Origin of the sequence: Jiella flava (assembly GCF_017349315.1) — a bacterium.
GTDB classification, from domain to species: domain Bacteria; phylum Pseudomonadota; class Alphaproteobacteria; order Rhizobiales; family Rhizobiaceae; genus Jiella; species Jiella flava.
The window spans coordinates 1-56,709 of record NZ_JAFMPP010000001.1; the positions used below are offsets into that span (position 1 = coordinate 1).

General features: G+C 63.4%; 54 protein-coding genes, 1 tRNA gene and 1 pseudogene. 18 read left to right on the forward strand and 38 right to left on the reverse strand.

Annotated elements, in window-relative coordinates:
* The 19 genes and pseudogenes from J1C48_RS18785 to motA all read right to left on the reverse strand — a co-directional run.
* Window positions 1-108, reverse strand: a pseudogene (locus tag J1C48_RS18785) (flagellin); the annotation flags it as partial.
* Window positions 109-432: 324 nt separating this feature from the next.
* Window positions 433-1,734 (reverse strand): flagellin N-terminal helical domain-containing protein, encoded by a 1,302-nt coding sequence (locus tag J1C48_RS00005; protein ID WP_207255598.1) that lies wholly within the window; start codon window positions 1,732-1,734, stop codon window positions 433-435.
* Between the two features lie 146 nt (window positions 1,735-1,880).
* Window positions 1,881-2,666 carry a flagellar type III secretion system pore protein FliP gene (fliP, locus tag J1C48_RS00010; RefSeq protein ID WP_207255599.1) on the reverse strand — a complete coding sequence of 262 codons (786 nt, stop codon included), beginning with the start codon at window positions 2,664-2,666 and terminating at the stop codon, window positions 1,881-1,883.
* A complete protein-coding gene (locus tag J1C48_RS00015; RefSeq protein WP_207255600.1) occupies window positions 2,663-3,199 on the reverse strand; it encodes a flagellar basal body-associated FliL family protein in 537 nt (178 codons plus the stop codon). The genes fliP and J1C48_RS00015 overlap by 4 nt, the downstream gene beginning before the upstream one ends.
* Window positions 3,200-3,400: 201 nt before the next feature.
* A complete protein-coding gene (flgH, locus tag J1C48_RS00020; protein WP_207255601.1) occupies window positions 3,401-4,114 on the reverse strand; it encodes a flagellar basal body L-ring protein FlgH in 714 nt (237 codons plus the stop codon).
* Complete coding sequence (locus J1C48_RS00025) at window positions 4,111-4,722, reverse strand: MotE family protein (protein ID WP_207255602.1); 612 nt, start codon at window positions 4,720-4,722, stop codon at window positions 4,111-4,113. Before J1C48_RS00025 ends, flgH begins: the two co-directional genes overlap by 4 nt.
* Entirely contained in the window at window positions 4,719-5,918 is a 1,200-nt protein-coding gene (flgI, locus tag J1C48_RS00030; RefSeq protein ID WP_231081494.1) for a flagellar basal body P-ring protein FlgI, read from the reverse strand. The genes J1C48_RS00025 and flgI overlap by 4 nt, the downstream gene beginning before the upstream one ends.
* Window positions 5,915-6,358 carry a flagellar basal body P-ring formation chaperone FlgA gene (gene flgA / locus J1C48_RS00035; protein ID WP_231081495.1) on the reverse strand — a complete coding sequence of 148 codons (444 nt, stop codon included), beginning with the start codon at window positions 6,356-6,358 and terminating at the stop codon, window positions 5,915-5,917. Before flgA ends, flgI begins: the two co-directional genes overlap by 4 nt.
* Before the next feature lie 59 nt (window positions 6,359-6,417).
* Entirely contained in the window at window positions 6,418-7,206 is a 789-nt protein-coding gene (flgG, locus tag J1C48_RS00040) for a flagellar basal-body rod protein FlgG (protein ID WP_207255604.1), read from the reverse strand.
* Window positions 7,207-7,345: 139 nt separating this feature from the next.
* A complete protein-coding gene (gene fliE / locus J1C48_RS00045; RefSeq protein WP_207255605.1) occupies window positions 7,346-7,663 on the reverse strand; it encodes a flagellar hook-basal body complex protein FliE in 318 nt (105 codons plus the stop codon).
* 2 nt (window positions 7,664-7,665) lie between these two features.
* Window positions 7,666-8,082 (reverse strand): flagellar basal body rod protein FlgC, encoded by a 417-nt coding sequence (gene flgC / locus J1C48_RS00050; protein WP_207255606.1) that lies wholly within the window; start codon window positions 8,080-8,082, stop codon window positions 7,666-7,668.
* A 6-nt stretch (window positions 8,083-8,088) separates the two neighbouring features.
* Window positions 8,089-8,469: a flagellar basal body protein gene (locus tag J1C48_RS00055; RefSeq protein ID WP_207255607.1), complete on the reverse strand. Its 381-nt coding sequence runs from the start codon at window positions 8,467-8,469 to the stop codon at window positions 8,089-8,091.
* Window positions 8,470-8,997: 528 nt separating this feature from the next.
* A complete protein-coding gene (locus tag J1C48_RS00060) occupies window positions 8,998-9,399 on the reverse strand; it encodes a hypothetical protein (RefSeq protein WP_207255608.1) in 402 nt (133 codons plus the stop codon).
* Between the two features lie 29 nt (window positions 9,400-9,428).
* Window positions 9,429-10,514 (reverse strand): flagellar biosynthesis protein FlhB, encoded by a 1,086-nt coding sequence (gene flhB, locus J1C48_RS00065; RefSeq protein WP_207255609.1) that lies wholly within the window; start codon window positions 10,512-10,514, stop codon window positions 9,429-9,431.
* A 106-nt stretch (window positions 10,515-10,620) separates the two neighbouring features.
* Window positions 10,621-11,673: a FliG C-terminal domain-containing protein gene (locus J1C48_RS00070; RefSeq protein ID WP_207255610.1), complete on the reverse strand. Its 1,053-nt coding sequence runs from the start codon at window positions 11,671-11,673 to the stop codon at window positions 10,621-10,623.
* 6 nt (window positions 11,674-11,679) lie between these two features.
* Window positions 11,680-12,033 (reverse strand): flagellar motor switch protein FliN, encoded by a 354-nt coding sequence (gene fliN, locus J1C48_RS00075; RefSeq protein WP_207256093.1) that lies wholly within the window; start codon window positions 12,031-12,033, stop codon window positions 11,680-11,682.
* Window positions 12,034-12,205: 172 nt separating this feature from the next.
* Window positions 12,206-12,589: a hypothetical protein gene (locus tag J1C48_RS00080; RefSeq protein WP_207255611.1), complete on the reverse strand. Its 384-nt coding sequence runs from the start codon at window positions 12,587-12,589 to the stop codon at window positions 12,206-12,208.
* Window positions 12,570-13,529 (reverse strand): FliM/FliN family flagellar motor switch protein, encoded by a 960-nt coding sequence (locus J1C48_RS19140; RefSeq protein WP_207255612.1) that lies wholly within the window; start codon window positions 13,527-13,529, stop codon window positions 12,570-12,572. Before J1C48_RS19140 ends, J1C48_RS00080 begins: the two co-directional genes overlap by 20 nt.
* The gene (gene motA / locus J1C48_RS00090; protein ID WP_207255613.1) at window positions 13,513-14,376 is read right to left on the reverse strand and encodes a flagellar motor stator protein MotA; all 864 of its coding nucleotides are present in this window, start codon (window positions 14,374-14,376) and stop codon (window positions 13,513-13,515) included. Before motA ends, J1C48_RS19140 begins: the two co-directional genes overlap by 17 nt.
* A 223-nt stretch (window positions 14,377-14,599) precedes the next feature.
* Here motA and flgF point away from each other — a divergent pair, with 223 nt between their 5' ends.
* The 3 genes from flgF (at window position 14,600) to J1C48_RS00105 (ending at window position 18,161) form a co-directional block, all read left to right on the forward strand.
* Window positions 14,600-15,337, forward strand: a complete 738-nt coding sequence (flgF, locus tag J1C48_RS00095) for a flagellar basal-body rod protein FlgF (protein ID WP_207255614.1) — start codon at window positions 14,600-14,602, stop codon at window positions 15,335-15,337.
* A 2-nt stretch (window positions 15,338-15,339) separates the two neighbouring features.
* On the forward strand, window positions 15,340-16,677 hold the full coding sequence (gene fliI, locus J1C48_RS00100; RefSeq protein ID WP_207256094.1) for a flagellar protein export ATPase FliI: 1,338 nt from the start codon (window positions 15,340-15,342) through the stop codon (window positions 16,675-16,677).
* Between the two features lie 368 nt (window positions 16,678-17,045).
* The gene (locus J1C48_RS00105; RefSeq protein ID WP_207255615.1) at window positions 17,046-18,161 is read left to right on the forward strand and encodes a 5-methyltetrahydropteroyltriglutamate--homocysteine S-methyltransferase; all 1,116 of its coding nucleotides are present in this window, start codon (window positions 17,046-17,048) and stop codon (window positions 18,159-18,161) included.
* Window positions 18,162-18,281: 120 nt separating this feature from the next.
* Here the strand turns inward: J1C48_RS00105 and J1C48_RS00110 are convergent, their stop codons facing one another.
* Window positions 18,282-19,394: an alkene reductase gene (locus J1C48_RS00110; protein WP_207255616.1), complete on the reverse strand. Its 1,113-nt coding sequence runs from the start codon at window positions 19,392-19,394 to the stop codon at window positions 18,282-18,284.
* 175 nt (window positions 19,395-19,569) lie between these two features.
* On the opposite strand from J1C48_RS00110, the gene J1C48_RS00115 reads away from it, so the two are divergent.
* The 9 genes from J1C48_RS00115 (at window position 19,570) to J1C48_RS00155 (ending at window position 28,309) form a co-directional block, all read left to right on the forward strand.
* Entirely contained in the window at window positions 19,570-20,415 is an 846-nt protein-coding gene (locus tag J1C48_RS00115) for a 23S rRNA (adenine(2030)-N(6))-methyltransferase RlmJ (RefSeq protein WP_207255617.1), read from the forward strand.
* A gap of 64 nt (window positions 20,416-20,479) precedes the next feature.
* Window positions 20,480-21,034, forward strand: coding sequence for a hypothetical protein (locus J1C48_RS00120; RefSeq protein ID WP_231081533.1), 555 nt, complete (start codon window positions 20,480-20,482; stop codon window positions 21,032-21,034).
* 22 nt (window positions 21,035-21,056) lie between these two features.
* The gene (locus J1C48_RS00125) at window positions 21,057-21,656 is read left to right on the forward strand and encodes a glutathione S-transferase (RefSeq protein ID WP_207256095.1); all 600 of its coding nucleotides are present in this window, start codon (window positions 21,057-21,059) and stop codon (window positions 21,654-21,656) included.
* A 70-nt stretch (window positions 21,657-21,726) separates the two neighbouring features.
* Window positions 21,727-21,801: transfer RNA gene (locus J1C48_RS00130), tRNA-Gln, on the forward strand.
* Window positions 21,802-22,602: 801 nt separating this feature from the next.
* Window positions 22,603-23,205, forward strand: coding sequence for an NAD(P)H-dependent oxidoreductase (locus J1C48_RS00135; protein WP_231081498.1), 603 nt, complete (start codon window positions 22,603-22,605; stop codon window positions 23,203-23,205).
* A 21-nt stretch (window positions 23,206-23,226) separates the two neighbouring features.
* The gene (locus J1C48_RS00140; protein ID WP_207255620.1) at window positions 23,227-24,681 is read left to right on the forward strand and encodes an LLM class flavin-dependent oxidoreductase; all 1,455 of its coding nucleotides are present in this window, start codon (window positions 23,227-23,229) and stop codon (window positions 24,679-24,681) included.
* Window positions 24,678-25,805: an FMNH2-dependent alkanesulfonate monooxygenase gene (ssuD, locus tag J1C48_RS00145; RefSeq protein WP_207255621.1), complete on the forward strand. Its 1,128-nt coding sequence runs from the start codon at window positions 24,678-24,680 to the stop codon at window positions 25,803-25,805. Before J1C48_RS00140 ends, ssuD begins: the two co-directional genes overlap by 4 nt.
* A gap of 8 nt (window positions 25,806-25,813) precedes the next feature.
* Window positions 25,814-26,707 carry an amidohydrolase family protein gene (locus tag J1C48_RS00150; protein ID WP_207255622.1) on the forward strand — a complete coding sequence of 298 codons (894 nt, stop codon included), beginning with the start codon at window positions 25,814-25,816 and terminating at the stop codon, window positions 26,705-26,707.
* 354 nt (window positions 26,708-27,061) lie between these two features.
* Entirely contained in the window at window positions 27,062-28,309 is a 1,248-nt protein-coding gene (locus tag J1C48_RS00155; protein ID WP_207255623.1) for an SfnB family sulfur acquisition oxidoreductase, read from the forward strand.
* A 134-nt stretch (window positions 28,310-28,443) separates the two neighbouring features.
* Here the strand turns inward: J1C48_RS00155 and J1C48_RS00160 are convergent, their stop codons facing one another.
* The 6 genes from J1C48_RS00160 to J1C48_RS00185 form a co-directional block, all read right to left on the reverse strand.
* Complete coding sequence (locus J1C48_RS00160) at window positions 28,444-29,451, reverse strand: ABC transporter ATP-binding protein (RefSeq protein WP_207255624.1); 1,008 nt, start codon at window positions 29,449-29,451, stop codon at window positions 28,444-28,446.
* A 34-nt stretch (window positions 29,452-29,485) separates the two neighbouring features.
* On the reverse strand, window positions 29,486-30,241 hold the full coding sequence (locus tag J1C48_RS00165) for an RraA family protein (RefSeq protein WP_207255625.1): 756 nt from the start codon (window positions 30,239-30,241) through the stop codon (window positions 29,486-29,488).
* Window positions 30,242-30,464: 223 nt separating this feature from the next.
* Window positions 30,465-31,745 (reverse strand): ABC transporter substrate-binding protein, encoded by a 1,281-nt coding sequence (locus J1C48_RS00170; protein WP_207255626.1) that lies wholly within the window; start codon window positions 31,743-31,745, stop codon window positions 30,465-30,467.
* 33 nt (window positions 31,746-31,778) lie between these two features.
* Complete coding sequence (locus tag J1C48_RS00175) at window positions 31,779-32,621, reverse strand: carbohydrate ABC transporter permease (RefSeq protein ID WP_207255627.1); 843 nt, start codon at window positions 32,619-32,621, stop codon at window positions 31,779-31,781.
* Window positions 32,622-32,631: 10 nt separating this feature from the next.
* On the reverse strand, window positions 32,632-33,564 hold the full coding sequence (locus tag J1C48_RS00180) for a carbohydrate ABC transporter permease (RefSeq protein ID WP_207255628.1): 933 nt from the start codon (window positions 33,562-33,564) through the stop codon (window positions 32,632-32,634).
* Window positions 33,564-34,541 carry a mannonate dehydratase gene (locus J1C48_RS00185; RefSeq protein ID WP_207255629.1) on the reverse strand — a complete coding sequence of 326 codons (978 nt, stop codon included), beginning with the start codon at window positions 34,539-34,541 and terminating at the stop codon, window positions 33,564-33,566. The genes J1C48_RS00180 and J1C48_RS00185 overlap by 1 nt, the downstream gene beginning before the upstream one ends.
* 97 nt (window positions 34,542-34,638) lie before the next feature.
* On the opposite strand from J1C48_RS00185, the gene J1C48_RS00190 reads away from it, so the two are divergent.
* Entirely contained in the window at window positions 34,639-35,436 is a 798-nt protein-coding gene (locus J1C48_RS00190; RefSeq protein ID WP_207255630.1) for an IclR family transcriptional regulator, read from the forward strand.
* Window positions 35,437-35,451: 15 nt separating this feature from the next.
* Here the strand turns inward: J1C48_RS00190 and J1C48_RS19080 are convergent, their stop codons facing one another.
* From J1C48_RS19080 to J1C48_RS00245, 11 genes are all read right to left on the reverse strand, one after another.
* Window positions 35,452-36,138, reverse strand: a complete 687-nt coding sequence (locus J1C48_RS19080) for a GntR family transcriptional regulator (RefSeq protein WP_207255631.1) — start codon at window positions 36,136-36,138, stop codon at window positions 35,452-35,454.
* Window positions 36,139-36,160: 22 nt separating this feature from the next.
* Window positions 36,161-37,960 carry an allophanate hydrolase gene (atzF, locus tag J1C48_RS00200; protein WP_207255632.1) on the reverse strand — a complete coding sequence of 600 codons (1,800 nt, stop codon included), beginning with the start codon at window positions 37,958-37,960 and terminating at the stop codon, window positions 36,161-36,163.
* Window positions 37,961-38,062: 102 nt separating this feature from the next.
* Entirely contained in the window at window positions 38,063-38,413 is a 351-nt protein-coding gene (locus J1C48_RS00205) for a cupin domain-containing protein (RefSeq protein ID WP_207255633.1), read from the reverse strand.
* Entirely contained in the window at window positions 38,413-39,111 is a 699-nt protein-coding gene (locus J1C48_RS00210) for a cysteine hydrolase family protein (protein ID WP_207255634.1), read from the reverse strand. Before J1C48_RS00210 ends, J1C48_RS00205 begins: the two co-directional genes overlap by 1 nt.
* On the reverse strand, window positions 39,111-40,697 hold the full coding sequence (locus J1C48_RS00215; protein ID WP_207255635.1) for an ABC transporter ATP-binding protein: 1,587 nt from the start codon (window positions 40,695-40,697) through the stop codon (window positions 39,111-39,113). Before J1C48_RS00215 ends, J1C48_RS00210 begins: the two co-directional genes overlap by 1 nt.
* Window positions 40,697-41,812, reverse strand: a complete 1,116-nt coding sequence (gene atzD / locus J1C48_RS00220) for a cyanuric acid amidohydrolase (protein ID WP_207255636.1) — start codon at window positions 41,810-41,812, stop codon at window positions 40,697-40,699. The genes J1C48_RS00215 and atzD overlap by 1 nt, the downstream gene beginning before the upstream one ends.
* Window positions 41,812-42,537, reverse strand: coding sequence for a biuret amidohydrolase (gene biuH, locus J1C48_RS00225; protein ID WP_207255637.1), 726 nt, complete (start codon window positions 42,535-42,537; stop codon window positions 41,812-41,814). The genes atzD and biuH overlap by 1 nt, the downstream gene beginning before the upstream one ends.
* Window positions 42,538-42,588: 51 nt before the next feature.
* The gene (locus tag J1C48_RS00230) at window positions 42,589-43,605 is read right to left on the reverse strand and encodes a formamidase (protein ID WP_207255638.1); all 1,017 of its coding nucleotides are present in this window, start codon (window positions 43,603-43,605) and stop codon (window positions 42,589-42,591) included.
* A 15-nt stretch (window positions 43,606-43,620) separates the two neighbouring features.
* The gene (locus J1C48_RS00235; RefSeq protein ID WP_207255639.1) at window positions 43,621-44,544 is read right to left on the reverse strand and encodes an ABC transporter permease; all 924 of its coding nucleotides are present in this window, start codon (window positions 44,542-44,544) and stop codon (window positions 43,621-43,623) included.
* Window positions 44,541-45,662 carry an ABC transporter permease gene (locus J1C48_RS00240; RefSeq protein WP_231081499.1) on the reverse strand — a complete coding sequence of 374 codons (1,122 nt, stop codon included), beginning with the start codon at window positions 45,660-45,662 and terminating at the stop codon, window positions 44,541-44,543. Before J1C48_RS00240 ends, J1C48_RS00235 begins: the two co-directional genes overlap by 4 nt.
* A 7-nt stretch (window positions 45,663-45,669) precedes the next feature.
* Window positions 45,670-46,782 (reverse strand): BMP family ABC transporter substrate-binding protein, encoded by a 1,113-nt coding sequence (locus J1C48_RS00245; RefSeq protein WP_207255640.1) that lies wholly within the window; start codon window positions 46,780-46,782, stop codon window positions 45,670-45,672.
* Between the two features lie 867 nt (window positions 46,783-47,649).
* Between J1C48_RS00245 and J1C48_RS00250 the strand changes: the two genes are divergently transcribed.
* On the forward strand, window positions 47,650-49,308 hold the full coding sequence (locus J1C48_RS00250) for a rhamnan synthesis F family protein (RefSeq protein WP_207255641.1): 1,659 nt from the start codon (window positions 47,650-47,652) through the stop codon (window positions 49,306-49,308).
* Window positions 49,309-49,617: 309 nt separating this feature from the next.
* Window positions 49,618-50,799: a hypothetical protein gene (locus tag J1C48_RS00255; RefSeq protein WP_207255642.1), complete on the forward strand. Its 1,182-nt coding sequence runs from the start codon at window positions 49,618-49,620 to the stop codon at window positions 50,797-50,799.
* A 453-nt stretch (window positions 50,800-51,252) separates the two neighbouring features.
* On the opposite strand, the gene J1C48_RS00260 is transcribed toward J1C48_RS00255, so the two are convergent.
* Complete coding sequence (locus J1C48_RS00260; protein WP_207255643.1) at window positions 51,253-52,890, reverse strand: chloride channel protein; 1,638 nt, start codon at window positions 52,888-52,890, stop codon at window positions 51,253-51,255.
* Here J1C48_RS00260 and J1C48_RS00265 point away from each other — a divergent pair.
* The 3 genes from J1C48_RS00265 to J1C48_RS00275 all read left to right on the forward strand — a co-directional run bounded on the left by J1C48_RS00265 (window position 52,861) and on the right by J1C48_RS00275 (window position 56,580).
* Window positions 52,861-54,555, forward strand: a complete 1,695-nt coding sequence (locus tag J1C48_RS00265) for a helix-turn-helix transcriptional regulator (protein ID WP_207255644.1) — start codon at window positions 52,861-52,863, stop codon at window positions 54,553-54,555. The genes J1C48_RS00260 and J1C48_RS00265 overlap by 30 nt on opposite strands.
* Window positions 54,556-54,979: 424 nt before the next feature.
* Window positions 54,980-56,059, forward strand: a complete 1,080-nt coding sequence (locus J1C48_RS00270) for an endonuclease/exonuclease/phosphatase family protein (protein ID WP_207255645.1) — start codon at window positions 54,980-54,982, stop codon at window positions 56,057-56,059.
* A gap of 155 nt (window positions 56,060-56,214) precedes the next feature.
* Window positions 56,215-56,580 (forward strand): hypothetical protein, encoded by a 366-nt coding sequence (locus J1C48_RS00275; RefSeq protein ID WP_207255646.1) that lies wholly within the window; start codon window positions 56,215-56,217, stop codon window positions 56,578-56,580.
* Window positions 56,581-56,709: the final 129 nt, after the last annotated feature.

The following is a 56,709-nucleotide window of genomic DNA, read 5'->3' on the forward strand; positions in this document are numbered from 1 at the left end:
GCGGTAGCCGGTCGAGATGCGGGCCTGGGTGTCTTCCAACGAGGAGTTGATCATCTGCAGGCTCTGCAGCGCCGTCATCGCGGAAGTATTGGTGTTGATGCTGGTCATAATCTGCGTCCCATACGCAATTACAAGAATTGGGACACTCCGGATCGGCCGGTATAGCGACGCGGCATCATGCCTGCAGTCTGTTCACCGTCGACTGCCTCGCTATGAATAGAGCATGGGGCACGCATCCCTTCCGATCCCTTAATTGAACCAATCCACTAACTTATTTATTCAAATAGGATTTTCTATAGTTAACTCCACCGGAAGAGACATAGTTAATCAAATCTGGCGCGATAAAAGAAAAGGCGGCGAGCGCGCAAATGAAAAGGGCCACCCCGATCGGAGCGGCCCTTGCCACCAAAACCAGTCGCCGTGTCGTGGAGATCAGCCCTTGAAGAGCTGCATGATCGCCTGGCTGGAGGTGTTGGCGATCGACAGCGCCTGCACGCCCAGCTGCTGCTGCGTCTGCAGCGCCTTCAAGCGGGTCGACTCTTCCGTCATGTCGGCGTCCACCAGCGTCCCCACGCCCTTGTCGATGGTATCCATCAGCTTCGAAACGAAGTCCTTCTGCATATCGACGCGGTTCTGGATGGCGCCCAGCGTCGAAGCGGCCGAGGTCACCTGGGACAGCGCCGCATCGACGACGCGGATGTAGTTGTTGATGTCGGTGGAGGTCGCCGAGGAAATGTCGATATCGACCACCGAGGTGGCGCCGGCCGAGGCTGAACTGGTGGCGACGTTGGTGGTGGCGAGACCGAGCGCGGCCGCGGTCGTGCCTGCCGTGCCGCCGGATGCGGAGGTGTCGGAGGCCGGGCTGATGGTGAAGTCGCTGGTCGAGGTGAAGACGACGTTGCCAGTCGAATTGACGTTGACGGCGATGCCCTGGATGTCGGCATCCTTCAGCGCCTGGGTCAGGACCGAGGCGAGATCGGCGTTCGACCGGATAGACTGACCGTTGAGCCCGGCTTCGTCGAGGGTCTTCGCGGTGATTTCGACCGTGCGCGCGGCAGCGCCATTCTGCTTCACCGAGAAGCTGACCTTATCGGCCGTACCAAAGTTGACATTGGTCGTTTCGACCGTCGAGGCGACACCCGAATTGTGGGTGAACTGGGTCAGATCGATCGTCTTGTTCAAGATGCCGGTGTTGGTGCCGGCGCCGTCGTCCGAAAACAGCCGCACATTGGTGATGTCGACGGTGATCGTGCCGACCGTGAGCGCACCACTGGTGTCACGCGACAGCGACGAGATGATCTGCTTGCTGAGCGCCGAGGACGAGCCGGTCGACAGCCAGTTCTGACCGGAGAAGGACGAGGAGTCGGCGATCGTCTTGAGCTGTTGCTGCAGGGCGGTAATTTCGTCCTGCACCTTCGACTTGTCGACGCCGTCGGCGGCGCCGGCGGTCAGCTTGGCCTTGATCTCGTCGAGAACGTCCTTGGCCGAAGACAGGCCCGTATAAGCCGAGTCGACCGTCGCCTCGCCGATGCCAAGCGAGTCGTAGACCGCCGACATGGCCGAATTGTCCGAGCGCATGCCGGTCGCGATCGACCAGTAGGCGGCGTTGTCCTTGGCCTCGGCGACGCGATAGCCCGTCGAGATCTTGTTCTGCGTTTCCTCCAGCATCTTGTTGGTATGCTGAAGCGTCTGCAGAGCCGTCATCGCGGCGACGTTGGTGATGATACTCGTCATACTAATCAACCTTTATTGGCGAGCCGCCCCCGTCATTGGGGTCCGCCATCTCTAAAGGCCCTCGCATCATGCCGGCGCCGATGGGCATTAACCTAGTTTTTTAACGTTAAATGGCGGTTAAAGCCGGGCTGCACGATTCCGTATCGTCAGAAAAAAGATCTGACCAGCGAGCCGACAAGCATGTTCCAGCCATCGATCAACACAAAGAACAAAATCTTGAACGGCAGAGAGATGATTGTCGGCGGCAACATCATCATCCCCATCGACATCGTCAGCGTTGCCACGATCATGTCGATCACCAGGAAGGGAAGGACGATGAGAAAGCCGATTTCGAAGCCGCGGCGCAGCTCGGAAATCATAAAAGCGGGGATCAAGATCCGTAGATCGACATCGCGCTCGTCGGCCGCCCCCTGCTCCGGCGCCTCGACCCGGCTGCGGCTGTTCGCAGTGGCCAGATTGTCGAACAGCGCCAAATCCTCGGGCCGCACCTGGGTCAGCATGAAGTCCTTGAAGGGATCGGAAATCCGATAGAACGCCTCTTCTTCGGTGATCTGATTGTTGAGCAATGGCTGCAGGCCGTCACGCCAGGCCTTGTCGAAGGTTGGCGCCATGACGAAGAAGGTCATGAACAACGCCAGCGAGATCAGGATCAGATTGGCCGGCGTCGTCTGCAAGCCGAGCCCCGAGCGCAGGATCGACAAGGCGATGACGATCCGGGTGAAGGAGGTGACCATCACCAACAGACCCGGCGCGATCGACAGCACCGTGACGATGCCGAAGAGTTGGACGATCCGGCCAGACACCGAGCCTTCGCCGGCCGGCAGAAGCTGCGACAGGGTCTGCGCGACGGTGGAGGTCTGCGCATGCGAGGGATGCGCCGCGGCGAACAGGACGAGCGTCGAGAGCGCGGCGGTCAGAAGCCCGCGTCTCATTCCGCCACCATCGTGCGAATGAGGTAGTCGACGACGTCCGGGGAGCGGAGCTTGGCGCGCTCACGCAGATCATCCCGCAGATGCAAAAGGCCGCGCGAGCCCTCGATCTGAGAAAGCTGAACCGAGCGCAGAAACGCCAGCGTGTCGGCCTCGATCTCCGCGGCCAAGACGTCGGCATTCACCTTGTCGTCCTTCTTCAGGACAATCGAGGCTTCAATGCGAAGCCAGGCATCGTCTGGCGCGTAGATATTGGTCAGCACCGGCTTGAGCTCGATCAGCTGGAGCGGCGTCTTGCCCTTCTCCGCGTCAGCGATATCGGACTTATCGGCGGCTTCGGCCGCGTGATCGCCGGCTTTCGGGTCAGCGGCCGGCTCGGCTGCCGCCGGCGGCGGCGTGGAGGACGCCAGCATCATCCCGAGCCCTGCCCCGCCACCGGCAGCGACGAGCGTGACCACGACGACGGCGAGGATGGTCGGCATCATGCCGCCCTTCTTGTTGCCGTCTTCGAGTTCCGGGAGGTCGATCTCGGACATGCGAGCAAAGCCTTTCCGCTACCAGGCCGGCGTCGCGGGTCGTCATGACCCTCACGAAATTGCCGATTGGCCTGCGATACCCCGCCTTGCTATCGCGAGACTTGCGTCCTTCTCCAATCTTGCTTGCAACCGACAACCGCCGGCCGGGAAAACCCGACCGGCGGCCGATGATAGAATTCTGGCTGAAACAACCGTCTCGCCTCAGTAAGGCGCGACGATATCGTAAATCTGCTGCCCCCAGCCCGGCTGCTGCACCTCGGTCAGACGGCCACGACCGCCATAGGAGATGCGGGCCTCGGCGATCTTGTCGTAATCGATCGTGTTGTTGGGCAAAATGTCGCGCGGCCGGATAATGCCGGCGATCGACAGAACCCGAACCTCGAAATTCACCCGAACTTCCTGCTGGCCGGAGATGAAAAGATTGCCGTTCGGCAGCTTCTGCGTGACGACGGCGGCGATCGACAGCTTGATCTTTTCCGACCGCGCAACCTTGCCCTTGCCCTCGCTCTCTGATTTGCCGTCGGCCGACAGGGTGGTGTCGACGGTCGGCAGCACCCATTTGCCGAGCGCGCCGCTGAGGCCCAGCGTCGAGCCGATGCCGGATGTGCGCGAGCGCTCGGAGTTGTTGTCGAGCGAGGCCTGGTCGCTGATCTCGATCTTGACGGTGACGATGTCGCCGACGTTCAGCGCCCGCGGATCCTGATAGAAATCCGCGCGGGTGTCGGTCCACAGCGAATGCCGCGAACTCGGCCCCGACGACGGAAAGGCCGCCGGCTCGACATTGACGGCCGGGTATTGGGCCAGGCCTGAACCGACCGGCGACAGATGCGGCTGACGCAGCGCATCCTCTTTTGTCGTCGAACACCCCGCAAGCGCCGCCAGTGCGACGACGGACAGGACACCAGCGTGATTCACGTCTGTTTCTCCTTGCCGGAGGAGCCACTGTCGCCGCCGGCGGCCGTCTTCTTGACAATCCGGCCGGCGATTTCCGCCGCGGTGCTGACGTCCATTTCGGAAAGGATCGAGCTGGCCTGGCGCGGCTTCAGCTTGACGAGGATCGACGCAGCCTCGTCACGATCGAGCTTGGCGAGCTGCCCTGCGGCCGCTTCGGCGCTCATCTTGGAATAGATGTTGACGACGATGACCGAGGCGCTGTCGAGGAACTTTTTGCGCTCGGCCAGCCAAGTCTTGTAATCGGCCTGACGCTTTTCGAGTTCGTTGATCTGGGTGACGATCTTTCCTTCGAGATCCTTCAGCTTCGCCTGCTGCAGCGCATATCGCTTATCCTGGGCGCGATCGGCGATGTTAAGACAATATTTTTCGACTTCCGTCGTCGGCTTGGGGCCTGGCACCGGATTGCCGTTCTCATCGAGAACGCGCACCTCCTGCGGCGGGATCACGGGCTTGACCTTGGCATTTGAGCCGGCACCTGCGGCGCCGGCTTCGGTGACGGAGAGCGGCAGCGCGATCGCCGCGGCCAGAACCGAGAGGGCGAGGATTGGTTTTTGAACGGTTGTCATCATTGCACCACCAATTCTGCTTGCAGAGCGCCGGCCGTTTTGATCGCCTGGAGGATCGCGATGATTCCGGTCGGTTTCAGGCCAATCCGGTTGAGGCCGCGCACCACCGTTTCGAGATCGGCTCCTCCGACGAAGGCGAAGTTGCCGCCGTCCTGTTGCGCCTGCACGAGCGTTTCGGAGGTCACCACCGTCTGACCGTCGGACAGCGGTGGCGGCTGGGAGACAGACGGCAGCTCACTGACCCGGACCGTCAGATTGCCCTGGGTGAGGGCCACCGTCGAAATCTGAACGTCCTTGCCGATCACCACCGTGCCGGTGCGCTCGTCGATGACGACGCGGGCGGGCTGATCCGGGGCGATCCGCAATTCACCGATTTCGGCCAAGAAGCGGACAGGCGAGACCTTCTTCGGACGATGCAGATGAATCGTCCGCAAGTCTTCTTCCTGAGCGACGGCGATGCCCCAGCGTTTGACGGCAAAGTCGTTGATGACATCGACGACGCGGATCGCGGTCTTGAAGTCCGGGTTGAAGAGCTCGAGGGAGAGCCGGCCGCTATCGTTGAAGGAGCCGGGCACCTCGCGTTCGACAAGGGCACCGTTGGCGATCCGCCCGCTCGTCGGCACACCTTGGGTCAGCTTCTCGCTGTCGCCTTCCGACGTGAAGCCGGAGACCGCGACGGAGCCCTGGGCGACGGCATAGATCTCGCCATCGGCGCCATAGAGCGGCGTCATCACCAACGTCCCGCCCATCAGCGACGCGGCATCGCCCAACGAGGAAACTGTCACATCGATCTTCTCGCCAGTGCCGATAAAGGCCGGCAGCTCCGCGGTCACGGTGACGGCCGCGACATTCTTGCCGCGGGAATTCTGGGAGCGTATGTTGACCCCCATGCGATCGAGCATCGACTGCAGCGATTGTTCGGTAAAGGGCGAGTTGCGCATCGAGTCGCCCGTCCCCTGCAGACCGACCACGAGACCGTAGCCGACCAGCTGGTTGGATCGCACGCCGCGCACCGAGGTGATGTCCTTGATCCGCACCGTGCCACGGGCCGACGCCGGATCGCCCCGCACCGGATGGAACGGCTCGTTGAAGCTGCGCTCGGCCCGCACATCGCGGCTGGCAATCATGTCTGCCGCGTTTGCGGTCTGCACCAGAAACAGCAGCGCGCAGACGGCCCGTGCGATCTTCAGAACGCTCATCCCTGGATCCTGATGGTTCCGTCGGCCTCGACCACGCCTGAAACGACGAGACCGCTGTCGAGATTGCGCACTTTGACCTGGTCACCCACGGCCCCGGAGCGAAGCGCGGTGCCAAGGCCGGTAATGACGAGGCCGGCTGTCTGATAGATCATCTTCACCTGCGAGCCGGCCTTCACGAGATTCGGCAAGGCGATGTCGCTGAGGCGGATGGCATTGCCCGGCAGCAGCGTGCGCTTGGCGACCATGCCCTCCAAAGTCTTCGGATCGAGAACGAAGAGATCGACCTTATCGTCCTTGACGATGAATGGGGCCGTGGACAGCCCGTGATCGATGATGCTCTCACCGGGATAGATGACCGTTGACGGAACCGGCAGCTCCAGTTCGGCAGCCGCGGCCGGGCTGAGGCCGGCCGATGCCGAGGCGAGAATCGCAAAAGCCAACAGACGACCGAAAAGACCGCGAAGGCGACCGGGCTGAGGCGAGCTGCGGCGCATGATGTTTACCTCATGCCTTTGGAAATGACGCTGGACATTTCGTCGGCGGCGGTGATCACCTTCGAATTCATCTCGTAAGCGCGCTGGGCCGAGATCAGCTCGGAGATTTCCTTGACCGGGTCGACGTTGGAATCTTCCAGATAGCCCTGTTCGATACTGCCAACACCATTCTGACCGGCAACGCCGGCGACAGGCGCACCGGACGCCGTCGTCTCGCGAAACAGATTGCCGCCCTGGGCCGAGAGGCCAGCGTCGTTCGGGAAAGTTGAGATGGTCAACTGGCCAAGCAACTGGGGCGCCGTCTGCCCGGCGATCGTCGCATAGACCTCGCCGCTGCCGTTGATGACCACCTGGGTCGTGTTCGCCGGTACGGTGATACCGGGATCGACCGTCAGGCCGTCGAGGGTGACGAGTTGGCCGTTGGCGTTGGTGTTGAAGGCGCCGTCACGGGTGTAGAGCGTATCACCGTTCGGCCCCTGGACCTGGAACCAGCCATTGCCGTTGATGGCGACGTCAAACTTATTGCCGGTCTGGTTCAGCGTGCCCTGAAGATGCACGGTGCGGATCGCGGCGAGCCGCACGCCGAGGCCAAGCTGCGCGCCCTCCGGCACCACGCCGGCGCCGCCGCGATTGGGCACGCCTTGCGCCCGCTCGACCTGATAGAGCAGATCGGTGAATTCCGCCCGTGAGCGTTTGAAGCCCGTGGTGTTGATGTTCGAGATGTTGTTCGCGATCACCTCGACATTGGTCTGCTGGGCATTCATGCCGGTGGCGGCGATGGCCAATGCGCGCATAAGAAACTCCGTGAGTGGTTCGTCGCGAAACGGCCTTTGGGCGCGGCCCGTCGGACGGGAAGAACGCGGCCCCTAAAGCGGAGCCTGAAAGCGTCCGGCGGGGCGCGGCAAAGCGCCGTCATCCGCCGAGCGCGCCAAGTCAGATCGCCATGCGCGAGAGTTCGAGATAGGCCGAGACCGCCTTATCGCGAATGGCGATCGCGGTTTGCAGGGTGCGCTCGGCATCCATCACCGCCTCGACGACGGCCTGGGTGGAGGCCTGGCCGTTGACGCCCTTGATCGAGGTCGCTTCGGCCGTCTTGACGGTCGACACCGCGTCGCTGGCGAGTTTGGTCAGCATGGCGCCGAAGCTCTGGCCGCCGGCGATGTCGCTGGAACCGCCCGTGGCGCCGGTGGCGATGGCGCTGGTCGGCGCCAGACCGACGGTCGGCAAGCTCGATCCGATGGCTGGAATCATGATCAGCTCCTGAGAAGATCGATGGTCATGTTGATGAGTTCGCGAGCCTGCTTCACCACTTGGAGGTTGGCCTCATAGGAGCGGTTGGCCTCGCGCATGTCGGCCATTTCGACCAACATGTTGACGTTCGGCATTTTGACGTAGCCGTCGGCATTGGCAGCCGGATTGCCCGGATCGCGCTCGACGATGAACGGGCTTTGGTCGCGTCCCACATCGGCGACCTTGACGAGATCTGCGCCGGTCAGGCGATCGAGTTCCGACTGGAACGTCACAATTTTGCGGCGATAGGGATCGCTGCCGGCAGTGTCGCCCGTCGTGTTGGCGTTCGCGATATTTTCCGAGACGACCTGCAGGCGGGTCGACTGCGCGGAGAGACCGCTGGAGGCGATCTTCAGCGACGAGATCATCGGGTCCATCATTGCGGATCAGCCCTTCACGGTCTCGATGATCATGCGATGAAAGGCCCGCATGATCTGCGAATTGAGCGAATAATCGCGGGAGATCTCGCCCCCCTTCAGCATCTCTTTTTCAAGGGTGACGCTCTTGTCGGACGTCTTGACGCTCCAATCCTCCTGGCCGGTGCGCGCAATGCCCTCGCTCAGGCCAGTGCCGAAAGACAGCGCGGAATCGGTGCTGGCTGTCATCCGCAGGCCGACGTCCTTCATGACGTCCTCGAACGGGGCGATTTCCTTGGTTTTGTAGCCGGGCGTGTTGGCATTGGCGACGTTTTCGGCCACCACGGTCTGGCGCGCCGTCAACCATGCGTTTCGCTGCGAAGCGATCCCGAAGAGATAGGCGTTGTCCATGGCAAGACTTCCGTTTGCTGGTCTCTTGCCGCTTCTATGCGGACGCACTTGTCCGAAACTTGTAGACGAGCCCCGCCGCGATCGATGAAATCCCTCACGAAAGCTTCAGCGCCAAACGCTTCTGGAGGTGATTTTCAGAATGACTTGCATGGGTCGCAGACATTCAGTGTCCACCGGCAGATCGACCAATGGCCGAGGGCGGACAGCCGACCCGAAGTCAGCCCGTGGCGCAAATTGCAAAGGGTTCGAAGGCTACCCGCCCCGGAAGTTCGGCAAAGCCCCGCCCCGCGGCGACCCGGCCGCCGAGTTCAAGCGTCGAACGGACTATTGCCCTCGATGAGCGATCCAGCATGCGGATGGAGATGATGGACCCGGAGCGCTCGTCCGGAATATCTTGACGCGCGCGAAGCTCTGGACGAGCGATGCGGCGTCCGGTCCATCGGACGCGCGAACGCCGTTAAATTGACGCGCCGTCCGGATCGAAAACCGACCCGGACTTTTTTGCCGCGTGCGGCGCAAGCCGACAGGTCAGGCCGCCGGTTTCAGATGCGCGTCGGCGATTGCGTTCTTCAACAGAACGAGTTCTTCGTCCTGAGAGACCGGCCGCTCGTCATAGCTGACATGGACGATATCAACGGCCGCGGTGGTGGCGCCGAGCTCCAGATGCAGATGCGCCGTGACGCCCGCATGGCGAAATTCCAGCGCCAGGATGATCACTGGAACCTCGCCCCATTTCAGCCGCACCTCCCCGCCGTCGGCGAAGCGCAAGACCCCCGGTTTGAGGTACAGTTCGGAGGACGAAGAGACGATATCAGCCAAATTGCCGTAATGTTCGAGCCGAAGAAACGCCACATAGTCGACAACGTCGACCAGACGAAGCTCGGCAGCCACTTCTTTGATACCGTCGGCGAGCGCACGCTCGCGCGACATGGTCGATCTTTTTCTGATGTCGAGCATGGCTAAGCCGTGGCAACTCCCATTTTGGTTCCCGACCGAGTATACAGATAATAGATGATTTCAGCGACGGCCTTGAAAAACTGTGGCGGGATCATCTGGTCGATTTCGACATGATCATACATCGACCTTGCCAAGAGCTTGTCTTCGATCACGGGGACGTCATTGCTTTCGGCAATCTCGCGAATCTTCAGCGCGACAAGGTCGGTGCCCTTGGCAACGACGACCGGTGCGCCCCCGTCTTCGCGCACGTAGCGCAGCGCGATGGCGTAGTGGGTCGGGTTGGCAATCACCAGAGTCGCCTTCGGCACGTCGCTCATCATCCGGCGCTTGGCGCGCTCGCGCGCGACCTGCCGCTGGCGGGCTTTGACCATCGGGTCGCCCTCCATTTGCTTGGCCTCTTCCTTGATCTCCTGCTTGGTCATCATCAGATCACGGCGCCAATGCATGCGCGACAGACCGATATCGGCGGCGACCAAGAGGATGGTCGCGATCGAAACGCCCGACAGCAGCTTCATCGCCATGTGCAGGATCAGTTCCGGCAACAGGACCGGATCGGCCTGCATGGCCTCCATCATCGTTGGGAAACCTGAAACGAGGATCGTCGCGACGACCACGCCAATGGCAATGAACTTGAACATGGCCTTGCCGAACTCCGTTACCCCCTTGAAGCCGAAGATTCGGCGAAAGCCGGACGCCATCGAAACGTTCGAGGCCTTGGGACGGATCCGCTCAAAATTGATTTGAGGCGGATTTTGCAAAAGCGAGGCCAAAACGCCGCCGACCATGAGGAACAAGGTCGCGGGGAGAATGAACTGTCCCATCTGGACGGCAAACATCTCAAGAACATGCAGCGCATCGGCACCCGTACCCAGCTGCCATTGGAGCGGGTTCTCCATCGTCGATTCGAGAGCGAGGAGCAGATGCGCCGCGCCGTCCTTCAGTTGAAAGACGAAGAAGGCCATCGTGGCCAGAAGAGACGCCAAGATCGGAGCTTCGCGTGAGACCGGAAGGTTCCCCTTCTCGACGGTGTCACGGATTTTCTTTTCCGTCGGCTCTTCTGTCTTTGAGGATCGATCCTCGTCCGCCAACGATTTACTCCCTCAAGCCGTTGACGTTGGATGAATTGTAAGGCCGGCGCGTTGGATTAGGGTTGCGCAACAGTTACGATCGCGCCGACGAGGGCGCGGTGCAGCCTCAATCCTCATCGTCCGGCTGCTCACGCAAGGCGAGCTTGCCTTCGCCGGCCAGACGCAAGGCGGTTTTGGCGATGTCGCGCTTGGCCGCCTCGATCTCGGCCTTCTGGACGGTGGCCTCCTGCTTGAGCTCGGCCTCGGCCATGCGCCGGGCGCGAGCGCCAAGCGAGGACAGAACGAGTTCGATGATATCGCCGGTGGCACCGCGCAGCGCCCGGATCAAAACGTCCGGCGCCACGGCATCGAACAATGTCAGGCGCGACTTGAGCGGCAGCGACGGCAGATCGTCGAAGGCAAAGAGCAACTTCTCCAGCGCTTCGGCGTCCTTCGGGCGGTTGGCCCGCAGCGACTCCAGCACCGCGTCGGAGGAATCCTTATCGAGCCGGTTGACGATCTCGGCAAGGAAGGCGTGGCTGCCGCCCTCTTCCGCGTCACCGGACCCAACCAGGAAATGCCGCCGAATCTGTGTCTCGAGGACCGACTGCACGGTCTGGGGCAGCGGCTTCAAGGTCAAGATGCGGGTCATGATGTCGTTGCGCATCGCCGGCTCGAACACACGCACGATCTGCGAGGCCGTCTCCGGCTGAACACGGGCGAGGATGATCGCCACCATCTGCGGGTGCTCCGGCAGGAGCTTTTCCGCCAGCTTGGTCGGTTCAACCCCGGCGACCGCTTCCCAAACGTTGCCATCGCCATTGATCTCGACGAGATCGGCAAGCGCCGTGTCCTGGCTGTCGGGATCGAAGATCGAGATGTACTGCTCGCGCGACAATGCGCTTTCGAGCAGTTCGGCCATCTCTTTACCGGGCCCGGTCAGTGCCGCGCCGCGCTTGAAGTAGCTTTGAAATTCATCGACGACCTCGTCGATCTGCTCCGGCCCGACTGTCGACAAGGCGGCCGCGCTGGCCCGCAGCACCCGAATTTCTTCGGGCGACAGGTGCTTTAAAAGCCGCCCCGCCCCCTCCGCGCCGAGCGCGAGCAGCAGGATGGCCGCACGCGCGCTGCCGCTTTCGGGCAGGCTCGATTCGTCGGAGAATGAAGCAACGATCGACATGATGGCCTATGCGGCTCTCGACTTGTGGGCCTGGAGCTTGGAGCCAGGCTTGGCGACATCGGTGAGGGTGATGCCGAAACGCTGCTCTTCCTTATCGATCACCACGATCTCGCCGCGGGCGACGATGCGGCCGTTGACGACGACGTCGACGGGATCACCAACCTTGGTGTCGAGCTTGACGACGGCGCCGCGGCCGAGCTTCAGGATGTTCGCGACCGGCATCGTCGCGGAGCCGAGAACCACCTGCATGGTCACGGGAACGTCCATGACGAGGTCAAGGTCGATATGCTCCGAAGCAGGTTCTGCAGCGACGTGCTCGTCCTCGTCTTCCTCATCGGCATCCCCGCCCAGACCGGCCATTGCAGCCGACGGATCAAAGCCCGACGGCGTCTGGAAATCGCCGAGTTCGGAATCCTCGTCCTCGTCGGACTCTTCAAGATCAAGGTCGAGTTCGGAGTCAATCATGGCTCACTCTTTTCAAGGTCATAGGGCCGACGACCGAACTGGCCGCATCATGCCGCACGGGTTTGGATTAGCGGGCCAGACTGGCGTGAAGCCTGTCATGAACCTCGGCGAAAATGTCGCGATACGGATCATGCACGGCCGTTGCGCCCGTATTGGCCGCGACGTGGACCTGCGGCTCAACCCGGGCGTCGGCGACAAGACCGGAAAGTTCGTCGGCCAAGCCACGGGCCTCGACCACCCGGCACTCCAAATCGCGGGCGGTTTCGATGCCCTCGTGCCGCATCGCCACCAGCGCTTCGGCGGCGCGATTGAGCGACAATTCGGCATTGGCGATCGCCTCGGCAAGGCCGGTGTCGCGCAACGCGCGCAGCTCCTTGTGCAGCCGCCCGCAACGCATCGCCGTGACGACCAGCGCGATCACCAGCAGGAAATCAATCAGATAGGATGTCATCGATGAACTCCTGTTCGGGATCGATTCGCTCTTCCACCCGCACGACGTAATTGTCGCGGGAGCGGCCGACCTGGGCGCGGAACAGCGGCCGGTCCTCGCATTCGAGCGGAATGAGGCTGGTCAGTCCGACATCGAGCTCGACCGTCGCCCCAACCGTGAAACGGGCGACCGCCGACAAGGGGATCTTCTTCTTGCACAGCACCGCCTCAACCCTGAGATCGCTTTGGGCAAAGCTGGCTTCGATCCCCTTGCGCCAGGCGTCGTCGATGTCGATTGCCGGCTTCTTCGGCACGTCGGTGAGGAAGCGGCGATGAGGGGTGAAGAACGACAGCGGCATGGCGACCGCAATCGGCGCGGCGAATGCCCCCATGGCGATCTCGAAGCGGAAGACGAAATAGCGCTCTGGCTCGTCGCCGATCGTCTGCGCAAGATCGGCGGCCGAGCCAAAATCGCCGAGCGACAATTCGAAGTCGGCCATCGCCTTGAAGACCCGCACGCCCGTCTCCATCACCCGGGCAAAACACAGGCGCATGAAATGCTTGTCGAGGGCCGTCGGCTCACGCGACTTGGCGAGATCCTCCGAAGGCTCGCAGCCGAGGAAGCTCGCAATAATCACTTCGATCGTCTTGCGGTCGGCGATGACGTAGCCCGGGCGGATGAAGCGGTTGGACAGAAGCGGTGCGATCAGCGCGTCGGCCAGCGCGGCATCATCCGCGTCCGGCGGGTTCTCGACCTCGCACTGCTGATAGCTGACCGCGATCGGCCGCGAGGCGAGTTCTCGCAGCCGGCCGTTCAGATCGTCTTCCCAGGCCTCGCACAGATACGGCAGGCGTGACAGCTTGGCGGGGTTGAGCTCGGTGGCGCTCTTTAGGCGGGCATGAATTTCCGCAGGACCGGATGCGAAGGCGACGTCGCTCATGGCGTCAAGCACCCGCGCCACCGCCGATGGTCTCGTTTTCGACCTGGTCGATGCTCGGGCGGTCCGCCGCCGAGATCACCTTGCGGCCGTATTCGAGCGCCACCTGAGGCATCGCGCCATTCATGTAGGCGATCAGCGTCGCCTTCACGATGACAAAGACGCGAACCTTCTTTTCGCGGACATATTTGATCTTTGCGGCAATCGGCGCGAACACCCCGTAGGAGAAGAAGATGCCGGCGAAGGTGCCGACCAGGGCAGCGCCGATCAGATGGCCGAGCACCTCCGGCGACTGGTCGAGGGCACCCATCGCCTTGATGACGCCGAGAACCGCGGCGACGATGCCGATCGCCGGCAGGCCGTCGGCCACATCCTGCAGCGCGTGCTTGGCCTTGAGCAGGTCGTGGTGGATGGTCTGGATCTCTTCCTCCATCAGCGCCTCGATCTCGTGGGGCCGGGCGTTGCCGATGATAATCAACCGCGCATAGTCACAGATAAAGTGGAGCATCGGCGTATCCTTAATGATGTTCGGATAGGCCTGGAAAATCGTCGATTCCGCTGGGTCGTCGATATGGGCTTCGACCTCGCTGCGCGACTTCGAGCGCATCTCGCGCATCAGATTGTGCAGAAGGCCGAGGACCTCGAGATAGTCCTTCTGCTTCGGCACTTTGTTCTTGAAGGCGTCGCCCATCGCCTTGCCGGTGTCCTTGATGGTCTTGCCCGAGTTGGAAATCACGAAGGTCCCGAGCGAAGTGCCCAGAATGATGATGTATTCGAAGGGCTGGACGAGCACCGAGAGATGGCCGCCCATCGCGGTGAAGCCGCCGAGAAGGCAGCCCAAAGCCACGACCAGTCCGATGAGAATTCCCATTTCGCCCTCGAAAACGCGTTGTTCTGGACACTGGCCTAAGACACAAGCGCTTGTGCGAGCCTTATCCGAAGCGCCGATACGTCACATCCGAAGTCATCGGACTCTCAACGGGCCAGTCTGAGACAAGGCTGGGCAGGCAGGTTGCCATCGTCCGGAAGGGAATACGCCCTTTTCACTCCGGCGTTTTCCGCGGCAATCGATTTCCACTGCGAAGAGGATGACAATGCAGTCTTCGCTCCCAGTCGCGCTCTCGGCCCAGATGGCGATCGAGCGCCGGCTCGACACCCTGGCCAACAACCTCGCGAACATTCGGACTGTCGGCTTCCGTGCCGAAGAGGTGAAGTTTGACGAGATGCTGAAACCAGGCGACGGCTTCGGCGCCCCTTCGGTCAGCATGGCCTCCGAGGGCAAGAGCTTTATCTCGACGCGCAACGGCGAGTTGACCCAGACCGGCAATCCGCTCGACATGGCAGTATCGGGCGACGCCTATTTCGCTTTTCAGGGGGCAAACGGCGCCACCGTCTACACCCGCGACGGGCGCATGCGCATCAATCAAGGCGGTACGATCGAAACCCTCACCGGCCATCCGCTACTCGATGCCGGCGGCGCACAGCTGCAGGTCGATCCGAATGGCGGGGCGGTCACGATTGCCCGCGATGGCATGATCACCCAGAACGGCCGCCAGCTCGGCGCCGTCGGTCTGTTTTCGATCCCGGCAACCGCCAAGCTGACACGCTCCGATACGTCTGGCGTCATCCCCGATCAGCCGGCGCAGCCGGCGCTCGACTTTTCCCGCGTCGGCGTCATGCAGGGCTTTGTCGAGGGCTCGAACGTCAATCCGATCATGGAGATGACCCGGTTGATCGCCTTGCAGCGCGCTTTCGAAAACGCCGCCAACCTCACCCAAACCAATGAGCACAGCCTCGGCGAAGCCATCCAGACACTGGGGAATCCGAAGTGAGCCTGACCAGCGAGAAGACCCCCGATCTCGCCGCCCGGCTCGATGCACCGCGCCTCGCCGTGTCTGGCCGAATCGTCGATGTCGGCTCGCAGGCGTTCCGGGTCGCGGGGCTGTCGCCCTTCGTCCGGCTCGGCGATTGCATCGCCTGCCCCGGCAGCGGCGGTGAGGAGATCGGCGAGGTCGTTCGCATCGAATCCGACAGCCTGACGGTCAAGCCCTTTGGCATTCGCTCGACGCTCGGCGTGAAAAGCCCGGCCCGGCGCATCGGCCCCTACACGGTCGCCCCGACCAACGACTGGAAGGGCCGCGTAGTCAACGCTTTCGGGCAACCGGTCGACGGCCGCGGCCCACTGGAGAAGGGCGAAGAGGAGCGGATCGCCGACGGCTCACCGCCCCCAGCCTTGAAGCGCGGACGGGTTGGCCAGGCGGTGCAGACCGGTATTCGCACCATCGATATCTTCACCCCGCTGGTGAAGGGGCAGCGGATCGGCATTTTCGCCGGCTCGGGCGTCGGCAAGTCGACCCTGATGGGCATGCTGTCGCGGGCCGAGGGCTTCGACACGGCGGTCGTCGCGCTGGTCGGCGAGCGCGGCCGCGAAGTGCGCGAATTCCTCGAAGAAACCATGGCCGGCGGCCTCGACAAGCTGGTCACGGTGGTCGCGACCGGCGACGAGAGCCCGATGATGCGGCGCCTCGCCCCGAAAACCGCGACCGCCATCGCCGAATACTATCGCGACCGAGGCGAAAACGTCCTTCTGATCATCGACAGCGTCACGCGCCTTGCCCACGCGGCGCGCGACGTCGCGCTGGCGGCCGGCGAGCCGCCGGTGGCGCGCGGCTACCCGCCCAGCGTCTTTTCCGAACTGCCGCAGCTTTTGGAACGGGCGGGGCCCGGTCTGGAGGGCTCGGGCACGATCACCGGCGTGTTCTCGGTGCTGGTCGACGGCGACGACCACAACGACCCGATCGCCGATGCGATCCGCGGCACGCTCGACGGCCATATCGTGCTCGACCGGGCGATCGCCGAACAGGGCCGCTTTCCGGCCGTCGACGTGCTGAAGTCGATCTCACGTCTCGCCGATCGCGCCTGGAACGCCCAGGAGCGCGAACTGGTAACGCGGCTGCGGGCGATGGTCGCTCGCTTCGAGGACACCCGCGATCTGCGCCTTCTCGGCGGCTACACCCGCGGGTCTGACGCCACCCTCGACCAGGCGGTGGATCTGGTGCCGCACATCTACGACTTTCTGATCCAGGCCCCCGGCTCCCAGGCCTCACCCAATCCCTTCAAGGATCTGTCGAAGAAGCTCAAGGAAACGTTTGCGCCGCCACCGGCGGCGTGACACGACCGGCCAAAGGGCCGAGGCCGTCGCCGCCTTTCCAAAGCCCGGCCCTCACGCCGGGCCTTTTTCTGTTCGCCCCGATCAGGACAACCCGCGCACCAGAAGCCGGCCAAACTGAAACCTTCCCGCAACGCAACGGCACGATGAGACGCCGGTCGTGCTGTTCGACCGTTGCCCAAATTGCGATCAGCAGGTCTGTCGAAAACCTGACTTTTTTGATGGCTTTTATTACTCAGTTTTTCGAGTCGGCATGGCCCTCGGCTTGGCTTGCTATTTCCCACCTTGGCGCCTTGGCGCATTAGATCGGCGCTCCACTTGGCCCCGTTGACGGCTGCCCCATCGCAATCACACTCTCAAGGCAGGACACGATGACCCCACCTCCGTTCAAGGCCGATCATGTCGGCAGCTTCCTGCGGCCCGAGCGCCTGCAAGCGGCCCGCGCCGCTTTCGCCGATGGCAAGCTTGCCGCAGAAGAGCTGCGCGCCCTCGAGGACGACTGCATTCGCACGGTGGTCAAGCGCCAGCAGGATGTCGGCCTCAAAGGGATCACCGACGGTGAATTCCGTCGCACCTTCTTCCATGTGGATTTTCTGGAAAAGCTCGATGGCGTCGACGTCACCTATGGCGAATTCAAGACCCATTTCCGCAAGGATGACGGCACCGAGGTCGGCTTCGCGCCGCCGACCATGCACATCAACGAGAAGATCACCCACGCGCAGCCGATCCAGGGCGCCGATTTCGACTTTCTGAAATCGGTGGTCACCGAAACGCCGAAGGTCTCGATCCCGGCGCCCTCGATGCTGCATTTCCGCGGTGGGCGCGACGCCATCTCGAAGAGCGCCTATCCGGACCTGGAAGCCTTCTATGACGATCTGACCACCGCCTATCGCGCGGAAATCCAGGATCTCGCCGATCGCGGCTGCCGCTATCTGCAGATGGACGACACCAATCTTGCCTATCTCTGCGACCTGGAAATCCGCGAGCGCACCGCCAAACGCGGCGACGATCCGGACGATCTGACCCGTCTCTACTGCAAGCTGGTCAATGACGCGATCAAGGATCGCCCGTCCGACATGGTGATCTCGGTGCATCTGTGCCGCGGCAACTTCAAGAGCGCCTGGGTTGCGAAAGGCGGCTACGAGCCGGTCGCCGAAATCCTGTTCAACGAAATGGCGATCGACGGCTTCTTCCTCGAATATGATGACGAGCGCTCCGGCGATTTCGCGCCGCTGCGCCACATGCCGAAAGGCAAGACGGTGGTGCTCGGCCTGATGTCGTCGAAGTCGGCGGCCGTCGAGCCGGCCGATCGCGTCAAACGGCGCATCGACGAGGCCGCGCAATTCGTCGACCTCGACCAATGCGCCCTGTCGCACCAATGCGGCTTTTCCTCCACCGCACACGGCAACGATCTTTCGGAGGACGACCAGTGGCGCAAGCTGGAGCGCTGCGTCGAGGTCGCGAACGCCGTCTGGGGCAAGGTGTAAGCCCAACTGCGTCTTAAACGACAAGGCCCATTCCGCTCAGCTCAGCAGAACCGTGTTGCAACTGGTGGACGATCGGCCGGAAAGCCCTGCTCCGCCGGTCGATCGTCTGTCGAGATCGGCTTACGCCGCGCTGGCGTAACGGGCCTTTTCCTCTTCGGTGAGGGCCGGATAGTCGAGATAGCCGGTCTCGTCGCCGCCATAGAAGGTCGCTTCGTCCCATTCGGCGAGCGGCGCTCCCAGTCGGATCCGCGTCACCAGATCCGGATTGGAAATGAACGGCCGACCGAAGCAGGCCAGATCGATCTCGCCCTTGGCGAGCCGCTCCTCGGCGAGATCCGGCGTGTAGTTGTTATTGCCCATATAGACGCCGTCGAAATGCTGCCGCAGCGCCCAGGCCTTGAACGCATGCGGATCGCGATCGCCCCGGGTCGCACCTTCGACCACATGAAGATAGGCGAGCTTGCGCTTCGACAGCTCCTCGACGAATGCGGTGAACAGCGCCTCGGGGTTGGAATCGGTCAGGTCGTTGGCCGGCGACACCGGCGAGATGCGGATGCCGGTGCGTTCCGGCCCGAACACCTTGGTGACCGCGTCAACCACCATCAGCGGAAATCGCATGCGGTTTTCGATCGAGCCGCCATAGTCGTCGGTGCGCTTGTTGGCCCCGTCGCGCAGGAACTGGTCAAGCAGGTAGCCGTTGGCCGAATGGATCTCGACGCCGTCAAACCCGGCCCGCTTGGCGTTCTCGGTGGCCTTCACATAGTCCTCGACGACCCGCGGCAATTCGCTCGCCGCGAGCGCCCGCGGCGCCACCATGTCCTTGAAGCCGTCCTCGGTGAAGGCCTTCATCTCAGGCTTGATCGCCGATGGCGCCACCGGCAGCGCGCCGCCCGGCTGCAGATCAGGATGCGACACCCGGCCGACATGCCAAAGCTGCAGCACCATCTTGCCGCCCGCCGCATGGACCGCATCGGTGACTTTTGTCCAGGCCGCCACCTGTTCGTCGGAAAAAATGCCCGGCGTCCAAGCATAGCCGCGCCCCTCGGGCGAGATGTTGGTGGCCTCGGAGATGATAAGGCCGGCGCCGGCACGCTGGCGGTAATATTCGGCGTGCATGTCTTTCGGTACACCGTCGCTCGTCGCCCGGCAGCGCGTCAGCGGTGCCATGACGACCCGGTTCGCCAGCGAGACCGGCCCGACATCGAAGGGCTGTAGGAGATGATCATGCTTCATGATAGCGCAAGTCCCTGATTGCAGCGGCGCGGAACGCACCGCCTTTGACGAAAACAGTTGTTCGCCAATGTGGTGCGCTGCAGCGGTGCGAAAAGCGCAATGAACGTTGTGTTCGCCATCGGTGACCCGACAAGGGTGCCGCGCACCGGCTCGTGTTGAGAGGGAATGAGGCCCGTTGAACTATCGCCACGCCTTTCATGCCGGCAACTTCGCCGATGTCGTCAAACACGCCCTGCTTTGCCGTCTGGTCCGCTATCTCCAGAAGAAAGAGGGCGCGATCCGGATTTTCGACACCCATGCCGGGCCCGGCCTCTACGACCTCGCCGCAGAGGCGGCCGAGCGCACGCGGGAATATCAAAGTGGAATCGCGGCGCTTGCCGCCGCCGCCCCGGCAATCCGGGCCGACCCGTTTCTGGCGGATTACTGGCAGATCGTCGCGCCCGCGTTCCAGGCCAGCCGCTATCCCGGCTCGCCGCTGATCGCTCGGCGTCTCCTGCGCGAGCAGGACCGGCTCTCGGCCTATGAGCTACACCCGGAGGACGGCGCCGCGCTGAAGCGCCTCTTTGCCGGCGATATCGCGGTCAAAGCGATCGCCCTCGACGGGTTCTTGGCCCTCGGCGCCCATCTGCCGCCGAAGGAAAAGCGCGGTCTGGTGCTGATCGATCCGCCCTTCGAAAAGACCAGCGAGATCGACGATATCGTTGCAGGGCTCACCAAGGCGCTTGGCCGCTGGCGCGGCGGCACCTATGCGGTCTGGTATCCGATCAAGAAGCCCGCGATGGTCGAACGGCTGCGCACGGCGCTGACGGCGCTTTCACCCGGCGAAGCGGTCGACGTCGCCTTCCTCCGCGAACCGCTCAGCCCCGACGAACGCTTCGTCGGCACCGGCCTGTTCGTCATCAATCCCCCCTTCGTCTTCGCTGACGAGGCGGCGGCCATCCTGTCGACGCTTGCGCCGGTGCTCGGGCGCGGCAACGCGGCAACATTCGCGATTAAAGTGTCGACATCGCGACCCGCTTGACGCAGAGGTCGTTGAAACGATGCTAGGTTCGGCGAAACAATCACAAAGGATGCGGGAGTTGGCGATGATGAAGCGGCTCAAAGCTCTCGGTTCGGCGATCGGCGCCGCTTCGGTCGTCGGCCTCACCCTGCCGGCCGCCGCCGCCGATCTCGGCACCTTGCGCCCGCCGGCCGTCTTCAATGCCAAGGTGCCCGCCTGCGACAGCCCGGCGGTGCTGGGTGAGGTGGAGAGCCAGTTCGAATATGGCGCGCCGCGCATGCTGCAGGCCAAACTGACCATTCAGGAATTTTCCGGGATGTTCGAAAAGGCCTATCAGCCAGAGGTCACCGCCGATCCCTACCCCGCCCCCAATCCGATCGAGCGCCGCTACTGCCAGGCCAAGGCGCTGATCTCCGACGGCCAATGGCGGACCGTCTATTACGTCATCGAATATCCGATGGGCTTTGCCGCGGCCGCCGACACCCTCGGCGCGTTCTCGCCGGTGCGCGGATGGCGGGCCGAGGGCTGCGTGCTCGGCCTCGACACCTGGCATGTCTATGGCGCAAACTGCCAGTCGCTGCGTCGCTATCCGCCGGATGCGGCGAGCGACGCCTATCCGGGCTACGTTTCAAAAGGCTGACCGAAGGGTCTGAATGTCCGTCATGCGCGTCTATTATTCGTCGCCCTCGCCCTTTGCCGCCAAGGTTCGCATGGCGGCTCACCATTGCGATCTGCCGATCGAGAGCGTCCTCGCCGACACCTCGGCCGAGCCGGCCGACCTCATCACCGCCAATCCGCTCGGCAAAATCCCGGCGCTGGTTCTCGACGACGGCACGGCGCTCTACGACAGCGGGGTGATCTGCGACTATTTCGACAAGCTGACCGGCGGCCAACTGGTGCCTCAGACGCTGGAAAGCTGGACGGTGGTCAAGCGGATCGAAGCGACGGCCGACGGCATCGGCGACGCGCTGATTCTCGCCGTCTACGAGGAGCGCTACCGGCCCGAGGACAAGCGCCATCAGCCTTGGGTCGACAAGCAGATGCGTAAGGCCGATCGCGGTCTGGACGCATTGGAGGCGATGCTCGCCGATCTGCCCGAGGGGCTGACCACGGCGCATTTCGCCGTCGCCGCTTTGCTCGGCTGGATGGAGCTGCGCTTCAAGGGCATGCTCGCCGCCGAGCGCCCGGAGCTCGCCCGCTGGCTCGCGGCCTTTCCCGCGCACTTCCCGGCCTATGTCGAGCTCGGCCCCCGCCCGGCCTGAACCGATCGCAAGACGGATTGCATCCCACCGGCCGAGCCGTTAAGACACCGGCCCACGACCATTGGTTCATTGGGGCGTCGCCAAGCGGTAAGGCAGCGGCTTTTGGTGCCGCCATTCGCAGGTTCGAATCCTGCCGCCCCAGCCAAATCCCGTCAAATCGTTGAAATCACTGCCGAACCGTTCCAGATGGGGAGCCATTCCACCAAGCCGGACGCAACGAACGGGACATAGCCCGAGTGACACGGATTGTGAAATGGGCATCGCGACAGGTCTCGAACCACACGCGGCGCCGGCGACGACTGCCGCAAGCTCCTGCTGGTCACGCTCGCTGCACGAATCGGTTTGACACATGTTCAACTCAGTCTTCGAACCCGCGCGTCTCGGGCGACGCACTACAGCGCCCTGCGTCCCTTTGGATGCAGAAAGCATGCTCTAACTCTTTGATTCTACGCATCGTGCTTTGCCGAAAATCGATTCCGATGTTCGGGCCGACGCACTATCCGGGCGCTGGCCTAAACGGGATGTCATAGAAGCTCGTAGCGTCCGAGCCCCAGCGCCACACCGCCCGTCCGGCAAGGGAGACGACGACGTCGCCCCAACGCATGCCGAGCACATGCCAGTCGCGCCAACCGGCCTCGCCGCGAGCACGGTTGCGTTTTTTGGCCCGAACCAGAGGAATTCTGATATATCTACAAAATATGTAGACATTATGCATTTTCCGTCTTAGGCTGTCGATCGATGGACGAGCTTTTGGCTCATTCGGAGCGGCAGCGGCCTGGATGACGGGCGCATGGGAGGACGCGGCATGGTCAATAATCGGCCTTCGCAGTGCTCCCGAGCGGGTCGACGTCTCGGCGATCGACATCTCAGAGGCGTGCCGTCATCCCGGAGAGGAGAACGATCCGTGCACCGATCCCAAGCTGTTTTGCAGACATCGAGCAATGTGGTGAGCGACATCGAAGACCACCGATTGCGCCAGAGCGCCATAGCCGGCCCTGTCTTCGTCGGCTTTGCCGGCTCCTGGAGCCAGCCGTCCAAAACCCGCACACTTGTCGAGGAGGCGGCGAGCCGGGCGGTCAAGCGCTTTGCAGGATCGTCCCATGTCTTCGACATCGGCGACCTCGGCGACACCTTCGGCGTCGCGAGCCGGCCGCAGCAGTCACCGGCGCTCGACCGGCAGCTCAAGGCCTTTTTGGCCGCCGACGCGCTGATCGTCGCGAGCCCCGTCTTCAAGGGCAGCTACACGGGCCTGTTCAAACATTTCATCGATCTGATCGATCCAGACCGGCTGCGGAACAAACCAGTCCTTCTCGCCGCGACCGGCGGCGGCCATCGCCATAGTCTCGTCGTCGAACATCAGCTGCGTCCGCTGTTCGGCTTCTTCGAATGCCGAACGCTGGCGACCGGCATTTATGCCGGCCCCGAAGACTTCGCGGACGGGCGGCTCGTCGGGGCCGAGACGAGCGAGCGGCTGGACCGGGCCGTCGAACAATTCGCCGACCACCTCGCCGCCGCCGCCACGGGTTCGGCGCATCGCATCGGCCGTTGACAAAATTGCAAGGAGCCCCCGATGTCGCCATCGAAGAATCGGATCATCCTCAACGCCTTCGATATGAGCTGTGTCGGCCACCAGGCCGCCGGAACATGGCGTCACCCCGCGAGCCAGGCTTCGCGCTACAACGATCTCGACTACTGGACCAATCTGGCCATCGAACTTGAGCGCGGATGCTTCGACGCCCTGTTCATCGCCGATGTGGTCGGCGTCTACGACGTCTATCGCGGGTCGGCCGAGGCAGCGCTGCATGACGCGGCGCAGGTGCCGGTGAACGATCCGTTCGCGGCGATCTCGGCGATGGCCGCCGTGACGCAAAATGTCGGCTTCGGCATCACCGCCGCCGTGACCTTCGAGCACCCCTATCTCTTGGCGCGCCGGCTCTCGACGCTCGATCACCTGACCAAGGGGCGGATCGCCTGGAACGTCGTCTCCTCCTATCTCGACAGCGCGGCCCGCAATATCGGCATGGACCGCCAGATCGCCCATGACGCCCGCTACGATCTGGCGGAGGAATATATGGAGGTCGTCTACAAACTCTGGGAAGGCAGCTGGGAAGACGGCGCGGTTCGGCGCGACCGGGCGAGCGGCGTCTTCACCGATGCCTCGAAGGTGCATCCGATCCGGCATGCCGGCGAATATTTCAAGGTTCCGGGGTTCCATTTGTGCGAGCCGTCGCCGCAGCGCTCACCGGTGATCTTCCAGGCCGGCGCCTCGGCGCGCGGACGCAGGTTCGCCGCGAAACATTCCGAGGCGATGTTCGTCCTTGCCACCAATCCGCAAACCGCGCGCACCCTGACCGACGCCATCCGCCAAGAAGTGGCGGAGGCCGGGCGCGAGCCGGACAGCCTGAAGATCTTCGCGCTGTTGACGGTGGTGACCGGCGCGACGGACGCCGCCGCAAACGCCAAATACGAAGAGTATCTCGACTATGCCAGCGCCGAGGGGGCCCTGGCGCTCTATGGCGGCTGGACCGGTCTCGACTTCTCCGACCTCGATCCGGATGCTCCGCTGACGGCCGTCGAGAACGACAGCCTGCGCACCACGCTGGAATCGCTGGCCGCCGATGGTGAGGCGTGGACGGTGCGCGACGTCATCCGCAAGCGCTCGATCGGCGGCCTCGGTCCGGTGCTCGTCGGCGGGCCCGAGACGATCGCCGATCAGCTGGAGGCCTGGGTGGACGACGGCGGCGTTGACGGGTTCAATCTGGCCTATGCGGTGACGCCGGCCTCGACGACGGACTTTATCGATTTCGTCGTGCCGGAACTGCGCCGCCGCGGCCGCGCTCAGAGCGCGTACAAGCCCGGAACGCTGCGCGAAAAGCTTCTCGGCGATGCCGGCGGGCGGGTGCGGGACAGCCATCCAGCCGCCCAGTGGCGCAGCCACTACAAGGGCCGCGAGAGCGTTGCCGACGCGTCGCGCCCCTCGCCCTTCGAGACGGGCACCAAAAATCATACGGAGGCCGCAGAATGAAAACGCCCGACATCTTCTGGTTCCTGCCCACCTCCGGCGATACGCGCTATCTCGGCACCTCCAATTTCGGCCGCGCGCCGAGCAGCGACTATCTGCGCGACATCGGCGTGACCGCCGATCGGCTCGGCTATGACGGGATGCTGATCCCTACCGGCTCAAGCTGCCTCGATCCGTGGATCGTGGCAGCGGCGCTCGCCCCCGTCACCAAACGGTTGAAGCTGCTCGTGGCCTTGCGCACCTCCGTCCAGGGACCGACCGTGTCCGCCCGTCAGGCCGCAGCGCTCGACGAAGCGCTCGGCGGGCGCCTCTTGCTGAATGTCGTGCCGGGCGGCGATCCGCGGGAACTTGCGGCCGACGGCGCCTTTTTCGATCACGACGGGCGCTACGAGAATGCCGACGAGTTCCTGCAGGTCTGGAAACGCCTGATGCGCGGCGAGACCGTCGACTTTCACGGCAAGCACATTCATGTCGAGGGGGCCCGAAACGTCCATTCCGGTCCTCAGAGCCCGTGGCCGCCGCTCTATTTCGGCGGATCCTCGCCCGCCGCCCACAAACTCGCGGGCGAGCATGTCGACGTCTATCTGACCTGGGGTGAGCCGCCCGAGGCGGTGGCTGCCAAGATCGAAGACGTGCGGGCCAAGGCCGCGGAGCATGGGCGCACGCTGCGCTTCGGGATCCGCCTGCATGCGATCGTGCGCGAGAGCGAAGCCGAAGCGTGGCAGGAAGCCGAGCGCCTGATCAGCCGGTTGAGCGACGACGACATCGCCCGGGCTCAGGCCAATTATGCCAAGATGGATTCGGTCGGCCAGAGCCGCATGGCGGCGCTGCACGGCGGACGACGCGACAAGCTCGAAGTCTCACCGAATCTTTGGGCCGGGGTCGGCCTCGTGCGCGGCGGCGCCGGCACGGCGCTGGTCGGCGATCCGGCGATCGTCGCCGCACGCATGCGCGAATATCAGGACGTCGGCATCGAGACCTTCGTGATGTCCGGCTATCCCCATCTGGAAGAGGCGATCCGCTTCGCCGAGCTGGTCTTCCCGCTCGTCGGCAAGGATCCGGTGACGCTTTCCGGCGTCTCCCAGACCGGCGGCGCCTTCGACATTCGCGCCCGGGCCACGAGCTGAGGCCGGCGATGTCCAGACAAATCATCGATATGCGTTGCCGCCCAGCCTATCTTCACGACTTCTTCGGGAAAACGCCGGGCTCGCCGGACTTCGAGACCGTCCGCTGGCTGAACCGCCGAGTCGGCACGCGCGGCGACGACCGCCATTTCACACGGTCCGCAACGCCAGAAGGCTTTTTGGGCGAGATCGCCGAAGCCAGACTTGCCCGTGCGGTGGTCGTCGCCCGTCACACGCCGTCGCAGCATCTGCCGAATGACGACATTGCCGAGATCGTCGCCCTCGATCCCGATCGGATCGTCGGAATCGGCGCGGTCGATCCCATCCTCCAGGGCGAGGCGGCGGCGCTCGCCGAAATCACCCGAGCGGTTCGTGTCCTGAACCTCAAGGGAATCGACCTCGAGCCGGGCTTTGGCAACCCGCCGCGTCATCCGGACGATCAGGCCTATTTCCCGATTTATGAACTCGCCGAAAGCCTCGACGTCCCGATCTTCCTGATGAGCGGTCCGACCACGCCCAATCCGCGCTACAATGATCCGTCGGGGATCGCGGCGATCGCGCAATCCTTCCCGCGATTGAAGATCGGCGTCTTCCACGGCTCTTGGCCGAATGTCCACGCAATCCTCGGCCTTGCCTTTCGCTACGAGACGATCAACCTAATTCCTGACATGTATCTGTTTCAGCCCGGATCGGACCTCTATGTGGAGGCTGCCAATGGCTGGCTGGCAGACCAGCTGCTCTTCGGCTCGTCCTATCCCTTCCGCCCGATCAAGCAATCGATCGACGACGCCCTTGCTCTCGGATTGCGGGAGGACGTGCTCGACCGCTTCTTCCACGACAATGCCGCCCGCCTTCTCGGCTTTCCGAAAGCCGGCGGGACGCACCAAGCCGGAGATGCGCGATGACTGAAATCGACCTGCGCTCCATCGAGCCAACCCCGATCGAAGAGACCCTGGCGAGCCCTCATCGGCATTTTGGCGATCCGCGTCGGCGACCATCACCGGTCGCCACTGCCGCGCCGGATCGATTCAAGGCAGCCCCGAAAACAAGGCCGGACCGCTCGCCCGTGGCACGATCGGCAAAGTCATAGGCATTCTCGAGGTCACCGCCTATGCCGAGTTGGTGGCAGAAGGTCTTGCCGAGGACGTTCGCGCGCATTGAACCGGACGGCGTTGATCGCGGCCGCATCGGCCGGAGATCAACGATGAACCGTCCCTTGTGATTGTCCAATGATACTCTGCAGCTCAGGAGGCATCCCCATGGTCGTCACATCAAAGAAGATCGATCCGAGAGCCAAGGCCGTTTCAGGCCTTCCCCGTCCCAAGACGCCGGCCCATGTTATCCAGAATGACGCCGAAGCCATCGCGGTTGCCGCAACGATTGCCGCACGGATCCGGCCCGGCGCGGCACAACGCGACGCTGAGAGGATCTGGCCGGTCGATGAACTTGAAGCCTATTCGCAGTCGGGTCTATGGTCGATCAACGTTCCGAGGTCCTATGGCGGACCTGAGGTTTCCTACGCGACGCTCGCTAAGGTGATCGAGATCGTTTCGGCGGCGGATCCGTCGATCGGCCAGATCACCCAAAACCATCTCGGCATCGTCGCCGCCATTCGCACCGTCGCGGCAGAGGATCAAAAAGAGATCCTGTTCCGCGAGGTGTTGCACGGTACCCGGTTCGGCAACGCTTTCTCCGAATTCGGCTCCAAGCGCGCTGCTGACTTTGAGACCACCTTCGAAGACGCCGGCGATCATGTCGTCGTCACGGGCCGCAAGTTCTATTCGACCGGCGCACTGCTCGCCCATCTCGTGCCAATCGTTGCCGTCGATGGCGAAGGTCGGGCCTGGTATGCAATCGCGGACCGCAACGCCGACGGGCTCACCGTCATCGACGACTGGTCGGGGTTCGGTCAGCGCACCACCCTTTCGGGCACCGTCATCCTCGATCGCGTGAGGGTGCCGAAAACCCATCTCATACCCGGTTGGAAGGGCTATGCCGAACCGAGCGCGGACGGCGCAATCTTCCAGCTCATCCAGGTCGCGGTCGACACCGGGATCGCCCGGGCGGCGATCGAGGACACGGTCGCATTCGTCCAGACAAAGTCGCGTGCCTGGATCGACTCCGGCCGCGATCGGGCGTCCGACGACCCTTACACGATTCAGGCCGTCGGCGGACTCACCGTACGCCTGCACGCCGCACAAGCTCTCCAGGATCTCGCCGGCCACGCCGTGGATCGCGCCGTCGACGCGCCAAATGCAGACACGGTCGCCGCTGCCCAGATCGCAACCGCCGAGGCAAAAATCCTGTCGACAGAAATCGCCATCGAGGCGACCAATAAGCTCTTCGAGCTCGCGGGCACGCGCGCGACGCTCGCCGAGCACAATCTCGACCGGCATTGGCGCAACGCCCGAACCCACACGCTGCATGATCCGGTTCGCTGGAAATATGCCATCGTCGGCAACCATGCCTTGAACGGTGTCAACCCGCCCTTCCACGCATGGAGCTGACGTAAGACCCCGGATCCGAATGGAACGGACCTGGCGGTCATGTTCCTCTCGGCCTTGGTTCAAATACCAAGCGGGCTTGCTGGCGCAAACATGCCAGCCATGCTGAGATGTCGTCGCCGGTCTGAACCCCGGCCTCAGATGAAGGCGACACCGTCTTCGTTGAAGCGGTGGATTTTACCGACTTCCGGGGTCAGGTGGACCGTGTCGCCCTGGCGGAGCGGAACGTCGCTGCGGCCGCGGACGATCAGCGGTTCGTCGGCAAAAGCGGCTTCGACATGGAGGAAGGTGTCCGAGCCGAGATGCTCGATCGCCTTGACCTTACCCGGCCACAGGCCCTCGTGCGCCGAGACCGCAAGGTGCTCGGGCCGAATGCCGATCATCGCCGCCTGGTAGACGGTCGCCGCCTCACCTTTGACGACGTTCATCTTCGGCGAGCCGATGAAGCGAGCGACGAAGAGGTTGCGTGGCCGTTCGTAGAGGTCGAGCGGTCTTCCAACCTGTTCGATCCGGCCTTCGTTGAAAACGACGATGCGATCGGCGAGCGTCATCGCCTCGACCTGGTCGTGCGTGACGTAGATCATCGTCGTGTCCGGCATCGCCGCGTTGAGGTCGGCGATTTCGAGCCGGGTCGCGACGCGCAGCGCCGCATCGAGGTTCGACAGCGGCTCGTCGAACAGGAACACCTTCGGGTCGCGGGTCACCGCCCGGCCGATCGCGACACGCTGGCGCTGGCCGCCGGACAGGCTGCGCGGAAGCCGATCGAGATAGGGCGTCAGCTCCAGCATCTCGGCCGCCTTGCGCACCCGCCGATCGATCTCAGGCTTCGCCATGCCCGAAACCTTCAGGCCGAACGCCATATTGTCGTAGACCGTCATATGCGGATAGAGCGCATAGGACTGGAACACCATGGCGATGCCGCGCTCGCCCGGCGGCACGCCATTGGCGACCTCGCCGTCGATCGTCAGCGTGCCGCTGGTGATCTCTTCCAATCCGGCGATCACCCGCAGCATCGTCGACTTGCCGCAGCCCGACGGGCCGACGAAGACGATGAATTCCCCCATCCCGATCTCGAGATCGATCCCGTGCAGCACCTCGTGGCCGCCGAAGGACTTGGTGATTTTTGATAGCGAGACGCTCGCCATGGCCGGTTTCTCCTCTCTGGCGCGGCGAAGGCCTTTAGCCTTCAGACCCCGCGGCGGCCTCGTCCTCAGCCCGGCGCCAGGCTTCGTATTCCGGCCGAACCTCTTGGCTCAGCGGATAATATTTGCGCAGGTCACCCCCCTCGGAGAGCCGCAGGCGGGAGAAATCCTCCCATTCGGCGTGCTGGCTCGCCCGTTCCAGCGTCGCCTCGGCGAGCGAGACCGGAACGACCACCGCGCCATCGTCGTCGGCGACGATGATATCGCCCGGCATGACCAGCGTGCCGCCGCACGCAATCGCCACATTGACGGCATAGGGGAAGATCCCGGTCTGGGTGTGATAGTTCGGCGTCGTGCCGCGAACCCACATCGGGAAGTCGAGAGCCTTGGCCTTGCGGGAGTCGCGGATGCAGCCGTCGACGATGACGCCGGCCCCACCGCGGCCCTTCAGATAGGTCAGCATCATCTCGCCGAAGACACCGCTGGCCATATCAGCGCGAGCATCAACGACGACGACGTCGCCCTCTTCGACCTGATAGAGCACCTGGCGGTGCATCTGGGCTTCCGGGTTCTCGTATTCGTCGATGTCGTAAACGTCTTCGCGCTTCGGCATGAACTGCAAGGTCAGCGCCGGACCGGCAATGGTCTTGCCGGTGATGAAGGGCGACAGACCGTGCAAATGCGGATCGCGAATGCCGAGCTTGCTCATCTCGCCGCTGATCGTCGCCGAGCCGAGATCGGCAAGCGCTCGGACGAGATCCCGCGAAGGACGCTGGATGGTGGGAATGTGCATGGGAGGGGTCCTCGCGCAAAATGCGTTAGAGCATGATGCCGAAACGTTGCATGACGTTTCGGATCACATCATGCGGCAAAACAACGGCCGGGAGCGGAATGGCGATCCCGGTTCATTACATTCCGCTCTAGCATCGAAGGTCAGATGCCGGTCGAACGGTCACAGCGCCCAGACGGCAGCGAACTTGCCGCCACCGCCCGGGCCCCTGTGCGGTCGGTCAAGCTTATTTCTGCTTGGCCTTGAGGTCTTCGATCTGCTTTTGCGCCCAGGCCACGGCGTCCTTCGGGCTGTCGCCGTCGACGAGCATGCGCTGCACCGAATTCGACAGAATTTTCGACGTGTAGACCTGTGAGGCGAGCGGCGTCGGCGCACCCTTGTAACCAATGGTCAGGCCGTTGCGGGCGAGCGCGTCGAAATTGGCATAGGCCGGATTGTTGGCGAAGAGCGGCATCGTCTTCGTCATCTGCGGGAAGATCGGCACCCAGCGGCCGCCGGTCACTTCGATCAGCTTCTTGTAGTGGTCCGGCTGATAGAAATACTCGAGCCACTGCTTGGCGAGATCGGCCTGGTCGCTCTTCTTGCTGACCAGCCAGGAGAACGAACCGAGCAGCGTCGCGCCCAGCCCATCCTTGCCGGGACCGCGCGGAATGTTGATGAGCGCGGTGTTCGACAGCAGATCCTTGTCGTTCTCTTCCATCCAGGAATAAACGCTCGGCGGATTCATGATGAAGGCCGCGCGGCCGGTCTGATAGGCGGTGTTGTTGCCACCATCGTCCCAAGTCAGGACGCTGCGCGGGATCGTCCCCTCGTCGACCATGTCCTTGATGAAGGTGTAGGCGGCGACTGTGTCGGGCGAGTTCCAGGTGATCGCACTGCCGTCCTTGGAGAACATCGCACCACCGAACGACCAGACCAGCATCCGAAGATCGGTCTCGGCATCGTTGGCATTGCTGAGCGGCACGCCGAGGCCGATATATTGCGGGTGCTGCTTGACGATCGCCTTGGCGGCCTCGCGCAGCTCTTCCCAGGTCTTCGGGACGTCCTTGCCGACCTCCTTCAGGAGATCCTTGCGGGCATACATCGGAACGACGTCGACCTCGATCGGCACCGAATAGGGATGACCCTTGTACATCGCCTGCGGCACCAGGCTCTCGTAGATGCCGCCCTCGGCGGCGCGCAGCTTGGTCAGCACGCCGTCGAGCGGTTGGATAAGGCCGCTCTCGGCATAATATTGCGAATTCTGGCCGAGCTGCATGAAGACGTCGGGCGCCGAATTGCCCTCGAAGGCCGCCGCCAGGCGCTCGGTCAAGACGTTGGCGGGCACGACGACATACTGTACGTCGACACCGTGCTGTTTGCCGAAGTCCTTGGCCATGTCGCCGATCAGCGCGTCGGCCTGCTTGTTGAAGGCCTGCAGCCCCCAGATCGTCAGTTGCTTGGCCTGCACCGCCGACGTCGACATGACGACCGCCGAGGCGAGAAGCGCAGTCTTGAACCAATTCATTTTAAGTCCTCCTCTTATGAATGGTCGGGTGTGTCATCCCTTGACGCTCCCCACAGCCAGACCCTCGACGATGTAGCGTTGGGCGGCGATGTAGATGACAAGGATGGGAAGAATGGCGATCACCGAGCTGGCCATCAGTTGGCCCCAGATGAAGGTGTCGCCCATGACCAGCCCCGCGAGGCCGGCCGTGAAGGTCTTGCTGTCGTTCGAATAGACGTAGACCAGCGCGTATAAGAACTCGTTCCAGGCGTGGGTGAAGGCGAACAGCGCAACCACCGCGATTCCGGGGCTGGCGATCGGCAACACCACGCTGCGCAGCGTCTGCAGCCGGCTCGCGCCGTCCATCCGCGCCGCCTCGTCGAGCTCGTGCGGAATGGTGCGGAAATAGCCGATCAGCATCCAGGTGCAGAACGGCACCGTGAAGGTGAGATAGGCGAGGATCAGCCCCAGCTTGGTGTCGACCAGACCGAGCTTCTGCAGGACGATGAACAGCGGAATGAACAACAGCGACGGCGGCAACAGATAGGCCGCCACGATCAGCCGCGCCGTTGCCGAGCGGCCGTGGAATTGCATCCGGGCGATCGGATAGGCGGCCAGCGCGCCGATCACCGCCGAAATCACCGTCACCCCGACCGCGACGACGAAGCTGTTGAGAACGAAATGCGGGAAGTTCGATTCAAACAGCACCGCCCGATAGTTCTCAAGCGTCGGGATATGCGGGATCAGCGTCGGCGGCAGGGCATAGATCTCACGCGGAATCTTCAGCGACGTGACCACCACCCAATAGACCGGGGCGAGCGACCAGACGAGCGCGACGAGGATCCCAAGCGCGGTGATCGTGCGCCGGATCACCTTGGTTCTTTGACGTTCGACCATGGTTGTCTCTTCAGGCCTCGTCCCGGCGCAGCATGCGGCCGGTGAGCAGAACGATGAGGATGATGAAGACCGGTATGACGGAGACGATGACGGCCGAGCCGAGCCCCAGATGGCTCTCGCCGATACCGTATTGATAGGCGAGCGTCGGCAGGATGTGGGTGCGGTTGGCAGGCCCGCCGCCGGTCAGCACGAACACCATCTCGAAGGAATTGAAGGTCCAGATCGCCGACAGCATCACCGTCACCGCGATGACGCCCCGCATCTGCGGCAGGGTGATCGCGAAGAAACGCCGCACCATGCCGGCACCGTCGATCGCCGCGGCCTCGTGCAGGTCGGACGGGATCGAGGCGAGCGCCGCGAGAAACATCATGGTGAAGAAGGGCAGCCCCTGCCAGATCATCGCCACGGCGACGGAGACCATCGCAATGTTCGGATCGGAGAGCCAGTAGATCGGGTGATCGGACAGGCCGAGCTGCAGAACGAGATACTGCAACACACCGCTCTGCTCGTCGAAGATCCACTTCCACGACAAGGCGGCGATCATCCCCGGCACCGCCCAGGGCAGGAAGGCCAGCGCCCGGATCAGACCGCGCATCGGCATCTTCTGCGACAACAGCACCGCAAAGGTGAGGCCAAGGACCAACTTCACCGCCACCGTGCTGACGGTCAAAAGCAGCGAATTCCAAGCGGCATGCAGGAAGATCTGATCGGAAAACAGCGCCGCAAAATTGGCCAATCCGACCCAATGGCCGCTCTGCGCCACCGCCCGGTCGGTGAAGGCGGTCGAAATGCCGTCGGCCAGCGGATAGGCGATCAGCGCCGCGAACACGGCGGCGGCCGGCGCCAGGAATGCGTAGGCGACCAGCCAATCCGGCTTGTGACGACGGCGGCGAACCGGTGCCGGCGGACTTGAAAAGCCCGCCGGAAGCGCATTGGCAGCCATCAGGAGCGCTCCGCCGCCTCGGCGCGGGCCGCCTCGACCAGACCGCGCATATAACCGACCGCGAAGATTCGACCGAGCGCCTCGTAACCCGGCTTCGAGTTCGGCTCCCCCCACATGACCGGGGCATGGTCCGGGCGCATCAGACCGGTAAAGCCGATGTCGCGATAGGCCTTGATACTCGCATACATGTCGGTCTTGCCGGCGTCGTGGAAGGTCTCCGACATCTTGTGGGCATCGCCCTCAATGTCCCGGAAATGCACGAAATGCATCCGCCCATCGGCACCAAAGCGACGAATGGTGGCCGGCACATCGGCATTCATCGCCGCAAAATTCGCCTGGCAGAAGGTGATGCCGTTCGCCGGACTGTCCGACAACTTCAACAGCCGCTCGAAATTCTCCACGCTGCTCATGATCCGTCCAACGCCGAGAAACGGCGACAGCGGCGGATCGTCGGGATGCATCGCGAGCTTGACGCCGGCGCGCTCGGCCACCGGCAGCACCCGCTCCAGAAACGCCGCGAGCGTCTCCCACAAATGCTCTTCGCTGACGATGACAGGCCCATGCGAGCGTGGATCCTTCGCCACCACCGCATTGTCGAAGGTGGTAGTCAGCGCGCCGCCCCGCGTTCGGGTGGTGGTCGAGGTTCGGGTCCAGCTGTTGATCGCCATCCAGCTGTAGCAGAACACCTCGATGCCGAGCGCACCCATGTGCTCGATCACCGCGATCAGCCGCTCCAGCTCCGCTTCGCCTTCCGGGCGACCGAGGCGGATGTTGTCCATCGGGACCCAGCCCTCGATCACCCCGATCTTGAAGCCGAAGTCTTCGTAGAACTTCTGCACCCGCGCAAAGGTCAGATAGTCCCAAATCGGAACCTCAGGCCCGGCGTCACGGATCGCGACGACCTCCTCGATCCCCATTTCACGGGCGTAATGCCATTTGGGGCCGATCTCCGGCTCCAGGCTCATCGAAATTTTCATCTTGCCTCCCGGCGGCTCCAACTCCCGGAGCCTGAATAACAAGTTCATATTTGAACTTGCTGATGTCATATGTTAGACAATACGGATCTGAATTGAGATGGTCAAGAGCATGCGCAAACCCGACGACGACGCCAATGGCAATCCAACGATCGATCGGATGATGATGATTTTGCGGGAATTGGAGCGCGCGCCGGAGGGGCTGCGGCTGGGCGCGCTGGTCCAACGCACCCGGCTCGCCCGCTCGACGGTCTATCGGCTGCTGAATGCGCTGGAGGCCCACGGCATGCTGCGGCAATTGCCGCTCGGCGCCTATGTCCTCGGTGCTCGGCTGCTGGAGCTCGCGGATAAAGTCACTGCGACGTCGCGCCTGTTTCCGCTGGTTCCCTTCGTCCAGCCGCTCCTGGACGGGCTCGCCAATCGTGTCGGCGAAACCTGCAAGATTGCCGTCGTCGAACGCGGCGCCATCATGCCGATCGCCGGGGCGATGGCGAAAACGCCGCATGCGCTGAGCTACACCGTCGGCGAGTATCTCCCCGCCCATGCCGGCGCCGCCAGCAAGATGCTCATGGCGCATTGTCCGGCTGACGAGAGGGACGCCATGCTCGCCGGCACATTGGACGCGCTCACCCCGCTGACCCTCACCGACCGCTCTTCTCTGGAGCGCGAATATGCCGCCATTCGCAATCAGGGCTGGAGCCATGACCCGGGCGAATATAGCCTGAGCGTACGCGCCTTCGCCGCACCGATCCAAGCCCCCGACACCACCCTGCTCGGCGCCCTCAGCATCACTTTCATGGCCGGATCCGACGCCGCCTTCGAAGCCCGCATCCGCGAATCCGCCATCACCGGCGCCGCGGAAATTTCTCAAGCCATCGCCGAACGCCGATTGGCGTGAGGAATTGAGGAGAGACTAGCTCCTCGCACCACCGATTGTTGAGCCCACAGACTCGGGGGCGACGTCGTCGACGGCTTTGCGGACGATCAGGATGTGCTTGCGCATGGCGGCTGCAGCGCGTTCAGCGTCGCCTTCGATAATGGCGTCGACGATGACGGCGTGTTCGGCATGGGAAGCCTTGGGCCGGTGGGATCCTTCAAATTGCAGATTGCGGAAGGGCGCGAGGCGCCGGCGCACGGCCAGTGTCGTGCGTTCGAGAAATTCGTTCTGCGATCCGGCGTAGATCGCCGTGTGAAAGCGCTCGTTGTGGATGCGATAGGCCATGATATCGTTCTCGGCAGCGGCGCTTGCGCCACGATGGTGGAGCGCCATCAGATCCTGCAGCGCCGCGCCGGAGAGGTGTTGGGCGCACAGTTTCGCACATAGGGCCTCAAGCTCGGCCATGACGACGAAGGTCTCGTCGAGCTCGGCCTCCGACAAGGTGGTGACGACGGCGCCGCGATGCGGCCGCGACAGCGCCAGGCCATTCGCCTCCAACTGCCGCAGCGCCTCGCGCACCGGTGTGCGCGACACCCCGAATTCGGCCGCGAGCGTGGTCTCGTCGAGGGCCTCGCCGGGCCGCAAAAACCCGTGGACGATCCGGTCGGCCAAGGCTTCGCGGATCATGTCGGCCTGAGTGCGCTTGGTCACGCCATCGCCCATCTCGCAATGTCTCCTTCAGGCGTCAGGAATCTGCCCGCTCCGATTGCAGATACGCCCTCCAACCTTCGAAGTGGGTGATTTCGCACGCCCCCGTCAAGCCCGCCGGCTCACAAAGGAAACCGCAGACGCAATCGTTGCCGGCCAACGTGACTTGGCCGATGCTGAGCGGCTGCGGAATGGCCGCGACGAAAGCGGCGAAGGCGGCCGGCTCCAGCGACCAGATCTCGACCGCAATACCCGGCCCGGCAAAGCCCGGCTCGCGCGCAAGGCCCGGCTTCGGAGGCACGGTGTCGAGCGCGTAGAAGCGATAGTGAGGCGCGGTGCGGTCGGCTTTGACGAAGATCCCGCCGCGATCGGTGAGTTCGTGGTTGAGCGGCATGCCGGCCAAATGCGCGCCGACGACGGCGATCGCGATTCGCCCCGGCGCCTCGATCTGCGGCATGGTCGGCAAGGCGATGTCCCGGGCCTTGCCGGCGCCGCAACCGGCCGCCGCATGCAACTTTTCTGCGAATTCCGCCAGCGCGTCGTCGCTGTCGCGCGGGGCGACGAGCTGCACGCCGAAGGGCAGCCCGGTGGCGGTGAAGCCCGCCGGAACGGCGATTGCGGCACAGCCGAACAGATTGGCGAAATTGGTGAAGCGGCCGAAGCGGGCATTGAGCGCGATCGGGTCGGCCTGCATCGCCTCGACCGTCTGGATGTCTGGCGAGGTCGGGAGCAACAGCGCGTCGACCTTGGCCCATTCGGCCTCCGCCTCCCGGCGCAGGGCTTCCAGCCGATAGGCACCGCGGAAGGTTTCGACAGCGCTCATACCGCGCGCGCCCTCGATGATCCGGCGCACCGTCGGTTCGATACTGCCTGGCTTTTCATCCAGAAAGGTCTCGATGGCGGCGAGCCGCTCGGCCACCCAGGGTCCCTCGTAAAGCAATGCGGCTGCCTCTCTAAACGGGCGGTAGTCGAAGGGCACGATCGTCGCGCCCAGCGCCGCCGCCCGGACGATCGCCGCCTCATAGAGCGCGGCATAGGCGTCGTTGCCGTAAAACTCCCGCTCGTCCTCGCCCGGCACGCCGAGCCGCAAAGCGCCCGGCAGCGCCGCCGCGCTGAAGCGGCGCGAATAGGCGTCTGTCGGATCGAAGCCCTCCGCGACCTGCCGCGCCGCAACGCCGTCGGCAACGCTCGCAGCCAAGATCGTGACGACGTCGACCGATCGGCAGGCCGGCACGACGCCCGTGGCCGCGATCCGGCCCGGCGACGGCTTGATGCCGACGATATTGTTGAAGGCCGCCGGCACCCGGCCGGAGCCGGCCGTATCGGTGCCGAGGGCGAAGGCGGCGCAGCCGCTCGCCACGGCCACCGCCGAGCCCGAGCTCGATCCGCCTGAGACATAGGCCGCATCAAACACGCAACGCGGTGCGCCGTAGGGCGAACGCGAGCCGTTGAGGCCGGTGGCGAACTGATCGAGATTGGTCTTGCCGACGCAGATCGCCCCGGCCGCGATCAGTCGTTCGACCACCGTGGCGTTGGCCGCCGGCTGATAGGCATAGTCCGGGCAACCAGCGGTTGTGGCCAAACCCGCGACGTCGATATTGTCCTTCACCGCAAAGGGCAGCCCCCAAAGTGGCAGGCTGGCGGGATCGGGCGCGCGCGCCATGAGCGCCTCGGCCGCCGCGCGCAAGGTTTCAAGCGGCACGCGGGCGATGAAGGCGGCGGGATCGCCGGTCTCCATCCGCGCGGTGACGGCCTCCATCACATCCGCCGGGCTGATCCCGGCCGCATAAAGTGCCCGTAGGCTGGCGAAGTCGAGGATGGTCGGAAGTTCTCTCATGCTCCCCCCTGGGGCTCTGGCTGCGTGTTGGAAAGACTCGGAAAGGTCAGCGGTGACGACCGCTCGCAAACGGCCGCGGCCGGCCGACCAAATGATGCAGCGTCATGTCGGCTCATCGAGGATCCGCACCGGTGCGGCCCAGGCAATCAGCACCACGCAGCCCGCGTCTGACCACACGCGGTGGCGCGTTCCGGCCTCGTTGACGACCAGCGTGCCCGCCGCATAGGTGCCGGCATCATCGCTCTGGCTGCCGGAAAGGACGAGAATGGTTTCCAGCCCGGTGTGCTCGTGCCACGGCACCGTCGCGCCCGGCGCGTAACGCAACAACGCGAGCGCTGGCCCCTCCGGCTCGCTCGGGCGATGCAGATGGGCGATGTCGACGCCGGGCCGAAACGATTCGAAGGTCACCGTGGTCAGATCGAGGGTCAGGAGATCGGGAAAGACGTTCGGCATCACAGGCTCGCCTCCGCGCGCCGTGACGCCTTGGCGGCTTCCAGCCCGGCAAGAATCGTCGCGACCTCCGTGGCCCAGCCGACGATCGCGCCTTGCGCGGTCATCATGTCGATCGCGGCGTGCTTGAAAGCGGCGAAATAGCTCTCGGTGGCGTCCTCAGCGATGAGGCATTCGTAGCCACGATCGTTGGCCTCGCGCATTGTCGTCTGCACGCAGACCTCGGTGGTGACGCCAGCAAAAACCAGTTGCGTTATGCCCAGTGCCTCAAGATGGGCGCCAAGATCGGTGGCGCAGAAGGCGCCCTTACCGGGCTTGTCGACGACAGACTCGCCCGGCGCGGGCTGAAGCTCGGGGACAATCTCCGCCCCCGGCTCACCGGCGATCAGGATGCGGCCCATCGGCCCGGCATCGCCGATCCTCAGGCCCGGCGCTCCGCGCAGGCGCTTGGCCGGCGGGCAATCGGCAAGGTCCGGGCGATGGCATTCGCGAGTGTGGATCACCGGCCGGCCGGCGGCGCGAAAGCCGGCGATTAGCCGCGCCGTCGCCGGCACGATCGCCTGCAAACGGGACACGTCGTTGCCAAGGCTTGCGCCAAAGCCGCCAGGCTCCAGAAAGTCGCGCTGCATGTCGATGACGATCAGCGCCACGCGGGACGGATCGAACGCAAAGGCGAAGGGACGGGCGGCGATCGTCTCCATCAGCCGTGCCCCGCCATGTGGCCGCCGATCACGGTGGTGTCGGCCTCGGCCCCGCCGGCGCATTCGTAGACGATGCGGCCCTCGAACATCACCATGATGCGATCTGACAGGGCGACGATCTCGTCGAGATCCTCGGAAACGAGCAGCACCGCGGTGCCGCGATTGCGCGCCGCGATCAGCTGGGCGCGGATGTCGGCCACGGCGCCGAAGTCGAGCCCGAAGCAGGGATTGGCCGCGACCAGGAGATCGGTCTCGCCCTGCAGCTCGCGGGCGAGCACCGCGCGTTGGACATTGCCGCCCGACAAGGTGGCGACCGGCGCGGACGGCGACTGGGTCTTGACCGCATAGGCGGCGATCAGCCGCTCGGCCTCGCTGCGCATACGCTGGCGGTCGAGGAGGCGGATCCGCCGGCCTTCGGCGTCGCGATCAAAGCTGCGAAAGGCGAGATTGTCCGAGACGCTCATCCGCCCGACACAGGCGTTGCGCAGCGGCTCTTCGGGCAGGCAGCGAACTTTAAGCTTCTGGGCGGCGGCGCGGCTCGCGTCATAGGGCTCGCCCTTGACCAGGAGCGTGCCGGCATCCGGCGCTTCCTGGCCGGAGAGAAGATCCACCAGCCGCTTCTGGCCGTTGCCGGAAATGCCGGCGATGCCGACAATCTCGCCGGCAAAGACGTCAAGCGCCTCGATGGCGATCGAGCCGCGCGTCGCTGCATCGCCCGAGCGCACGGCTTCAAGCCGCAGCACCGGCGACGAGCCGGGCGTGGTCGCCTCCCGGTCCGGCACTTCGGCAAGATCGCGTTCGCCGATCATCATCGCCGCCATATCGGCGATCGAAAGATCGGCTACCGTCCCCTGCCCGGCCTTGATGCCCCGGCGCAACACCGTGACACGGTCGCAAAAGGCGGTGACCTCGGCAAATTTGTGGGTGATCAAAAGCACCGCCATGCCGGTTTCGCGTGCGCGCTTTCGCAAAAAGCCGAGCACCTCGCGCGCCTCGTCAGGCGTCAGCACCGAGGTCGGCTCGTCGAGCACCAAGACCCGCGATCCGAGATAGAGCTGCTTGAGGATCTCGGTCTTCTGCCGCTCGCCCGCCGACAGCCGATCCACCGGCGTATCGAGCGGCACCTTCAGCGGCATGGTCTCCAGAAAGCGGATCAGCGCGCGGCGTTCGGCCTTCCAGTCGACGACGCGAGGCACGTCGACCCGCGACATCACCAGGTTTTCCAGAACCGTCATCGCCGGCACCAGGGTGAAGTGCTGATAGACCATGCCGATGCCGAGCCGGCGCGCGTCACGCGGGTTCTCGATCGTCTGCTCGCGGCCGTCGAGCACCACATCACCGGCATCCGGGCGATAATAGCCGAGAATGCACTTCACCAGCGTCGACTTGCCGGCGCCGTTTTCGCCGAGCAGCGCGTGGAATTCGCCGGCCTGCAAGGCCAGCGAGACGTTGTTCAGCGCCGTGAAGTTGCCGAAATGCTTGGTGAGGCCCACCGCTTCGAGCAGCGGACGGGCCTTGCCGCTTTCGTGGTCAGCGGCTGATTCCTCCCGCCTGGCCGGGTCATGCAGCGCGGCAATGGCGGACATCAGCGTTCTCCTTGAAACCGTCGGGCGATGATGGCGACCGGGCCGCCGCCATCCGGCCCCTGATGCTCGGCCCCGCCGGACACGAACAGTGCACTCGACCCGGTCAGCGCGGCGAGAGCTCCACCGACGAAGGCGCGGGCATGGCGGGTGGCGGATAGATCGCTGTCGTCGAGCATGGTGTGACGGGCGCCGCGCAACCGGCCGCTGCTGCCGGGCTCGGCTTTGGCGAGCACCGCCACCAGCCTCCCGCGCTCGGCCGCCGTCAATTGGCCGTCGGCGGCAAAGCCGAGCCGGCGCAAGGCGTCGCGCACCGGCAGAATGTCGATCGCATCGTCCATCACCGCATGGTCGATCGCGAGTGGACCGGACCAGCTCCGGCTCATGCCGAGCACGACGATTTCATGGTTCAGCAATTCGACACCGGCCGAGGTGCTGGCGCGGCCCGACCAGAGATCGGTGTCGCGCCCGATCGCCGCCTCGCTCAGCGCATCGGCCGCGATTTCGCCCAAGGCCAGCGCCACGCCAAGCGCCGACGCACCACGGGTAAACCCCATCGATTTCAGCGTATCGCGCGTCACCACCGACGCCCCGCGCGCTTCGGCCGCCGCGATCCGGTCGACGGTCAAGAGCGGGCATTTGATCTGAACGAAATGAACGTCGGCGGGATCGTCGATCCCGGCGTCGCGCATTGCCGCTGCGACGCCATTCGCGACCATTTCGACCTCGTCCATCCGGCCGAGTTGCTCGGGCAAAAGGCTATCGGTGTGTGCGACACCGATCGCCAGCGCCGAGCGGCCGACCGCCGGCGCAGCGGCCGGCTCCCCGCGGCGCTCGAAGACGATGAGATGCGGCGACAGCGCACCTTCGGTCCCGCCCGACATCACCATCGCGATCTGAGCGACCGCCTCGTCGGGCAGAGACCGGCCGAGCGCCGCCTTCAGTGCCGAAACGGCAAAGGCACGGGTGAAATCGTTGACGCAGCCATTGCCCTCGGTCTTGCCGAGGATCGCGGCGATCGCGGCCGGCTCGATCTGCCCTGCGGCGATCGCCGCTTCGAGGCCGGACACGTCGTCCGGCGCCCGGGTCGCGATGAGATGGACCTGCGCCTGCCGCATCAGCCGATCGCCGCGATCAAGGCGTCGCTCATCGCCACCGCGCCGAAAACGCCGCCTTGCATCTTGACCATATCGAGGGCCGCCAGATGATTTTCGAGCTTGGTCGCGCCGGTACAGTCGGACAGCACCAAGCATTCATAGCCGCGATCATTGGCGTCGCGCATGGTGGTGTGCACGCAGACATCGGTGGTCACGCCCGTCAGCACGAGGTTGCGGATGCCCTTGGTCCGCAGCACCAGTTCGAAGTCGGTGGCGAGAAAGCTTCCCTTGCCCGGCTTGTCGATGATCGCCTCGCCGGCGACCGGCTGCAGTTCGGGAATGATCTCCCAGCCAGGTTCGCCGCGCACCAGAATGCGCCCGCACGGGCCCTGATCGCCGATGCCCGCGCCAATCCGCTGCGAGCGCCAGCGCTTGTTGGCCGGAAGATCCGACAAATCCGGCTTGTGCCCTTCGCGGGTATGGATGACGGTGAAGTCCTTGGCGCGGGCGACCTTCAGCAGGCGGGCGATCGGCTCGATCGGCGCGCGGGTCAGAGACAAGTCGTAGCCCATGGAATCGACGTAGCCGCCAGGGGCGCAGAAATCGACCTGCATGTCGATCACCACGATCGCCGTGTTGGCGGGGCGCAAATCGCCGTCGAACGGCCAGAGATAAGGATCGGAGGCGACGGTGCGGCCGCCCGGCACAAAGGCCGCGTCAATCCGTTCATCGAGCGTTGCTGGCATCAGCGGGCTCCTTTCAAGGTCCAATTCGAGTCCGATCGGCAAGATGCGGTGTCACTCCGCCGCGTCGTCGAAGCGTTCGCCATAGCGCCGGGTCGGCGCCGGAAAACCGCAGGAGGTGCCGTCGACGACCTTAACCTCGTCCTCCCAGGGCAGCCGGTATGTGCCGTCGACGAGATCCTGCATGTAGCTGTAGGGGCAGTCCTGCGCCCCGCCCTTGACCGCGACATAGCCGCGATGGCCGAGCTGGTAGATGTTGTTTTCCACGCCCCAGCCGAGGCGTGCCTCGCGCACCAGGTCAGGCCGCACCTCGGCGGTGATGATCTCGTCGGCGCGGCCGGTGGTGCCGTGGGCGATCACCGTGCCGTCGAAGTTGACGATCATCCCCTCGCCCATCGAATCGAAAGAGCCGTCCGAACCGCACATGCAGACATTGGCGGTGATCATCAGGTTCTGGAAGGCGTTGGCCTGGTTGGTGAAGCGCCATGACTGGCGGATCGGCGCGGTATAGCCAGCCGTGCGCAGCATGATCTCGGCGCCCTGATAGGCGCATTCGCGCGCCATTTCCGGGAACATCCCGTCATGGCAGATGATCAGCGCCAGCTTGCAGCCCTTCGGCCCGGTGATCACCGGAATGCCGCGATCGCCCGGCTCCCACGGCTCGACCGGCACCCAGGGGTGAAGCTTGCGGTAGTTGAGGACGATTTCGCCCTCGTCGTCGATGACGAGACCGGTGTTGTAGGGCATGCCGCCCGGATTCAGCTCCATGATCGAGAAGCAGCCCCAGATGGCGTTCTCGATGCACGCCTTGCGGAAGGCCGCGACCTCCGGCCCGTCGATCCGGCACATGATCTGCGGGTTGGTGTCCATCGACAGGCCATGCAGCGAATATTCAGGGAAGACGACGAGATCCATCGTCGCCATGTTGCGCCGGGCCTTGCCGACCATCGCGACGATCGTCTCGGTCTGCGCCGCAAGATCGGCCTTGGTCGCCACCGTCGGCAGCTGCAGCTGCACGCAACCGATGACGACGCCGGCCTCAGATTTGTTCAGTCCACCCAGTCCGTTCATGACGCAGTCTCCCGATTATTTGGTGATCGACAGTTCGCGCGGGGCGCCGTCGAGCGCCCGGTTGCGTGAGGAAGTGAAGAACAAGATGACGAGCGTGAGGATGTATGGCGCGGCGTAGAAGAGATAGTAGCCGGAGGTCACCCCCACCGACTGCAGCGCCGGCCCGAGCGCGCCGGCCCCGCCAAACAGCAGGGCCGCGCCGAAACAGGCGATCGGATTCCAGCGGGCAAAGATCACCAGCGCGACGGCGATCAGCCCCTGGCCGGAGGAGATGTGCTCGTTCCACGAGCCGGGATAATAGAGCGAGAGATAGGCGCCCGCCACGCCGGCCATGAAACCCCCGAAGGCGGTCGCGCCGATCCTGACCGGCAGGATCGGATAGCCCATCGCCCGGGCCGCATCGGCGCTGTCGCCGACCATACGAATGATGAGGCCGAGCCGGGTGCGCTTGAACATGAAGGCGAGCAGAACGGCGACGAGAATGCCGATCAGGAACAAGGGGCTCACCTCCAAGGCGGCCCTCAGCTGCGGCACGTCAGACCAGCCGCCGAAGGAGATCGCCGGCAGCATCGGCGCCGCCGGCTGGATCAGCGGCTTGCCGAAGAAGAAGGCGACGCCGGTGCCCAGCAGCATCATCGCGATACCCACAGCAATATCGTTGACCCGCGGCAGCGAGCACACGGCACCGTGCATCAGGCCGAACAACACCCCGGCAAGCCCGGCGATCAGAACACCGAGCCAGGGCGAGCCGGTCAAGAGCGAGCCGCCATAGCCCGCCATCGCGCCAAATACCAAGGTGCCCTCGAGACCGAGATTGATGCGCCCGGATTTTTCGGTGACGCATTCGCCGAGACTGACAAAGAGAAACGGCGTGGAAACCCGGAGCGCGCCGCCGAGAACGGCGAGCGGCACCGCCCAGATGCCGAGATCGGTGGTCATGGCGCCCCCTTCCGCGTCAGGCCGAGCGCCGGCAGCAGGCGGCCCGACAGGGTTTCCGATACGAGAATGGCGACGAACAGGATGCCTTGCAGGACGAGCACGGTCGCATCCGGCAGATCCATCCGGCGCTGGACGAGGCCGCCCGCCGCCTCGATCCCGCCGATCAAAAGCGCCATCGGAATGATCGCCAACGGGTTCTGCCGGGCGAGAAAGGCGATCAGAATGCCGGTATAGCCATAGCCGGCGATCAGCGAGGCGTTGGCCGAGCCCTGCACGGCGGCGACATCGATCACCCCGGCCAGCCCCGCCGCGGCGCCGGCGGCGGCGGTAAAGGCGAGGATCAGCCGGCCGACCGGCAGCCCCTGCACCGCCGCCGCCCGGGCGTTGCCGCCGGCGATCCGCGCGGCAAAGCCGAAGGTGGTGCGCGACATCACGAAGCCTGCGACAAGGCAGGCGACGACGCCGACGGCAAAGCCCCAGTGAACATCCATGCCGGGGATGTCGCCGATCCTGAAATTGCCCGGCAGCGGCGGCGTCGACGGCTTGTTGAGGCTTGCCGGGTCGCGCAGCGGCCCCTCGACGAAATGCTGCATCAAGGCGATGGCGATATAGGCCATCAGCAGGCTGGAGATGGTTTCGTTGACGCCGCGATAGTGCCGCAACGCCCCGACCGCGCCGATCCACAACCCGCCGAGCGCCATGCCGGCGAGCGCCATCGCGGCGATGCCGACGACACCGGGGGCGCCGGCAAGCCAGGTGCCGGTCGCCGCTGCGGCGAGACCGCCGAGGACGAAAGCGCCCTCACCGCCGATAACGATCAGACCAAGCTGCGCCGGGAGCGCGACGCACAGCGCCGTCAACAACAGCGGCGCCGTGCGCGTCATGGTGTTCTGGAGCGAGAACCAGGTGCCAAAGCCGCCCCGATAGACCAGATAGTAGAAGGCCTCCGGCGATTTGCCGACCAGCGCGATGAACACACCGAAAAGCCCCAGCCCAATGATCAACGCCAGAAGCGGGATCAGGATGGCTTCCAGCCGGCGCCGCGCGACCTCGCCGAGGAACGGCCGGCGCCGCGCCTCTATCGTCGATGTCGGCAAGGTGGACTGCATCTCGCTCATGCCGGCCTCAGGAGGTCGAACCGATGACGCCCTCGACGAGGTAGTCCATCGTCTCAAGTTCGATCGCGGTCTCCGGATAGGCCTTGCCCGCCGCGACGACGGTGTTGCCCTTATTGTCCTTCAACGGCCCCTTGATGACCGCGTAGCCGCCCTTCATCACCTCGGCCTTGACAGCGTCGGCCTGCTTGCGGGCCGCTTCGGTGACCGCCGGGCCATAGGGACTGATCTTGACGAAGTCCTCGGCAAGACCGCCGCGCACGAAGTTCGGCAGTGGCTGACCAGCCAGCGCCTTTTCAGCGAACATCTTATAGACCGTCGCCCAGTGCCACTCGGCGCCGGTGAGATATTTCTGCGGGGCAAGCGGTGCCTGACTGGTGTGATAGCCGGAGACAAAGGCGCCGCGGCCGGTGGCGGTCTGGACGAAGACTTTCGGGCTGTCGACATGGCAGGTCAGAACATCGGCGCCCTGATCGACCAGAGCGTTGACCGCCTCGGCCTCCTTGACCGGCATCGCCCAGTCGCCGGTGAAAATCACCTGGGTCTTGATCGAGGGGTCGACCGAGCGCGCGCCGAGCGTATAGGCGTTGATGTTCATCAAGACCTGCGGGATCGGCTTGGCGGCGACGAATCCGAGCCGCTTGGACTTGGTCATATGGCCCGCGACGATACCGCAAATATACTGGGCGGTGCCGATATAGCCGAAATAGGAGCCGGCGTTCTTCGGGTCCTTCGGCGTCCACAAGCCACCGCAATGGCGGAACTCAACGTCCGGATACTGCTTGGCCGTGTCGACGACGAAGGGCTTGTAATAGCCGAAGGAGGTCGGGAACAGGAGCGAGGCACCGTCGAGCTGGATCATCGATTCCATCGTCTTCACGACCGCATCTGACTCGGCGACGTTTTCCTCCTCGGTGATAGTCAGGCCGGCCATATCCTTGATTGCCGCGGCGCCCTCGGCATGGCTCTGATTGTAGCCGAAGTCGTCACGCGGGCCGACATAGATGAAGCCGGCGGTGAGACTTGCGGCGGCAGCAGGCGACACCCGCATCAAAAGCGGCGAAGCGCCAAGCGCGGCACCTGCCATCAGGAAGCGGCGGCGATTGAGAGGCAGCATGGTCATCGAAGATCTCCGTTGTGCGACCGATCGGGTTCTCAGATGCAGTTGCATACAATTCTCATGCCAATTTCATTTTCTTTTAAAAACAGTATCTTGTGAAAATCGGCACGATCTCATCTGAATAAAAATTAATCAGCGTGAGGCATTTTGTGCCGGCAGCCACACCGACTTCGGGCGCCCTTTCGACATCCATGTCGAATCGCGGCCCAGCAACCGATGACGGAAGCCGCATTGCGAAGGCACCCTGACATCCCTGGGGAACAGGCATCGGACAGATCCCTGACACGCAGCGGCAAACCGCAAAAAGCGTGGCCGGCGCACGCCGCTTCGAGCAGGCCCGCCGAAACGCCCATTCCTTGCCATCATCTCCGGCCATGTTCAGCCAGGATCGGCCATGGACCCGAGCGCAATGGGAACAAAGCCGACCCAGCTTTTCGCCGTGACTTGCAGATTGATCGCAGGATGACACATCAACCAAGCAGCCAATCTGGATTATCCACTCAATGTCGTCGTAAGGATCGAATCAACCGAGACCAGAAGAATGCGGCATAGCGCCTTTGAATTCGATTTCGTGCCCGGATAAGCTTCTCACAGGAACGCCACAGAGCCACACATGAACCGACACAGATTTTCTTAGCGATTGAATGCCGTGGCCCGCCAAGCAATTTGCGGTTTGCGGCATCTGGAGCAACGGCCCACCCCACCCTTTCGCGTGCGACGCCACCAAGCCAATCGATGGCGGAACGGACGTGCTTGACGATCCTGTCGAGATTGTGAAATCCGTCATATCACTACGGCAGTTTCCGACCCCACCACGACGACAAACACCACGCATCTCCCAATGGAGAAGGCGGCAATGCGGACTTGGATATGCGGCTAGCCATTTTTTTGTTCTATGATTTGGAAAACCAAGTCAGCGATCACGTGCTTTATCTGCTCGGTCGTTTCGCAGACCACGTCGACCGCCTCATGGTCGTGTCGAACGGTCCTCTCAGCGAAGACGGCGAAAGCCGCCTGCTGCAATATGCCGACGAGATTTTCATCCGCCCCAATACCGGATTCGACGTCGGTGGATACCGCGACGGACTTCGAGAGGTCGGCTTTGAAAATTTGGGCGACTTCGATGAGGTCGTATTGTTCAATTACACGGTTTTCGGACCGGTCTTTGACCTCGGCGAAATGTTCGATTCGATGTCAAAACTTGATATCGACTTCTGGGGATTGACCGAATTTAAAGATAAAAATAAAGAATTTTTACAGTCATATTTCCTTGTGACACGAAAATCATTGCATTCCACGGCCGCCTATCGCGACTATTGGGAAAGCATGCCTGAAATAAAAACCATTGACGATTCTATTCACTTGCACGAATTTCGATTTACGCCACATTTTGTCGAGCGTGGCTTTCGCAAGCAGGCTTATATTCAGAATTCCGCAGACTGGCAGGGAAATACGACGCTCGTCGATCTGCCAGCGCTGCTCGACAAGCGCCTGCCATTGATCAAATACCGAGCTTTCAACTTCAACGAGCAGGCGATCGAACGACGCGGTGGCTTGCTGGCGGAGGACAATTTCCGCACGCTAGCGGAAAAAACCGATTATCCCGTCGATTTGGCTTGGGAATACATTATCTCACAGACGCAGGTCGATGACATAATCTCCAACATCACGCGGGCCGCGATCGTCGACCATCCCCCCATGTCCGGGAAAGCCCAGTCCGCCTTGGACCGCGCCAAGGTCTTCGTTTCGATTGAAGAGACGGACCACGACGAGCTCGATCGCCTGCTGAACTTCTTTTCCCATCTGAGAACTGAGCAGCTGTTTGCCGTTTCGTCCAATCGCGCGATCGCGGACAAGATCGCGCAAAAAGGTTGGCGGGCGGAGATGGCTGTGCGCCCGATGACAGGGGCGCCGATTCTCGCCTATGAAGCGGAAATTGATGCCCTCGTTGGTGAGAACGACATCGTCTTCAACCTCTCCTGCTTCGATCGAGATCGCAAGAACTATCGCCTCCGCGATTTTATGATCGAAAATTACTGGGCCACTCTGGCATCCGAGCGCGCCATCGCCGCGATCGCGTCGCAGTTCGATCGCGTCGAGCGGGTCGGCTTGATCTTTGCGCCGACAGAGAGCGTCTTTGGCAGGACAACGCGCGTCGAGCCCCTCTGCCCGCAGGCAAGCAACTGGGACTTCGACGCGTACCCGCCTTATGCCCAACGCGCGCTTGGTCAGGCCAACTGGCCTTGGCGGGGCAACGCCGCTCTCGCCGGGCGACTGGTCAAGGATGTAAAATTCCTGTGTCGCCTGTCTGAAATGCACAAGCTCTTCAATCACAGAGCCGCCCCGAAAGTCGCCGGCATCGAAGGCGTCATCGCCGAGATCGCAAGACGCTCCGGCTATGCCGCGAAACTGGCTGTGACCACCGAACAGTGCATAAAACTCATTCCGCGATGGAGCCTGAGTGAACGAAAGTTCAGAGACGCCACCGAACAACAGGCCCAGCGCCTGCGCGACGCTGCTCCGCAGTAACAGCCATAGCAGCCGAAAATTGATCTGAATGGCGCACGTATATCGACATCGTGCGAAGATAAGATTACGGAATTTCGGACAAGGCCGACATAACAAGATGGACCAATACAAAATTACAGTGATGAAAGACGATTTTACTATGACATATACGGAATAATACGTTCAAAAATCCACGTTAATCAATAACATAATCGTCAAACGGCGCAATCATCTTTCGACACCGAAAGGCTAAAATCCAACCTGATCGCCAACGCACAGCCCATAGCGATCCCAAGCGACGCACCGAGATCTGGTATCGAGGACAATAACATGACGCGAATTTCGGCCCGGCTGACCGGTGACGACAGAAAGCCCCATAAACCTCGCGTCCTCTTCGTGATGCAGGGGCCCCATCATCTGATGCTATACGAGAACGTATTCCGTTATTGCACCCAATTTGACTGGTATTGTGTTCTTTCAGAAATTCCGCGAGCGGTAGCAAAAGACGCTGAACGTTTTTATGATCGCTATAATGTCAAATTTTTTGCCGATATTGACACTGCACTTGCTCATTTTACGTCATTCAGCGCCGTCGTGACAACCTGGACAGTACCACACGTCAATCACCTGCCATATCTGCCATTTATTACGTTGGCGAACGAGGTCGGCATTCCAATTTTCGAAATGCAGCATGGCCTGTTTCAGCTTGGCTTTAGCTATGACGAACACGCCGCCATCATTGGCTCGTACCGCGGCGCCGTGTCTTCCGTTTGCGCGCCAGACACGTCGAACTTCGTCGACGACATGCTGACTTGGTTTGGACCGGGCAGCGTTGGATATCCACGCGCGGTCGACAATCGGGATATTGAGCCCAAACCGTCCGCCCCCGTACCGTTCCGCGTGACGATGATCACCAATCACCATTGGTCCATCTTGTCGGAGGCAGAAAGAAAAAACTGCTATTCAATGATCCTTCAAGCCGTAAAGACATTTCCGGAAGCTGATTTTGTGCTGATTCCCCATCATGGCGAATACAAAAACATGCATTTCAAGGAAATGATTGCTTCGATTAAATCAATAAAAAATAACAACTTTCGCATTGAGGAATCGCGCCACCCCGAAATTTATGACGATCTCATTTCAAATAGCACCATTGTGGCCGCCAGCGTCTCCACGACGCTCTTCGACTGTGAACTTGCGGAGGTTCCGACCGTCGTCTTTCGCAATGAGTCTCAAAGAAAAGTGCTGGCGCAGTTGCAAAATGTCACGACGATCGACTCGCCAGATCACTTTTGTCAGATCATTCACAAGGTGTTTTATAAAGGCTACCGACCGTTTTTACGCACGGGCTATATCGAACCATTTCAGCCAGAAGCACTTGAGAGCCGCCTGAGCGAGGCGATCGCACGCCAGACGCCAAGGCCCCGAGCTGACATTTTAGCTGCGGTGTCTCGCCACTTGAGCAGCGTGAAAGATCAGGCCCCTCAGCTGCCCGCAGACGCCAAGGCATAGCTTTTGTGTCGTTACAGCGGCGCAGCGTTTCAGCGGGACAACCGATCTTGTAGCCGAGACCAGCCATCACGCCCCGCGTCGAAGCTCAGTCCGCGCATCGCTCGCCAATCGTCCGGCGGACGCCCGCCGATGTCAGGCAAAAATCGGCTCCGGTCGCGCTCATGTCGCGCGTTCGCGCTTCAAAAGATCGCTGGCCCCTGGAAAGCGCGGCAGGTTGCACCGCCGAGGTGCGAAATGTCCGGATGACAGACCGGGCGCGCCGTCGCCGTCCTTGCGGATAGTGAGATCGGTGGACAGAAGGCAATCGTCGCGCCCGCCCGTCGATCCGCCCGTCGATCCGCCAACGGAAAAATTCGTCAGAATCCCGATGCGCGCACCTCGATATCATGCGGTCTCGAAGAGATGCTCGGGCACAAGACCGGCCAGCTCCACCGTCCCCTACGGGACCGGCCCTCACGCCTTCTCGCCGAACAACTCGCGCTGGGTCTTTTCGATCTCCTCAGCATAGCGCTTCCGCACGAAGGTCTCCGACAGCAGCCCCAGCACCTTTCCGTCCGGGGCGATGATCGCGAGTTCGTCGGCGCTTGCCGCGTCGAAGGCCGTCATCACCTCGGCGATGTCCATCTCCGGTCGCAATGTTACGTCCGACAACACCGCGACCTCGGCGATTTCGCCAGCCGGATCGAGCCCATCGGCATAGGCCGAGGCAGTGATGACGATGCCGGCGTAACGATCCGCCGCATCGATCAGCACAACGCGCGAGGTCGAGCCGAGTGGGAAGCGCCGGCGAAACTCGGCGATCGTCATCGCGGCAGGGGTAGCACGGGTCTCACGGCGCATCATTCGCCCGGCCGTCAGCGTCTTGACCCAGCCGACATCGCGCGCCGAGCGGATCGTTTCGCCGCGCAAATGCAACCGCCAGGTCGAGAAGGAGTAGCCGAAGAACACGCGGACCAGCGTACTCGCAACCAGCGAGGCGACCACCACCACGCCGGTGAGTGCGAAATTCTGAGTGGTTTCGAGCACGAGCATCGCCATGGTCAACGGCCCGCCGATGACCGCGACGGCGAGCCCGGCCATGCCGACCAGCGCCGAATGGGCGGAATCGACCACCACATGGCCGGTGATCAGCATCAAGGTATCGGCATAGAGCTGACCGAACAGCGAGCCGGCGAACAACGAGGCGAAAAACAGACCGCCGCGAAAGCCGAAGCTCAAGGAGATAATCGAGGCGGCACATTTGGCCAGAATCGCCATCAGCACGAACCGCATCGGCAAACCGCCGGAAATGTCGAGATAGAGCGCCGTATGGCCCGAGGAGAGCACCTGCGGCGTCACCAAAGCAAGCGGCATCAGCAAAAAGCCGCCGATGGCGGGCTTGGCCCAGCGCGGCAGCTTCAGCCAATTGGTCAGCGCTTCGACCCCCGAGATCGTCCACATCAGAAGGATGCCGACGCCGGCACAGGCGGCGGCCAAAAGCGCGTAAAGGAGATAATGCGAAACGTCGATCGCCCCGGATGCCCCGGAAGCGATCAGATAGGGCGCGTGGCCGAGGCCGCGGGCAGTCAGCACCGCCGCGACGCAGGCCGCCGCGACCGGGGCGATCGCCGAAGGAGTGTAAGCGCCGACGACAATTTCAAAGGCGTAGAACGCGCCCGCGAGCGGCGTGCCGAAGGCGGCGGCGATGCCGGCCCCCGCGCCGGCACCGACGAGCGTGCGCAGGTCCGGCCGGCGCACCGCCAACCAGCGCCCGATCATCGAGGCGAATCCCGATCCCATCTGCGCATAGGCCGCTTCCAGCCCGACCGAGGCACCGAAGCCGTTCGAGATCAGCGTCTGGCCGGACACGATCAGGCTGTCGCGCATCGACATCTGACCGCCATGCAAGGCGTTGGCTTCGACCGCGTCGACCAGAGCCCGACGCCGGGCCCGCACCAAGAGCGTGAACAGCGACAGAACCGCGCCGCCCGCCGGCAGAACCAGAAGCTGGAGCGGCGTCAAAGCGATCTGCACGCTCAACCGCTCGCCCATTTCAAGGCCGTAAAGAAGATCCTGGATCGCATGGGCGGCCTCTTGCAGCCCGACCGTCATCCCCCCTGCCACCGCGCCCAGCAGCGCGGCAAGTGCAGTAAACCAGATTTCGCTCGAGCGAAGTCTCGTCCGCAACGCTTCGATCGCGCGGGTTCGGCCCATCGCCTCCGTGGCGGGATCTTCGCCCGCGGCCAGGTCGAGTTTCTTAGCGGCAGACATGATGATCGAGAAACACTCACTCGGCACGATCTTTCGTTGCGCCGGCTCTTTGCCACAGGCGCACGCCCTCGGCTAGCGATCACCGCGAGTGTGCGAACACGCCTGCGCCTAACGCTGCGGGCGCCGCCTTGCGATGGATTGCTCGGCGGTAGAAGGTTTCACTATAGTGTGTCCACACGATTGCAACTGACGCCGTCAGATCAACGCGTCGTGTCGTTGAGTTTTCAGATAGACCGCGGGTCAGTACGGCAAGGAGAGGCATTTTTCGAAACCCCGCTCACGGAGGGTTTTCCCCATTGTTTTCAACGCAGGCAAACACATCGACGCCGTTACTATTCCATGCGCAAACTCCCCTTGCATCAATCGGGGCAGTCTTCGCGCTCGCTCTGCGGATCGGCGATGAGTGACACAGGGACGCGACTGACCTCCGCCCTGGATGGCATCTACGGCGCTCTGGAAAATGACGGCGACCTTCAAGAGATTGTCCGCCATGGCGCCGAGGCGACCAGGGCCGAGCGGTTCAACATGATCGTCCTCGGCAAGGATGGCCGCGTTCGCAGTTTCACCCATCCCTTTGCGCCCGAGGCGGCGCACGAATATGTGACCGACTATCTCAGCCGTGATATCCGACTGCCACGCCTTTTGACCCGGCCCAGCGGTTTCGTCAGGACGCAGGATCTCATGTCGCCGGAAGAAATTGCCATTTGCCCGGTCCACCAGGAATTCTACCGCCGGCACCCGGAATGCTGGACCATGGGGCTGGTGTTCGGCCGCAGCACGGACGGCATGATCACCCTCAGCGCCCATCGCGGGCAGAATCGCCCGGACGGCGGCGAAGAGGAGCGGCGTGCCCTGATCGTCGTCGCCAATCACATGGCGCGGATTGCCACGTTGAAGGCCATGCTGCCGAGCAACGCCATCGCCCGCAACGGCGCGCTGGCCGCCTTCGACGCGCTCGACGAAGCGATTGTCGTGTTCGATGTCAGCGGCATTATCGTCCATATCAACCCGGCCGCCCGTCGGATGATCACGCCACGCGACGGCCTGCACATGCTCGGCAAGCGGCTGGTTGGCAGTCAAGCGGAGACGACCACGCAGATCAGACACGCCATTGCGCAGACCGTCGGTTTCATCTGTGGACGCGCGCTGATTTTGCCGGCGCCGGTGCTGGTGCCGCGTCGCTCAGCGCCGATGCCGCTTATCCTGCGTTTTTATGCTTCGCCCGCCGGGGACGGCCATACCCAATACGGGGTGATCAAGCTCGTCGACCCCCTGGCGCATCGCCTGCCTGACATCGCTCTGATCCGCAGCGCCACCGGCCTCAGCAATGGCGAGGCCATGCTCGCCATCGCCATCTATCGCGGCCTGACGGTCAAGGCCTTCGCCGAAGAGACCGGTCTGTCGGAGCAGACGGTGCGCAAGCGCTTGAAACATGTCGGGGAAAAGCTCGGCGTCAGTCGGCAGCCGGAAATCGCGACGCGGATCGCAGCGCTCGCTGCGATTTGACGTCCACGCCCGGCGTCTCGATACCGCGGGAGGGCGTCGATGTCCCCTCACACCCGTTTGGCCGCGGCAGCCCCATACCCCCCTCATCTTTTTTTGGGGGGGCTGGGCTGGCAAATGGCGGGAATGGCTTCCTCCTGCGACGGATGGCTTTCAACCGGTAAGCTTCTCCGTCTTTGGCGCGCCCAATCGCCCCAGACGCGAGTTGCAAGCGGAAACAGCGCGTCCCACGGGCCCCCTGCTTGATGTCGGCCCGCCATCGCCGCTCGGTTGCTGCAAGCGGAATTGGCGTTGGACGCGGGAAACACGCGGCCTAGCTTGGTGGAACGAGACGGCTCGGAACGTCTTGGGCGCCGCGCCGTCTCGCGCGGTCACGCTCCAGGCTCGGCCGTGTTTCGATCCAATCGTAGCGGGAGTTTGCCCCGACATGGTCATCCTCCTCGGCGTTCTGACGGTGCTTTTGCTGGCCGCGACCGGGATATCGTTTTTGCGCATCTCCCACGGCGCCATCCGGGTCTTTGCCTTTCCCCGCCTGCAAATCCTGACGATTGCGGCCATCCTCTTGCTGCTGGCGATCGTCCTCATCGAACAGCCGGCGCGCTATTGGATCGCCGCTGGCCTGGCGCTCGTCATCGCCGTCCAAGCGGTCTGCATCGCGCAATTTTCGCCGCTGCGATCGGTTCAGTCGAAGCGCTATGCCGGCGAGCCGAACAGTCCGGAGCGGGTCTCCATCCTCTCCTACAACGTCAAAATGTCGAACCGGCGCTACCAGGATGCGATCGATCTCGTCACCCGCGAAGCGCCGGACATCGCCTTGTTCATGGAGACCGACGAGGGCTGGGCCAAGGCTTTGGAACCGCTCGGCGAAACCATGCCCTACGTCGTCGCGGAACCGCTCGGCAACACCTATGGCATCATGCTTTATTCGCGGCTGAAACTTGCCGGGGTACAGATCACACGGCTGGTGATGGACGACGTACCATCGGTCATCGCGCAGGTGACACTGCGCAGCGGCAAAGATTTCCGCCTCTACGGCGTTCATCCGGAGCCGCCTGTTCCGTATGCGGACTCAGCCGGCCGCGACGCCGAACTGATAAAGGTCGCCCGGCGGGTGGAGGCCGATCCCCTGCCGGCCGTTGTTTGCGGCGATCTCAACGACGTCGCATGGTCGCACACCACCCGACATTTCCAGCGGATTTCCCGTCTGCTCGACCCACGCGTCGGCCGGGGCTTCTACAACACCTTCGACGCCCGATATCCACTGCTGCGCTGGCCACTCGACCACCTGTTCCACGACGCGCGCTTCGATCTGATCACCATGCGCCGGCTGGACCATATCGGGTCGGACCATTTCCCGATGCTCTTCGCTCTCGCCCTCACCCGCGACGCCGACGCGGCAGCCGGTCCCGACAAGGCCGACGCGGCCGACCAGGCCGAATGCGAGGATATTATCGAGGATGCGAGCAAGCTCGACCGCGAGGCAATCGGCAGTGATTGGGAAAAGTAGCGCTGCGTCACCCCAGCTGGCGGAACGAACATCGCCGATGACAGTTTCCGTCAGTGGACACATTGCCCGCGTCAAAGCCCTGATGCGCTGGCGGTATTCGCCTGCGCATCACCGGCTGCTAACGGCGGCGCGGCTCAAAAGAGGTGAAACAGACTATGACCGACGCACACGGCCGCCGGCCGGAACAGGACCGCACGACCATCATCAACAATGATCGCAGCTCCGGCGGCGGCGGCGGCGGTGGCTCCGGCTGGCTGATCGCCGGCATCATCATCGTTGTCGTCGTTGTCGGCGGCTATTTCCTGCTGAATGGCAACATGGGCGGCGGCTCGAGCGGTGCCGGCGATCAGGCGACGACGAGTGCACCGGCGACCGGCGGCGACAGTGGCGCATCCGGTGCCGGTGGCGGCTCGACGGCGGGATCGGACGGCGGCGCGGCGACCTCGGGTAGTGCTGGCGACGCGGGCACGGCCGGCGGCTCAGGTGGCGGGGGCACATCGGCCCCGGCGACGGGCAACTAAGTTCGACGCCGGCGTTCACCGATGACGGAAAGCGCGACCGCGCTCACCGGTCTCGTCCTTATCGCATCCGCCGCCTCCAAAGAAGCGGCGGATGCTTTCGCGAAAGACGTCGAGATCCGTGCCTCCAGA

Excerpts from the sequence above, each read along its gene's own strand:
- J1C48_RS00120 (WP_231081533.1), top strand. The coding sequence starts at position 20,480 with ATGATGAAGCGGCTCAAAGCTCTCGGTTCGGCGATCGGCGCCGCTTCG.
- flgG (WP_207255604.1), bottom strand. The coding sequence starts at position 7,206 with ATGCGCGCATTGGCCATCGCCGCCACCGGCATGAATGCCCAGCAGACC.
- J1C48_RS00180 (WP_207255628.1), bottom strand. The coding sequence starts at position 33,564 with ATGGCTGCCAATGCGCTTCCGGCGGGCTTTTCAAGTCCGCCGGCACCG.
- J1C48_RS00260 (WP_207255643.1), bottom strand. The coding sequence starts at position 52,890 with ATGACGGTCGGGCTGCAAGAGGCCGCCCATGCGATCCAGGATCTTCTT.
- J1C48_RS00170 (WP_207255626.1), bottom strand. The coding sequence starts at position 31,745 with ATGAATTGGTTCAAGACTGCGCTTCTCGCCTCGGCGGTCGTCATGTCG.
- J1C48_RS00005 (WP_207255598.1), bottom strand. The coding sequence starts at position 1,734 with ATGACGAGTATCATCACCAACGTCGCCGCGATGACGGCTCTGCAGACG.
- J1C48_RS00160 (WP_207255624.1), bottom strand. The coding sequence starts at position 29,451 with ATGGCGAGCGTCTCGCTATCAAAAATCACCAAGTCCTTCGGCGGCCAC.
- J1C48_RS00060 (WP_207255608.1), bottom strand. The coding sequence starts at position 9,399 with ATGTCGCGCGAGCGTGCGCTCGCCGACGGTATCAAAGAAGTGGCTGCC.
- fliP (WP_207255599.1), bottom strand. The coding sequence starts at position 2,666 with ATGAGACGCGGGCTTCTGACCGCCGCGCTCTCGACGCTCGTCCTGTTC.
- flgI (WP_231081494.1), bottom strand. The coding sequence starts at position 5,918 with ATGAGCGTTCTGAAGATCGCACGGGCCGTCTGCGCGCTGCTGTTTCTG.
- J1C48_RS00070 (WP_207255610.1), bottom strand. The coding sequence starts at position 11,673 with ATGTCGATCGTTGCTTCATTCTCCGACGAATCGAGCCTGCCCGAAAGC.
- J1C48_RS00165 (WP_207255625.1), bottom strand. The coding sequence starts at position 30,241 with ATGCACATTCCCACCATCCAGCGTCCTTCGCGGGATCTCGTCCGAGCG.
- J1C48_RS00235 (WP_207255639.1), bottom strand. The coding sequence starts at position 44,544 with ATGACCACCGATCTCGGCATCTGGGCGGTGCCGCTCGCCGTTCTCGGC.
- J1C48_RS00190 (WP_207255630.1), top strand. The coding sequence starts at position 34,639 with ATGGTCAAGAGCATGCGCAAACCCGACGACGACGCCAATGGCAATCCA.
- flgF (WP_207255614.1), top strand. The coding sequence starts at position 14,600 with ATGCAGTCTTCGCTCCCAGTCGCGCTCTCGGCCCAGATGGCGATCGAG.
- J1C48_RS00175 (WP_207255627.1), bottom strand. The coding sequence starts at position 32,621 with ATGGTCGAACGTCAAAGAACCAAGGTGATCCGGCGCACGATCACCGCG.
- J1C48_RS00125 (WP_207256095.1), top strand. The coding sequence starts at position 21,057 with ATGCGCGTCTATTATTCGTCGCCCTCGCCCTTTGCCGCCAAGGTTCGC.
- J1C48_RS00250 (WP_207255641.1), top strand. The coding sequence starts at position 47,650 with ATGCGGCTAGCCATTTTTTTGTTCTATGATTTGGAAAACCAAGTCAGC.
- J1C48_RS00270 (WP_207255645.1), top strand. The coding sequence starts at position 54,980 with ATGGTCATCCTCCTCGGCGTTCTGACGGTGCTTTTGCTGGCCGCGACC.
- ssuD (WP_207255621.1), top strand. The coding sequence starts at position 24,678 with ATGAAAACGCCCGACATCTTCTGGTTCCTGCCCACCTCCGGCGATACG.
- J1C48_RS00185 (WP_207255629.1), bottom strand. The coding sequence starts at position 34,541 with ATGAAAATTTCGATGAGCCTGGAGCCGGAGATCGGCCCCAAATGGCAT.
- J1C48_RS00105 (WP_207255615.1), top strand. The coding sequence starts at position 17,046 with ATGACCCCACCTCCGTTCAAGGCCGATCATGTCGGCAGCTTCCTGCGG.
- J1C48_RS00240 (WP_231081499.1), bottom strand. The coding sequence starts at position 45,662 with ATGAGCGAGATGCAGTCCACCTTGCCGACATCGACGATAGAGGCGCGG.
- flgC (WP_207255606.1), bottom strand. The coding sequence starts at position 8,082 with ATGATGGACCCGATGATCTCGTCGCTGAAGATCGCCTCCAGCGGTCTC.
- J1C48_RS00150 (WP_207255622.1), top strand. The coding sequence starts at position 25,814 with ATGTCCAGACAAATCATCGATATGCGTTGCCGCCCAGCCTATCTTCAC.
- J1C48_RS19080 (WP_207255631.1), bottom strand. The coding sequence starts at position 36,138 with ATGGGCGATGGCGTGACCAAGCGCACTCAGGCCGACATGATCCGCGAA.
- biuH (WP_207255637.1), bottom strand. The coding sequence starts at position 42,537 with ATGCCAGCAACGCTCGATGAACGGATTGACGCGGCCTTTGTGCCGGGC.
- J1C48_RS00210 (WP_207255634.1), bottom strand. The coding sequence starts at position 39,111 with ATGGAGACGATCGCCGCCCGTCCCTTCGCCTTTGCGTTCGATCCGTCC.
- J1C48_RS00025 (WP_207255602.1), bottom strand. The coding sequence starts at position 4,722 with ATGATGACAACCGTTCAAAAACCAATCCTCGCCCTCTCGGTTCTGGCC.
- J1C48_RS00205 (WP_207255633.1), bottom strand. The coding sequence starts at position 38,413 with ATGCCGAACGTCTTTCCCGATCTCCTGACCCTCGATCTGACCACGGTG.
- J1C48_RS00080 (WP_207255611.1), bottom strand. The coding sequence starts at position 12,589 with ATGACATCCTATCTGATTGATTTCCTGCTGGTGATCGCGCTGGTCGTC.
- J1C48_RS00015 (WP_207255600.1), bottom strand. The coding sequence starts at position 3,199 with ATGTCCGAGATCGACCTCCCGGAACTCGAAGACGGCAACAAGAAGGGC.
- motA (WP_207255613.1), bottom strand. The coding sequence starts at position 14,376 with ATGGGAATTCTCATCGGACTGGTCGTGGCTTTGGGCTGCCTTCTCGGC.
- J1C48_RS00110 (WP_207255616.1), bottom strand. The coding sequence starts at position 19,394 with ATGAAGCATGATCATCTCCTACAGCCCTTCGATGTCGGGCCGGTCTCG.
- J1C48_RS00055 (WP_207255607.1), bottom strand. The coding sequence starts at position 8,469 with ATGGACAACGCCTATCTCTTCGGGATCGCTTCGCAGCGAAACGCATGG.
- J1C48_RS00245 (WP_207255640.1), bottom strand. The coding sequence starts at position 46,782 with ATGACCATGCTGCCTCTCAATCGCCGCCGCTTCCTGATGGCAGGTGCC.
- J1C48_RS00215 (WP_207255635.1), bottom strand. The coding sequence starts at position 40,697 with ATGTCCGCCATTGCCGCGCTGCATGACCCGGCCAGGCGGGAGGAATCA.
- J1C48_RS00275 (WP_207255646.1), top strand. The coding sequence starts at position 56,215 with ATGACCGACGCACACGGCCGCCGGCCGGAACAGGACCGCACGACCATC.
- J1C48_RS00265 (WP_207255644.1), top strand. The coding sequence starts at position 52,861 with ATGGGCGGCCTCTTGCAGCCCGACCGTCATCCCCCCTGCCACCGCGCC.
- J1C48_RS00255 (WP_207255642.1), top strand. The coding sequence starts at position 49,618 with ATGACGCGAATTTCGGCCCGGCTGACCGGTGACGACAGAAAGCCCCAT.
- J1C48_RS00230 (WP_207255638.1), bottom strand. The coding sequence starts at position 43,605 with ATGAACGGACTGGGTGGACTGAACAAATCTGAGGCCGGCGTCGTCATC.
- fliN (WP_207256093.1), bottom strand. The coding sequence starts at position 12,033 with ATGGCCGGTCTGGGCGGGGATGCCGATGAGGAAGACGAGGACGAGCAC.
- atzD (WP_207255636.1), bottom strand. The coding sequence starts at position 41,812 with ATGCGGCAGGCGCAGGTCCATCTCATCGCGACCCGGGCGCCGGACGAC.
- atzF (WP_207255632.1), bottom strand. The coding sequence starts at position 37,960 with ATGAGAGAACTTCCGACCATCCTCGACTTCGCCAGCCTACGGGCACTT.
- J1C48_RS00155 (WP_207255623.1), top strand. The coding sequence starts at position 27,062 with ATGGTCGTCACATCAAAGAAGATCGATCCGAGAGCCAAGGCCGTTTCA.
- fliE (WP_207255605.1), bottom strand. The coding sequence starts at position 7,663 with ATGATTCCAGCCATCGGATCGAGCTTGCCGACCGTCGGTCTGGCGCCG.
- J1C48_RS00140 (WP_207255620.1), top strand. The coding sequence starts at position 23,227 with ATGTCGCCATCGAAGAATCGGATCATCCTCAACGCCTTCGATATGAGC.